Genomic DNA, 55,564 nt, shown 5'->3' with positions numbered 1-55,564 from the left:
TGCTGAAAGGCCGCCGCTATGTCTGTTCCGGCGAGCTCTGGCGGCAGGTGACCGACGGCGTCTATGTTGACGCGGATGTGGTGGAGGACGGCAATCTGATTAGCGGCCGGGGGCTCGGGAAGGTGTTTGATTTTTCCCTGACGGTGGCGGCGCGTCTGCAGGGCGATGAGGCGGCGGCCCGTGAGCATGCGGAGCATATCTATTACCGCTGGTAGCGTAGGGCAGGGAGCGTGCCGGTTGTCAGGTGCGCTGAGGTGAGCAAAAACGGGCCCGGGCGATGTCCCGGACCTTTGCGTTCACGCTTATCGTTTTACTCACCACGCATAGTGGGCGGACCGCTCACTGGTAGGAAAAGGTAATACTCGCCAGGGCATTGGCGGAGCCTGGTACCAGAGGACCGGTACGAACGTAGCGCGCCTGAAAGGGCAAAGAGAGCGCCTGCACTGCCGTGGTGGTCTCGATAAAGAACTGATTGGTGGTGCCCGACGCTGAGCTGTCTGGCCCCATCATCAGCGGACCGCTGCCGTTGTAAAAGAACTGAACCCCCACCCCGGAGGCGGTGGAGTCGCCGGTCAGGGTCACGGTGGAGGAGGTGTTTGATGGCGTCGTCTGATCCGTCATTACCGCATAGAGCGCCACCTGTTCGTCGCAGGTGAGGCTGACGTTAAATGCGCCTGACGGCGAGGTATCGCCCACGTCGGGTAGCGTACGTACATCAAGGGTACCCAGTTCGACACTGGCGCTGTCTGTGCCGACCGTACAGCCGCTGGCCGTCACCGTCACGGTGGTCGGGTCAATGATCACCTGAGCGGTTTTGGTTTCGTTGTTATACGCCGTCAGGATGGCGGCATTAATGGTCGGGATGGCGTAGACGCCCGTTTTCAGCGCACTATCGGTTTTGATGTAGGTCAGCTTCGCCGACCAGCCTAAATCAAACGCCATGCCGCTGGTGCCCTCGGCGGGATAACTTTGGGTCACCCCGTTCTGTAACGGTATGTAGGTCGAGCCGTTGAAATCTTTCAGGCCAAGAATATAGCCGATTCCGGGAACCCCGGTTGCAAAAACGGTGTAGTTTGCGCCATCAACGTTGACCGAGAGTCCGGCGAGAACCGCGCTGCTGCTCGGTTCGAGCGTGCCTTTGCTACAGGTAAAAATATATCCGCACCAGAACACCTGTTGCACGCTGACCGTGGCGATCCACGTCGAGCCGATGATGTTGCCAGGGACGACGGAATCGGCAGGGCCGGTATAGGTCATCGGCTGCGGAGAGAGCGTAATATCGGATTTCCAGTTCAGGGCAAAAACGTGTGTACTGGCGCACAGCCAGCCGATAAGCAGTAAAAAACGCATCATTGATACTCCGTAGTCCAGGTGGCGAAGGCTGACACTTCTCCGGTATTGACGGCGGCCCCCGTGGCCACCAGTCGTGCATAAAAGGTCATCTGTACGCTTTCATCTCCCGAGACACCGTAGGCCGTGGTTTGGCTTTCCAGCGGCACCTGAATGCCGTCTTTATCGAGGATTTGTACCGCGACTCCGGTTGCGCCGCCGTCTGCGACCTTAATCAGCTGCGGGTTGAGTTCGTCCGGCGTGCCGCTAAAGCGGATCTTCGCTCCGGTAAAGGTGGGGCCGCACTCTTCCAGTTTTAATGTGAAGGCGCTTTTGATATTGCTCACCGCACCCGCTTCGCGAAACTGCTTAATACCGATGGTGCCCAGCGGAACGCTCTGTTCTTTGGAATCCGCGGAGACGATGCAGGTATTGCCGATTAAATGACCGCTCACCGAGACCAGAACGTCATAGCCGTAAGCGGGGACAGTCAGGACAACAAACAGCGCGATAGCGGGCAGGCGGGTTGTTACTGGCATATCACCTCCTGTGAATAGAGGCCGGTGCGGGGGTTATAGTCCTGCTGACGCAGACGATATTTAACGCTGCAGCTTTTGCCGCTTTCCTGTCCCCAGACGGCGTGCAGCGTGCCTTCAAGAGGCAAGCCCGGCAGATACAGGCTGCCGGCATCGCCAACGATACTGCTGGTTTGCTCATCGGCAAGCGATACCACGGCGCCAAACGGTAGCACCTCATGGTGGCGACGAATGACGAACAGGGCTTTAGCCCCCTGGCGCGTGACCATAGTGGCCCGCACCAACGCGCCATCGGTCGGCGTTTTGCTGACGATGGCGTTCTCCAGCTCAACGTCATTTCCGGCGGTAGTGACATCCAGCGCCACCTGATTGACGCGATACGGCGTGGCATAGGGGATCACCGCATAGCCTCGGCTATCGGTTTTGATGCCTTTATGGTTGAGCACCGACACGTTGCCGGCCCCCGGCGCTTTGATCAGAATATTGGTGTTTCCCAGCGGCTGGCTCAGCGTCAGACCATCTTCATGAAGAACCGCGCCGCCGCTCATGCCGTAGCTCAGGTTGCGCGAGTCGCGGGAGTAGCTATAGCCCATGTTGTAGTCTCCCCATGGACCTGCGTACTGTAAGGCGGTATCGGCGCCGTACTGTTGCTGCGCGCTGTAACGCTGATTGACGCTATAGAACACATTCTCCATACCGGGCAGGTAGCCGCTGAGGCCAGCGCTATTGCTCGCTCCCGTTGAGCCGGCATGCGTGGTGGTGAAGCGTGCGCGGGTCGCCAGCTGTGGCGTGCCAAAAGGGACGGAGAGCGACAGGGCGAAGATATTTTCATTCTGGTTAGCGAACAGGTTGCCGCTGCGTTGAAAACTGACGCCAACGGCGACATGACGGAACATGGCATTCCACGCCAACTGTATGCTTTGCGTCTTGTCAGGGGTATGCCAGTAGGTTTGCTGATCCCATGACAGCGAGAGCGAGCCGAATCCGCCCATCGGCTGCGACAGCAGCAGCTGGTTTTTCGCTTTGCGCAACAGATGCAGGTTATAAAGATTCTCATAACGGGTAGTGACGCTACCGTCAGCCTCGACCACCTGTTTTGCTACGCCGCCCTTCATCCCTTTGTAGGCCGTATCGCTGAGGGTATAGAACCCCTGAGTAGAATAGCGCAGCGAATAGAAATTAAAGCGCGTGCCAAAGTCGTTGAGCCGTTTGCCGTATCGCAGGCGCAGGGAATCTCCGCTGTAGCGACGCTCGTTCGCCAGCCTGCTGTTCGCGTGAGTGACATCCAGCGAGTAGGCGCCAAAGCGCCCGAGATTTTGCCCTACGCCGAGCGCCAGCCCGCGATAGTTTGCAGACAGCTGCGCGCCGCCGTAAAAAGTGAGGCCGTGCTGCCAGCCGTAAAATAGTTCGCTTTGGGCGAACGACGGGGAGTCCTGATTGCCGACGGGACGAAACTTCCCGGCATTGAAGGCATATTTCAGCTGCCCGGAACGTACCAGGTTCGGTACGCTGGCAAACGGAACGGTGTACTGGGTTTTGCTGCCGTCGCTCTCCTGAATGGTCACGGATAAATCGCCGCCCGATGAAGTGGGGTAGAGATCTTTCAGGATGAAGGCCCCGGCGGGGACGTTTGTCTGATAAATAATGTTACCGTTCTGCCGTACGGTTACGGTGGCATTACTCCGTGCGATACCGCGAACTTCCGGCGCGTACCCACTCAGGCTGGCGGGCAGCATATTGTCATCTGTTTTCAGCGTTACGCCGCGCAGGCCTACGGCATCAAAAAGTTGTGCGGAAGTGTAGGTCTCTCCGACGTAGGCCTGAGCGCTCAGAGCGGGGATATCCCGTTGGAGCCAGGTTTGCACGTGGGTAAGCTTATTGCTCTGTTTAGTCCACGTGGTGTAATCGCGCAGCCGCCACGCCCCGAGGTTCACGCCGCTGTTCAGGCTGGCGAAGAGCTGGCGATCGCGGATCCGCGTGTCGCCGCGAAACTCATTCCTGGAACCGTTGACGATATAGTTCATCCACGCGGCGTGGATACCGTACTCCCAGCTTTCCTGGCTGACATAGCCCCTTGGCAGATTACGCATAACGCTCTGCGGCAGGCTGAAACTGAGGGCGAGCGTTTTCTGGTCGAAATCAAAGCGGGCGCCCGGGAAGAGCGCGTCTAAAAAATAGCATGGCCGGGCCAGCGGCAGCGCTTCGTCTTTGGCCTGACGGCTATCGATACCCAGCGCAGCTATTTGCGCTGGCGTGACGCAGGGCAGGGCTTCGTCTTGCCCCTTGCTCCGGTCGATGCTGAACTTCACGTTGCCGGTGAAAGCGTAATTGTTATTAATATAAACATTAATATTGTACTCGCCGGGCGGTAACGCATTCCGCGCATTGACCCATGAGAGATCGGCGATGTTCTCGTTCTCACCGCTGAGGAAAGCAGGATTAAACTGCAAATCGCTCTCTGCGGCGGCGACATGCTGTATGACCACGGCATGGACCATGGCCATGGCGCAAACGGTTTTTGCTTTCACACGGTCATACCTTTATTTTTGAGTTAGCGACACGCTGTTGATGGGCGTCCAGGCGCCATAATCATTGATGGTCTGGTAGCTTGCTGTACTTGCCCGAGCGAACGACTCCGCCAGGGTTACGCTTGCCTTTGGCGGCACCATTACCGGTTGAACAGGCTTGCCGTCGATTTTTAAATTGATGGTGGTGAGGTAATACGGCGTTGTGTTATTGAGCGTGACTTTTCCGGCGCGATAGTGGGCGGTTATTTTTTTCCACGCCTCGTTAACATCGCCGATGAGGCCTGCCGGGCGGTAAAAGACTTTTATGCGGTTTGCCGAAGCAAATTGCAGAGAGTTGCCGGACGTATTGTGACTCTGCTGCGGAATCGCTTTGACCGTCATCCAGTACAGCGTTTCCCGGTCCTGCGGCAGCGATTTGCCGTTAAACATCATTTTCACCGCGCTTTCGGACGCGGGTTTTAAAACATACAGCGGAGGCGTGATGATAAAATCATTCGAGCGGCTCCCTTGTTCATTCTCGATCCACGACTGGATAAGGAAGGACGAATCGGGGTGGGTATTCCTGATTTGCAGCATCGACTGGGTGGTGGCGCCTGAGTAAACCATTCGCGTTGCGCCCAACCCCACTCCGCCTGCATGCGCTGCCGATGAACACAGCGCGGCGGCCAGACAAATCCATGTTAATGAGCGCATAGTGCCTCTCCTGATAGTGAGTCGGGCCTGGCTTTTGACCAGGCCAGAAGATTACGAATAGGTCACGGTGTAGGTCGCAACGGCGCTGGCATCGCCCGCAGTGGCATTACCCTGCGGCGAATAGTATTTCGCGCTGAAGTTCAGGGTGTTTGAGCCACTACGCAAGACGACAGGCGCTGCGGCTTCACCCAGTCTCACGACGTTCCCCTGTTCGTCATACAGACGAATGGCGACATTTTGCGCGGATGCGCTGCTGCCGTTAGAACCGACGGCCAGGCTATCGGCATCGGCGTTGTCCGGCGTGCCGGTAAAGGTCACTGCAACGGTGGTGGCCGGGATCGGGTTCTCTTCCGTTGAGGCGGAGGTATCGGCGATTTCGCAATCCTCAAGAACGATGGAGAAGGCTTTTGCCGTGCTGGCTTCGCTACCGGCAGCGGCGAGCGTAGCGGTACGGACTTCCCCCAGATTGACGTCAATATTGGCACTGTTGGCGCTGATGGCGCAGGCAGAAGTGACGACGCTGCCGTTGAAGTTGACGGTGCCCCCGCTGGTGCCTGCTGCCAGCGCTGAGCCGAATGGCAGCAAAGCTGCAACGCCTAATGTCAGCAACATTTTATTATTTACACGAGTCTTCATTATCTTGATTCCATAGTTTGCTATTAAGGGACGGTATCTGAAATGACGGGGTTAGCTGGTTAAAAAGACCAGCAGGTCCGTCTTATTTCTGAGACCTAGTTTTCTTATCGCTGAGTTTTTTAAGGCGCTGACACGGCGATATGAAAGCTTCTCGAGTTCGGCGATGTAACGTATATCCAGGCCATTGCGAATTTTTTTTAATACTCGCCATTCGCCTGGTGTCAGTGATAACGCCACGGGTTTGGTTTTAGGTCGATAGCGGCTATCCACCATTTTTAATAAGTTGGCTCGCCAGTGATAAATCGGATCCTGTAGCGAGATATAGGCGTCAATTTCACCATGTACCCACAGCAAAGAGTTCGCCGGGGTAGAATACATACAGACAAATACCTCCGGATAATTCGCCTTGATTTTTTTGATGTAGCTCAGGCAATCAAATCCGGCATGATATTTTTCAGCGCCGGAGACAAAGAGAATATCTATCGAGGTCGTTGTTAAGAGGTTGTCAAGTAGCGAATAATCACTATCGGACGTTTCTATCCGAATATCAGGAGTAATACCTTGTAATAATGTGACGATGCCACAACGGGCAAAGCGGTCACCTCCTATTAAGGCAATGTTATAATTGTTTTTTAATTCAAGTTTATTCGCCATGTTGTTCCTTAACTGATCATCATGAGGTGCCGTTGTATCGGTATGGCTGATATCACCTTCGTCGTGGCTTTATGATTTCGTTTAACTGTCACTATACCCGGAGGGAAAGTAAGGTAATCTGAATTAATCTTAATTTATTTTAATTATGAATGAGTCTTGATCTATCAATGTGCTCTATGGAACGCGTCCGTCTCACTTTTTAGCTGTCACGACAATGATACTGTGCTGCGGAACGTGTGACGTTGAACGGTGTTGGGCTGGAGTAAAGTTAGTCTGCGGCAGTCCGAAAGTCTGGTTTCTGATGCCGGACGTCCGCTGACATCGGCACTTATGACGGTTTTCACCGGGCGGTATTGAAAAGAGTATGAAATCAATTTATTGATTTAATTTGTTTTATATTGTCCTGACGGGCATTTGCGATGTGCGGACCTGAAGGCGTGGACTGACTGACCAGTGTGGCTGTTTTTTGTACGATCTGAATCTACTTAAGAAGCGACTTAAGAAAAAATAAGAACAAAAAGGCCTGCGTCAGTCTGGCGCAGGGCATCTTTATGCGCCAATTTTAAAATAACCAGACGTCGGTGTTAGACTGCTCCGGGTATTTAAACCGATTGCGAAATTCACCGTCACTGCATATCACCCGCTATGTTATGTCAGCACGAATTATCAGGTATTTGTTGTTTGTCAACCCTCTCTGCCCTTTCATTGTCTTCTCCGCATATTTCAGGTATCGCCGTGTCGATATTGTTTTCTTTGACCTGATCCCGACTTGATGTTCTGTCAGACGATAATAACCGGGCAGCATCATTGATAAACGGAGGGAAACCTGTCGTTAGCCCATTTATTCCTGTGCTCGCCACTGTTTCTGAATATGGCTGGCCTGTCCCTGTTTGTTTTACCGATGAGTACATCATCTGATGCTGAAAAAAGAAGCGAACTGATACCGTAATAGAGCGGTTTAGTGTCTGAACAGGAGGTTTTTTAGTCTTGCAGGTTCATAAGATTGAACGATAATTTCAATTGTCAGCAAAGTGAGAGCCTGGGTTTGTATTTTAACCCTGGGCCAGATTCTCGACTGGTGATGTGATTTTAGATGTAGTGTCTTATTAGTAAATCGGGATAAGTGGTTTTTGGTTTGTTAGCATCTTTCGGGTATTTATTTGCATGCATATTTTGCGGGCAGGGAGCAGTATGTCTGAAATACTGACAGGGAGTGTTTTCTGACAATTGAATGTGAATAAAGTGAGAGGTTTCTGGCGATTTATTAATAGCAATTAAGTCTTTCGTTAAATTAAAAGGATTGTTTTATGAAACTGAATAACGTTTTTTCTGCTCTGGTACTGGCGTCGGGTCTGGCTACTTTTGGTGCGCAGGCCGACCAGGGGAGTGGTATGGGACTGGGGATGACCGGTTTTGCAACTGATATTCGATATCGATGCTCCGGCTTAATCTTTCTGCGCAGAAAGTCTGCGAGGCTGACTCTTATTAAACTGAATCTCATTTGCATTATGCCTGTTACAGACGTTCGCGTCATTTTGTTACACAGATTACAGAATAAGGAAAATCAGAATTTTATCTTCTGGCTTTCGTTTCTGAGTCAAAGAAATAACTATTCTCGAACTCTTAGAATTTAACTCTTTGTAGTTATATTTTTCAAATGAATGTAATGGCGGGTTTTTATGGTTGATATGCATGAATCACTGATGCCTTTTGAAAAGACGGGTTTGCTGTTCCGCAACTTTTTTGCTTATGGCGAGAGTCACTATCTTAAACAGAATTGGTCTGAACTCTCTTTTTCGCCAACGGAGCTGAATGCAAAACAATGGCTTGAGGTTGAGTATGATTTCAACCGTTTGTTTGTCGGCCCTTCGGCCCTTCTGGCTCCTCCATATGCCTCCGTTTATCTTGGCGATGAGCCATTGGTTCTGAGGGCTACTACGCTGGATGTTCGTGAATTGATGCAGACTTTGGGAGTAAAGGTAAATCGTGATGAAAATACTCCTGACGATCATATTTCTTATGAACTGGAATTAGTTGTTCTGCTGTTAATGAATGTAAGGAGAAATGCTGGATTTTTACCTTTCCTGCAGCGGTTTTTCTCACAGCACTTAACGCTGTGGGTGCCTGTATTTATCGAGAAAATAACAAATAACGCCAGTACAGCGCTGATGCGTAAGGCTGCGTTGGAATTATCACATTGGTTTGACGAATTAAAAACGAGAGTATGCTATGAGCAATGAGCCAAATAATCTAAATCGACGTTCCTTTATTAAAGGATTAATTGCAGCCGGAACCCTCACCGTTCTACCAGGAGGGCTTCTCTCTTCACGCTGCGCGTTTGCTCAGCCTCCGATCCCCTTTAATCCGAAAACGTATGATGTTTATCGCAATGCCTGCCCGCGCAACTGTTACGACACCTGCAGCCTGAAAACGTGGGTCAAGGACGAGGTGATCACTTTCGTGGACGGCGCGACGGAATCCACCTACACCAGCGGTGCGCCCTGCGTGAAAGGACTGACCTATCCACGTCGCGTATACAGCCCCGATCGCATCAAATATCCGATGATTCAGGATGGCCGTGGTAGCGGCAACTGGCGACGTATTTCCTGGGATGAAGCGATGCAAAAAATCGCTCACAAAATGTTGGAAATCAAAAAGAAAGACGGCTCAATGCTTGGGCTTGCGCTGTCGAAGTATTCCGGCAACCTTGGAGTGATGGGCTATGCCGTGGAAGGAATGATGTCATCACTTGGATACACTACGCGATTCGCCGGCACCCCCTGCTGGCCTGCCGGAATTGATGCGCAGAACTATGACATGGGCGATATGTGGTGCAACGATCCGGAAGATTTTGTGAAGGCAAAGTACATCATCATCTGGGGAGCAAACCCCGCCTGGTGTGCTATGCACAGCATGAAGTACATCTATCAGGCACGGGAGAAGGGGGGCGAAAGTGGTCGTCATCGACCCACTGTTAACCCAAACTGCGGCAAAAGCCGATTTATATCTGCGTATACGCCCTGGCTCAGATGGTGCGCTGGCGCTCGGCATGTGCCGCTATCTGCTTGATAACGGGCTGGTAGATCGGGATTTCGTTAATAACTATTCACACGGCTATACCGAATTTGAAGCGTACCTGCGTCAGCAGGTGACCGTTGAGTGGGCAGCGGAAATTTGTGGGCTATCCGCGGACGTGATTCGTACTCTGGCGGAAGAGTTTACAAGGGCTAAGCCTTCGACAGTGTGGATTGGCTACGGGATGCAGCGGCATGTGAATGGAGGCGTAAATGTCCGCGCAATTGACGCCTTTGTGGCGATGACCGGCAACATCGGTCTGGAAGGAGGCGGCGTACGTTACGGTCATCTGCAAACCTGGGGATTCAACTATGCGCTGATGTCGCACAAACCACCTGCCGGATCTATCGGCATAAAAGGTGCTGGCGGCCCGGTCGGCGAGTTTGTCAGCGATAGCGCAGAGGAGAGTGAATATTCCGATCGCGCGCTGAACATCAACCAGACGGCGCAGGGCATTCTTGATGCCTCCGAACCACCCGTTCGCCTGCTGTGGGTGGCGTCAAAGAACCCATTCGCGCAGGATTTCGACCGCAACAAGATGGAAAAAGCGTTCGCTAAGCTGGAGATGGTGGTGGTAGTGGATCAGTTCTTCAATGAAACCGTCCAGCATGCGGATATCGTGTTACCCGTGACGACCACCTTTGAGCAGTGGGATGTCTGTTCGTCGTACTGGCACTACTGGTTGTCGGTCAACGAACCGGCCATTAAGCCGCTCTACGAGTGTAAAAGCGACCCGGAAATTGCGGCGTTACTCTCTGCCGCCATCAATAAAATCGAATCCGGCTCCTGCACCTTCCCGCAGGAATTTAACCCGAAGAAATGGCTGGACGAAGAGTTCAACGATGAGCTGGCCACACAGTTTGGTATCCGTAACTGGGAAGATCTGCTCGCAGGGCCGCATAAAGCAAAAATGCCGAGCACGGCAGCCTGGTACGATCGCAAATTCAAAACCCCGTCCGGCAAATATGAGTTCAAGTCAGAACGCTGTGTTGCCAATGGTCATACGGCACTGCCGGAGTATAAAGAACCCGCGAAAAGCGAGTTGCCATTTCATCTGTTTACCCCCCATCTGCAATACGGCCTGCATTCGCAATTTGTTAATCTCGACTGGATGCAAACCTTCTGGCCAGAGCCGTTTGTCTATATGCATCCGCTGGCGGCGAGCAAGAAAGGGATTGCGGAAGGTGACAAAGTAAGAGTGTTTAATGCCGCAGGCGACGTTGAGCTGAGAGCAAAAATTACCACCAATGTCCCTGAAGACTTCCTGGTGATGTACGAATCCTGGTTTAACAAGCTGAGTTACAACGTACAAAACGTGGTGATGGATACCCCTGCGGACATGGGGAAAATGGCAACCGGCGCGCCAGGTGCCGCTATTCATAGCCAGTTTGTGGATATTTCCCATGCGACAGACAAAGGAGTAGCAGCATGAGGCGTGCATTTTTAGTCAACAGCGATAAGTGTATCGGCTGCCGTGGCTGCGCGATGGCCTGCAAAAGCTTCAACCAGCTGGAGCCTGAACGTTTCTGGCGCTATGTCTATCCGTTAGATAGAGAAATTTATCCACATGAAGAACGCGCTTTTTACTCACTGGCATGTAACCACTGTGAGCATCCGGCTTGCGTCACTGCATGCCCGGCAGAGGCCTATACGCGTCGTGAAGATGGTATTGTGGTACACAATCCCGAGCACTGCATTGGCTGTAAAAACTGTATTCGCAACTGTCCGTACGGTGCGCCTCGCTTCAACGAAGAGACGCAAAAAGCGGAAAAATGCAGTATGTGTTACGAACGTCTGGATATCGGTATGCAGCCAGCCTGCGTCAATGCCTGCCCTGTAGGGGCATTGACGCTTATCGATCTGGATACCGATCCGTTGCCGAAAAACGCCGTTCAGTATCCGCCGGGGTATCCACATATGCCGAAACTCAATCCGGGCACGCGCTTTATTCTGGCCCGTCAGCCTCAGCAGCCGGAGGTCAAATAATGGAACATTATGAACTTCCGTTGGTCATTTTTACGGTGCTCAGTCAGATGTCGGTGGGTATGGCGTTACTGCTGACCTGGGGAACGCTGCGCGGTACGCTGATTACAACACGCATGCACTGGCTGGTGACAGGGTTGGTGCTGGCCGTGGCGTCCATTGCGGCAGTCTTACATCTGGCGCATCCCGATCGTGCGTATGACGCATTGCGCAATCTGAAACATGCGTGGCTGAGCCGGGAAATTCTTGGCGCGACGCTGTATGGCGCTGCGACGGGCGTTACTTTCCTGACTAAAGGGAATAAGGTTTCTGCTGTTATCACATCTCTGCTGGGCGTGGTACTGGTGGCGGTGCAGGGGATGACTTATGCCGCGCCAGCAATGGTCGCGACCGCCAGTGGTGTAACCATGCTGCTTTTCTTTATTACCGTCTGGGTGATGGGCTGCGCGGTGCTGCCTTTGTTGACCGCTGGCACTGCGTTGGCTGCGTTGCGCCAGGGTATTCTGGTTTGTCTGGCTGTGTTGATTGCCGCACCATTGATTTGGCTGAGTGGAGGAGCCGTGATGCAGATGACTGCGCACGCATGGCTGACATCACCAGCATATCTTGTGGGTTTGCTGTGCCTTGTCGTGGCTCTGTTGGTGAGCTGGCGTGGAGAAGGGCCGGCAAAAACGGTGTTTGTGCTGCTGTTTGTTGGCATGATACTGAGCAGAATGACTTTCTTTGGCGACACGGTAAGTACAATCGTCAATATTGGTCACTTGTACTGATAACCGACAGTTGGTGACTATCACCAGCCCTGTCGGACTTTTCCCGGCAGAGGGGGATGGTTTGTATGGTATGGCCTGACTATCCCCCTGACTTGCTCTCCGTTGATTAATACACCGCGATGTTAGTTATATCTCCATTCGGCGCTGGCCCCGAAGGGGTGAGCGGCGTGCCGCGAATAATCGAACGGAGTTCGATGGAGAGTCCGTCTTGCAGAAAGCAAAAAACCAGCCCTCAGGCTGGTTTCTTTAAATAAGTGGTGCCCGGACCCGGACTCACGCCGCAGGCGTTGAACAGCGCGCTTGTCGCGCTGGCCCCGAAGGGGTGAGCGGCGTGCCGCGAATAATCGAACGAAGTTCGATGGAGAGTCCGTATTGCAGAAAGCAAAAAACCAGCCCTCAGGCTGGTTTCTTTAAATAAGTGGTGCCCGGACTCGGAATCGAACCAAGGACACGGGGATTTTCAATCCCCTGCTCTACCGACTGAGCTATCCGGGCAACGGGGCGCATTAAAACCGATTCGCCTCGCTTCGTCAACGAAATTTATTTAAATCGATGCAGACTGCACAATCTATCACCAGTTTGAATTAAAAGCACCCGTTTTCAGGTGAAAAAAAACGTCCAGGCCGCTGAAATCGGCATCGCCAGAAGCAGGGCTGGTAGCATGTTAACCACCGCAAACATCTTAATTCCGCAGATGCGCAGCCCGGTCGCCAGCAGCAGCATGCCGCCGACGGCGCTGAAGTCGGCCATCATCATCGGCGTGGTGAGCGGCATGATCAGCGATGCGCAGGCCGCCAGCGTGAGCTGGATCAGCAGCATCGGTACGCAGATAGCTGAAACGGCAAATCCCAGCGTGCAGGCGAAAATCGTGGCGGTGAAAAAGTCGAGAAAGGCTTTGGCGATCAGTATGCTGGCATCGCCGGTCATCCCTTCACGCATGGCGCCGAAAATCCCGGTGCCGCTGGCGCAGAACAGAACAATAATGGCGACATAGCTCTGAATAAACGACGTATTCAACTGCGCCTTTTTTTTGCCCGCTGGCGTGAGCCACTGCTGAAGCTTACTGACCAGAGTATTGGTGCCTTTTTCCATATTGCAGGCTTCGCCAAGCAGCGTGCCGACCAGCGTGGAGAGTACCATCACCGGCAGGTTGGCGCATTTCACGACCAGCAGGATACCAATCCCCAATGAGGCCAGACCAAAAATAGAGGTCATCGATGTCCGAATCCGCTCCGGCAATCGTTGGCTTAACAGCGCGCCCAGTACGCCGCCTAAAAGGACCGCGCCGGCATTAATAAAAGGTCCTGTCACCATTAGCAGTGCTCCTGTTCATTATCCCTGACAACGGCATCATTATGACCCGAAAGCAGGGTAAAGGCCTGCAAATCCGTCGCCTGTTTGCATACCGATTTCATCTTGCGCAGCTATGTCAAAGGTGACATTATTGCGCGAATTTTCTTCTCTTCAACGATGAGGCCGCCGATGATCACCCCATCCGTACATCAGCATTGCCGCTGCGCGCAGATGCGTAAGCCGCCTCATCTTGCTACTCTGCATTCTGATTCCCTGCCCCCCATGCGGTGAAGGCAGCGCATGCTCACTGCAGGACAACAGTAAGATCGGACCCGGTCTGCTTTTACTGATGTCTGGCGGTCGGAGCTGGAATCCAGTCGGACCCTGACATTTCGTTGGGCAAGGCATCAGCGCCTTGCCTGAAGCCTTTTACTCTCCGGAAACGGGTATTCGCGCTAATGAAATCAATGCACATTGCCGCCAGCCACGCGCTGGTCTCTCATCTCTCTACCCACCGTCGCGTGGTGGCGCTGGACAGTACTGATTTTACCGATGTGGCGGCAGTCGTCATTACCGCAGCGGACAGCCGCAGCGGCATCCTCTCTCTGCTTAAACGCAGCGGCTTTAACCTGCCGGTCTATCTGCTGACCGATAGCGACATGGCAAAGCCAGACGGCGTGACGGCGATCATCGGCGGGAAGGAGCAGGAGTGGCTCGAACTGGAAGCCGCTGCCTGCAGCTATGAAGAGAACCTGCTCCCGCCGTTCTTCAATACCCTGACGCAGTACGTCGAGATGGACAACAGCACCTTTGCCTGTCCGGGGCATCAGCACGGTGCTTTCTTTAAAAAACACCCGGCGGGCCGCCAGTTTTTTGACTTCTTTGGCGAGAACGTTTTCCGCGCCGATATGTGCAATGCCGATGTGAAGCTTGGGGACCTGCTGATCCACGAAGGCTCGGCGAAACATGCGCAGAAGTTCGCGGCGAAGGTTTTCAATGCCGACAAAACCTATTTTGTCCTCAACGGCACCTCGGCGGCGAATAAAGTGGTCAGCAACGCGCTGCTGACGCGCGGCGACCTGGTGTTGTTCGACCGCAACAACCATAAATCTAACCACCACGGCGCGCTGATTCAGGCGGGGGCCACGCCGGTCTATCTCGAAGCATCGCGAAATCCGTTTGGCTTTATCGGCGGTATCGATGACCACTGCTTTGATGAACACTACCTGCGTAATCTGATTCGGGAAGTGGCGCCGGAAAAAGCCGATGCGCCACGGCCGTTCCGCCTGGCGGTCATTCAGCTGGGCACCTACGACGGGACGGTCTACAACGCCCGTCAGGTGGTGGATAAAATTGGCGGCCTGTGCGACTACATTCTGTTTGATTCCGCGTGGGTCGGCTATGAACAGTTTATTCCGATGATGGCCGACTGCTCGCCGCTGCTGCTGGATCTGAATGAAAACGATCCGGGCATTTTTGTTACCCAGTCGGTGCATAAGCAGCAGGCGGGGTTCTCGCAAACGTCGCAGATCCACAAAAAAGATAACCACCTGCGAGGGCAGGCGCGATTCTGCCCGCATAAGCGGCTGAATAATGCCTTTATGCTACACGCTTCCACCAGCCCGTTTTACCCGCTGTTTGCGGCGCTGGACGTGAACGCCAAAATCCACGAAGGAGAGAGCGGCCGCCGGCTGTGGGCGGAGTGCGTGGTGCAGGGGATTGAAGCGCGCAAGGCGATTATCGCCAGTTGCAAAATGATTCAGCCGTTTATTCCGCCGGTTGTGGCGGGTCGCCGGTGGCAGGATTATCCTACCGAGACGATTGCCCGCGAGCGGCGTTTCTTTAGCTTTGAACCGGGCGCCCGCTGGCACGGTTTTGACGGGTATGCCAGCGAGCAGTACTTTGTCGATCCGTGTAAATTGCTGCTGACTACCCCGGGCATTGATGCCGAAAGCGGCGAATATACCGGGTTTGGTATCCCGGCGACCATTCTGGCGCACTACCTGCGTGAGAACGGCATTGTGCCGGAGAAATGCGACCTGAATTCGATCCTGTTCCTGCTCACCCCGGCCGAGAGTGCGGAAAAAATGGCCCGCCTGGTGGCGATGCTGGCGCAGTTTGAACAGCATATCGAAGCCGACACGCCGCTGGCCGACGTACTGCCGACTATCTATAACAAATATCCGGTTCGCTATCGCGATTACACCCTCCGCGAGCTGTGCCAGGAGATGCATGACCTGTATGTCAGCTTTGACGTGAAGGATCTGCAAAAAGAGATGTTCCGTAAGCACAGCTTCCCGCGCGTGGTGATGAACCCCCAGGATGCCAACCGCGAGTTTATTCGCGGCAACGTTGAGCTGGTGCGGTTAAGCGAGGCCGAAGGCCGGGTCGCCGCTGAAGGGGCGCTGCCGTATCCGCCGGGCGTGCTGTGCGTGGTCCCGGGAGAAGTCTGGGGCGGGGCGGTGCTGCGCTATTTCCTGGCGCTGGAAGAGGGCGTCAACATGCTGCCCGGTTTTTCACCCGAGCTGCAGGGAGTATATAGCGAGACGGATTCTGACGGCATCAAGCGGCTGTACGGCTATGTCCTGAACCAGGCGGCTATGCGCCTTTCTTAATACCGGACCCTCTCCCGCAGTGTGTCGGGAGAGGGAATGCGGTGGCTCAGCCCGCGCTATGTCTGTACATTCTGCGCGGATGGCCAATTTTACCGTATTGCATCTCCACGCTGAGAAAACCGCTCTCCACGCAGTGTTCCAGATAGCGGCGGGCGGTGGTTTTACTCAGTCCCGTCGCGCTCGCGACTTCGTCCACCGAAAAGCAGTGCAGCGTATGGTGGCTAAAGAGATTTTGTACCCGCGCCAGCGTATTCCCCTCTATGCCTTTGCTGCCGTTATCCTGACGGTAATTTTTCGCCTGCAGTTGATACAGGGAGTCCACGTTTTGCTGATCGACAATCTTCCACACCCGCTGTTGTTCAGCGAACTGCATAAAGCGCTCAAGTGACTGGTTAAGACGCTTCCACGATACCGGCTTGAGAATGTAGTCGAACGCGCCGTTGCGGATCGCCAGGCTACAGGTATCCATATCGCTGGCGGCGGTGATAAAGATGACCGAACAGTGGGTACCTGCCAGCATCGCATTGCCGATAAGCGTAATCCCTTTCCCGTCCGGCAGGTAATTATCCAGCAGCACCAGCTGCGGTCGCTTACTCTCAATTTGCGTCTGCGCGTCAGCCAGAGATGACGCAATGCCCACCAGCCGCAGGCCCGGATGTTTGCCAATCAGCTCCGCATGCAGCAGCGCCAACGCGTGCTCGTCTTCCACGATCAGTACATCGATAAGTTCATGTTGCATAGTCGGTCTCTTCCAGTTCCAGTTCCTGTTCCGGGCGCCAGGCGCTTCCCGTGGCGGGAATAAACAGTGAAAAAATCGCGCCGCGGGGTATATTGTCGGCGACCTCGATCGTCCCGCCAGCCTGGCTGACATAGCTGTCGATCAGGTACAGTCCGATGCCGTGGTCGCCGCAGGTTTTGGTGGTGATGCCGCGCTCAAATATCCGCTCGCGCAAGGCCGGCGTAATGCCAACCCCCCGATCGGCCACTTCGACGATCAGCTCTTGCGCATTCAGCTTGATCAGCACCTCTACCGGCTCGTGCGGCAACGGCGCGCGCTGCGTCGCTTCAATGGCGTTATCCAGCAGGTTGCCGATAATCGAAATCAGCTCTGCTTCGGCAAGCGGTGCGAAGGGGCTCGCCATCCGGCAGGCCGGATCGAAGCTCAGTTGCACCCCTTTTTCGCGGGCGCGGGAGGCCTTGCCTAACAGCAGACCGCACAGCGTTGGCGAATGAAAGCGCGACGAGATAAAGTCCAGCAGCTCCTGGGCGTGTTCTGACTGTGCCTGAATATAGTGAATGGCTTCCTCATAGCGCCCCATATGCAGCAGGCCGGAGAGCGTGGTCATGCGGTTGAGCTGCTCATGGCGCATGATGCGCAGATTGTCGACGTAGCGTTTCACCTGGCTGAGCTGAGCGCTGAGGGTGTCTATCTCATTGCGATCGCGGAAAGTTATCACCCAGCCCTGCAGCGAGTCCTCCAGCATGATCCGTACGCGGCTGGCGATCACCGTCAGATCGTTGAACCGACAGATCTCATCATGCGTGTCCCGTTGCAGCATCGTTTGCGGTGAGAAGAAGGGGACGGGGGCGATCACCTGGCCGATCGGCTGTCCGCGCAGCTGTCGGGCGGGCTGATTCAGGCCCAGCAGCTTCCGCGCCGCCTGGTTGATCACCTCGATCCGCAGATGGTTATCGATAGCGATCACCCCTTCGTAGATCGACTCCATCATCGCCTTTTGCTGGCGCACCAGCAGACCGATTTCACGCGGCTCCAGCGAGAAAATCTGCTTCTTAATGCTGCGGGTAAAAAACCACGAAAACACGAACAGGGCCACGAGCAGCAAAACGGCAGCGAGCAGAATATTGACGGCTTTACTGACGGTAATGGTGTCGAGGTAGCTGGTGAGATAGCCCACGGAGACAATACCCACCACCTGGCCGTCCTCGCTGAATATCGGGGCTTTGCTGCGCAGCGAAATCCCCAGACCTCCCTGGCGAATGGTGGTGGTGGTTTTGCCCTTCAGCACCTCCTCGTTATCACCACCCACGAGCAGAGTGCCGACCCGGTCGGCGAACGCCGAATGAAACAAATGACGACCCTGATTATCGCCGACGACAATAAAACTGGCGTCACTGCGTGCCGCTATTTTATGCATGAAATGAGTGATTGCGCTAATATCCTTTCTGGCGACATTTTCCCGTAATACAGGGATGATGGCGATCTCTTCTGCTTGTATTTTTGCCCGCGTGCTCATTTCCATATACAGCTGTTTTTCGACATCAATATAATAATAGCCTCCCAACAGCACGAAGAGTACTGAGAAAAAGGCCGTCAGTGAAATGAACAGCTTTATTTGAAATGACACTTTCATCGCTATCACGCTGGGTATCAATGGAAGTGGCTAATATATCATCTTTTTTCCGGCTGGCATCTGCTTTGCCGGAAACTTGTGATCCTTTGCACAAGCGCTCTGCATAAGGAAAATATTGCTGCCGCAGCAGATCTTAAATTTACGTTAATAAATGTTATTTGTTTGTTCGTTTTAGAAAATAAACCATAAAAACCACGCCAATAAATAAACTGTGAATCACATTAAATAAAAGAAACCATTAAAACCATAGCATCCATTAAAGTTTCGGTTTTAATATGCTGATCCTCACATTAAGTCTGCTTTTGGCACATTAAGCTGCCTGCACAAAATAACCAAGGGGCTTAATAATGAGCACAACTGACGATTCTTTCTCTGTTACCCAGGACCCAATTGATATTCACAAACCTTCGCTCAAAGAGCGCTGGTGGCATATTATGGATAGCTGGAAAGTGGGGATTATTCCTTTACCGCTGTTTGTTCTTGCCGGGCTGCTGATTGCCGTCGATTGTCTGGGGGGGAAGTTACCGAGCGATATCGTGGTGATGGTTGCCACGCTGGCGTTTTTTGGTTTTGCCTGCGGCGAATTCGGCAAGCGTCTGCCGATTGTCGGCAAGCTCGGCGCGGCGGCGATTTGCGCGACGTTCATCCCTTCGGCGCTGGTCTACTATGGTCTGCTGCCGGATGTGGTGGTGGAGTCCACCACCAAATTCTACAAATCCACCAATATTCTCTATCTCTACATCTGCTGCATTATTGTCGGCAGTATCATGAGCATGAACCGCACCGTGCTGATTCAGGGCTTCCTGCGCATCTTCTTCCCGATGCTGTGCGGTGAAATTGTCGGCATGATCGTCGGCATGAGCGTGGGCCTGGCGCTCGGTCTTGAACCGTTCCAGATCTTCTTCTTTATCATACTGCCGATCATGGCGGGCGGCGTGGGTGAAGGGGCGATCCCGCTGTCGATCGGCTATGCGACGTTGCTGCATATGGATCAGGGCGTGGCGCTGGGACGCGTCCTGCCGATGGTGATGCTGGGCGGCCTCACCGCCATTATCATCTCCGGCTGTCTGAACCAACTCGGCAAACGCTATCCGCACCTGACCGGTGAAGGCCAGCTGATGCCAAACCGCGCGAATACCGATGAAACGGCCCCCCAGCCGGCCTTCTCTGGAAAAGTCGACGTTACTACCATCGCTTCCGGCGCGCTGCTGGCGGTACTGCTGTATATGCTGGGGATGCTGGGCCACAAGCTGATTGGTCTGCCTGCACCGGTCGGCATGCTGTTCATGGCGGTGCTGGTGAAACTGTTTAACGGCGTCTCCCCGCGCATCCTTGAAGGTTCTCAGGTGGTCTACAAATTCTTCCAGACTTCTGTGACCTATCCCATCCTGTTTGCCGTTGGCGTCGCGATCACCCCGTGGCACGAACTGGTCGCTGCTTTCACCGTCAGCAACCTGCTGGTGATTATCAGCACCGTCTCTGCGCTGGTGGCGACCGGTTTCTTCGTCGGCAAAAAGATTGGCATGCATCCGATTGATGTCGCCATCGTCTCCTGCTGCCAGAGCGGACAGGGCGGCACCGGCGATGTGGCGATTCTGACCGCCGGCAATCGTATGAGCCTGATGCCATTCGCCCAGATTGCCACTCGTATCGGCGGCGCAATTAATGTCTCGGTCTCGCTGCTGATTCTCGGCAACTTCCTTGTTTAAGTTTTCAGGAAACAACAATGAAACTCGCAAGCTTTATCTATCAGGACATTCGCAGCTTCGGCATCGTCAAAGCCGAAGGGATGATTGATTTAGGTCGTCGTCTTGGCGATCGCTACGGCGACCTCAAGGCGCTGCTGCAGGGTAACGGCCTGGCTGAAGCCAACCGCTATCTCAACGATGTGGTCGATGTGCCGATGAGCGCCGTCACCTTCCTGCCGGTGATTGAGCAGCCGGAAAAGATCCTCTGCGTGGGCATGAACTATGCCGAAAAGCGCAAAGAGTTCGATCAGCACAATCCGGCGCCGACGCTGTTTGTCCGCTTTGCCGATTCTCAGACGGCGCACAACGCGCCGGTGTTGAAACCGCGCCATTCCCGCGAATTTGACTACGAAGGCGAACTGGCGGTGATTATCGGCAAAGGCGGCGAAAACATCCGTCGCGAGGAGGCGCTGCGCCACGTTGCTGGCTACAGCTGCTACATGGATGGATCCGCACGCGACTGGCAGCACAGCTGGTTTACCGCGGGGAAAAACTGGCGGCAGACCGGCGCATTCGGCCCGTGGATGGCGACCGCGGATGAGATCCCGGATCCGCATCAGCTGACGATCCGCACCTGGCTGAACGGCCGGATGGTTCAGGATGACAACACCAGCAGCATGATCCACAAGGTGGCGGAGCTGATCGAGTACATCAGCACCTTCACCCGCTTAAGCCCGGGCGATGTGATCATCACCGGATCGCCGGGTGGGGTGGGGAAAAAGCGGAACCCGCCGCTGTTTATGCAGGAGGGCGATCGCATTGAGGTTGAGATTGAGCATATTGGCCATCTCAGCAATGTGATCATGGAAGCGCCAGCCAGCACGCTGACGACGGCACATTGAGTAAGGCGTGATGATGGACTCGCAACCCGCTATCGACTTTCGCTTCACGGAAGTGGCCCAACACCCGGAACGTCTGAGCCGGATTCGTTACCTGCTGACGGACAGCGGTCTGGGGATGGACAACGATATCACGCTGTTCGTTGAGGCCTGGTCCGGAGAGCAGCTGGTGGGCTGCGCGGGGCTGGCCGCCAACGTTATCAAATGCGTGGCGGTCGATGAGCAGCTGCGCGGTGTGAATCTCAGCGCGCGGCTGCTGGCGGAAGTGGAAAACGTCGCCCTCGCGCGCGGCCATTTTCATCTCTTCCTCTGCACCCGGCCCTGTAACGAGGAGCGCTTTTCCCGCAGCGGCTTCTGGCCTGTCGCCCGCAGTGGCAATAACGCGGTATTGATGGAGAACACGCCGCAGGGCATTACGCGCTACTGCCGTTCGCTGCGCGGTGAGCGCCGGCCCGGCAAGGATATCGGGGCGATTGTCATGAATGCGAATCCGTTCACGCTTGGCCACCGCCATCTGGTGGAACACGCGGCGGCACGCTGCGACTGGCTGCATCTGTTTGTGGTACGTGAAGACGCCTCATTCTTTCCGTTCGCCGCGCGTCTGGAGATGGTACGGGCCGGAGTGGCGCATCTGGCGAATGTCTCCGTGCACGAGGGCTCGCAGTACATCATTTCGCGCGCCACTTTTCCGGCCTACTTCCTGAAAGAGAGCGGAAAAGTGCAGCAGGCGTGGAGTGAAATCGACGTGCTGATCTTTCGCGACTACATCGCGCCGTCTCTCGGCATTACCCATCGTTTTATCGGCTCCGAGCCGTTTTGCGATATCACCCGTCAGTACAACCAGACGCTGCACGAACTGCTGGCGGGTCGTATCAACGTTGAGGAGATGACCCGTATTAAGGTTGGGGGAAGCGCCATTTCGGCCTCGGAAGTCCGTCGTTTACTTAAGACAGAACAGTATTCTCGTATTCGGGACATTGTCCCGGAATCCACTTTCGCGCATCTCGAAGCGCACTACAGCGCGGAAGTCGCTTAATTATCAGGAAACGATCATGAAAATTGTAAGGGAGGCGCTGGCCGGTACGCAGGAGTCCAGCGACCTGATGGTGAAAATCGCCCCCGCCGACGGCGAGCTGGAGATTGTCATCCACAGTGAAGTGATAAAGCAGTTTGGCGAGCAGATTCGTCAGGTGGTTGAGGAAACGCTGCACGCGATGGCGGTGCGGCAGGGGTTGATTATCATCGAAGACAAAGGCGCGCTGGATTGCGTCATTCGCGCGCGCCTGCAAAGCGCGGTGCTGCGCGCTGCCGATGAACCGCATATCGACTGGAGGACGCTGTGATGAACAGGCTCCGTCGTAGCATGTTATTCCTGCCGGGCGCTAACGCAGCGATGCTCTCTACCGCCTTTATCTACCGTCCCGATTCGATCATGTTCGATCTTGAGGACGCGGTGGCGCTGCGCGAGAAAGACAGCGCGCGCCTGCTGGTCTGGCATGCGCTCCAGCACCCGATGTATCAGGATATCGAAACCGTGGTGCGCATTAACCCGCTGAGCACGCCGTTTGGCTTGCTGGATCTGGAAGCCGCCGTGCGAGCTGGCGTGGACGTGATCCGATTGCCGAAAACCGATACTCCGGAAGATATCGACGAACTGGAAAGCCACCTGGTGCGCATCGAGCGCGACTGCGGGCGTGAAGTGGGGTCCACCCGCATCATGGCGGCGATTGAGTCGGCCGTTGGCGTCATTAACGCCGTGGCTATTGCTCGCCGTTCCCCGCGGCTGATTGGGATTGCGCTGGCGGCCTTTGATTATGTGATGGATATGCAGACCGAGCGCAGCGACGGTACCGAACTGTTCTACGCCCGCTGTGCGGTACTGCATGCCGCGCGGGCAGCCGGCATCGATGCCTTCGACGTGGTGTGGTCAGACGTGAACGACGAAGCCGGATTCCTGCGCGAAGTCGAGTTGATTCGCAAAATGGGCTTTAACGGCAAATCGTTGATTAACCCGCGTCAGATTGACCTGCTGCACAATGCGTATGCGCCAACCCGGCAGGAGGTTGAACACGCGCAGTTAGTGATTGAGGCCGCGCAGGAGGGGGAACGCAATGGCCTGGGCGTGGTCTCGCTCAACGGCAAAATGGTCGACGCCCCGATTATTAACCACGCACAGAGAGTGCTGGAACGCGCGGCCGCCTCCGGCGTCCGCCGTTAAGGATAAAACAATGAACCAGACAGAACTTCTCCATGCGACCTTCCCCCATCTGCGGGATTTAAAACCGTTTGATTCTGCCCTCAGCGCGACGCCCTGGCTGGCCGACGTAGAGGAAAAGCATCGCCGTAAGCTGTGTGAATCCCTCGAGGAGGCGGTGGTGCGCAGCGGCCTGCAGGACGGAATGACTATCTCCTTTCACCATGCCTTCCGTGAAGGCGATCGGGTGATTAACAGCGTGGTGGCGAAGCTGGCGCAAATGGGTTTTAAAGGCCTGACGTTGGCTTCCAGCTCCTTGATGACCTGCAACGATGCTCTTATCGAACATATCCAGAGCGGGGTGATTCGTCGCATTTATACCTCAGGGATGCGCGGGAAACTGGCGGAGGCTATCTCCCACGGAGTGATGGATGAGCCGGTGCAGATCCATTCCCACGGCGGGCGAGTGAAATTATTACAGGATGGCGAGCTGAACATTGACGTCGCGTTTCTCGGTGTGCCGTGCAGCGATGAGTTCGGCAATGCCAACGGCACCCACGGGCGCTCCTGCTGCGGTTCGCTCGGCTATGCGATGGTCGATGCGCACTTTGCCCGACGGGTGGTGCTGCTGACTGAAGAACTGGTGCCTTTCCCCAATATGCCCGCGAGCCTGATGCAGGATCAGGTGGATTACATCGTGCAGGTGGATAGCGTGGGCGACCCGGCGAAGATCAGCGTCGGCGCGGCGCGCGTCACCAGTAACCCGCGTGAACTGATGATCGCCCGCTATGCGGCAGATGTGATTGAGCACTCCGGGTACTTCAGGGACGGTTTTTCGATGCAGACCGGCTCCGGTGCGGCGGCCACCGCCTGCACCCGCTTTATGGAAGAGAAGATGGAGCGTAGCGGCGTGAAAGCCCGTTTTGCGCTGGGGGGGATTACCGGCAGTCTGGTGGATCTGCATGAGAAAGGACTGATTGAAAAGCTGCTCGATACGCAGTGCTTCGACGGTCAGGCGGCCGCTTCGCTGGCGCGCAACCCTCATCATGTGGAGATCTCCACCAACGTCTATGCCAACCCGGGCAGCAAGGCGGCGAGCTGTGACCAGCTCGACGTGGCTATTCTCAGCGCGCTGGAAATCGACGTCGATTTCAACGTTAACGTGATTACCGGTTCCGACGGCGTCATGCGCGGGGCGTCCGGCGGTCACTGTGATGTGGCGGCAGCGGCAAACCTGACTATTGTCGTCGCCCCGCTGCTGCGTAGCCGCATTCCCACGGTAGTGAAGCGGGTGACGACGCGACTGACGCCGGGAGAAAGCATCGATGTCCTGGTCACTGACCACGGCATTGCGGTGAATCCGGCACGACCGGAGATCCGCGCGCGCCTGATTGCCGCCGGGATGAACATCGTCGATATCGACGCGCTGTACGCGCGGGCTATCTCGCTCTGCGGGGTCCCCAGACCCATTGAATTCACGGACAAAATCGTCGGCGTCATTCGCTACCGCGACGGGCGGGTGATTGATACCGTGCGCCAGGTTAAGGAGTAGCAACATGACCACTGCGACACCCGTGGAGGCGGGTGTCAGCCTGGAGGCGTGGCTGGCGGCGAAAGAGTGCCGCGCGGCGCGCCAGGCTGACTGGCTAAGACGTTATCAACAGCCGATTATTTCGCTGACCCTGGTGACGCCGGGAACGGTAAAAAATAGTCTCCGCTACCGCAATACGATGGGCGTGGCGCTCCAGATGTGCGACCAGCTGCTGTGGGAGAACCGCTGGCCGGTGCGGGATCGCCAGGTGCTGTGGCTCCCGACGGGGCCTGAGGCGATGTGGTCCGTGGCGCATAATGCGCCGGAGATCAAGGCCCACTGCGTGGCGCTGGAGCAGAGTCATCCGCTCGGTAGGCTGTGGGATCTGGATGTGATCTGCCCGCAGGATGGCCACGTTGGCCGTCTGTCGCTGGGGCTGCACATGCGCCGCTGCCTGGTGTGCGATGAGCCGGCGCATGTCTGCTCTCGCTCGCGCAAGCATCCGGTCGGACAGGTGGTGGGAGGCGTGGAGAAGATTATCAATGACTGGTTTGCCCGCGACTAAATTTTGCGCCATTGAGGTCCCTCGTCTGGCGGAAGAGGCCCTGTGGCAGGAGCTGGAGCTGACCCCCAAGCCGGGGCTGGTGGACCGACTCAACAACGGGGCTCATCACGATATGGACCACGCTCTGTTTGTCCGCAGTATTACTGCGATTACGCCGTGGCTCTCCCGCTTTACCGAGCTGGGGAGTGACTACGCAGACCAACCGGCAGGCGAGCAGCTGCGCCTGCTACGCCCGATGGGCATTGCCTGCGAGCAGGCAATGTATGCCGCAACCGGCGGCGTGAATACTCATAAAGGGGGGATATTTTCTCTCGGGCTGCTCTGTTTTGCCGCCGGAAGAGTGCGGGAGGTGACCGCGTCAAGCCTCTGTAGCGAAGTGAGGATTCTGTGCCGGGGGCTGGTGGCGCGTGAGCTGGCTGGCCGCAGTGCGGCAGTAACCGCAGGCGAACGTCAGTTTCAGCAGCTGGGTTTAACCGGCGCACGCGGTGAGGCGGAAAGTGGTTTTGCGACGGTACGTCGCGTCTTGCCCCTGTGGAACGGCCGCCAGCTGCATGATTTGCTCCTGCGCCTGATGGCGGTGAATCCGGACAGTAATCTGGTGTCGCGCGGCGGTATTCACGGGCTGCGATATGTGCAGAGCTATGCGCAAACGCTGCTGGCGAACGGCTGGGATCGTCGGCGCTTACTGGAGATGGACAGAGCGCTGATAAGGCGTCATTTAAGCCCGGGTGGGAGTGCGGATTTACTGTCGGTGGCGTGGGTTTTAGCGAAGTGCGGCTGATGTCCCTCCCCCCGAAGAGCAGGGGGAGGAGGCAATCGGTTAATGCGCGGCGGTAGTCTGCGCGCCGGCCGGTACACGCACGTGTTTGTATTTAAACAGCGCGATGAAGGCGATGGCCAGAACCAGCGAGTAGGCGGCAAAGATCAGCCAGACAGGCTGCCAGTCGGTGATGCCGTTGGTGGTATACATCTCCACCACTTTCCCGCTCACCACGCCGCCGAGGATACAGCCGAAGCCGTTGGTCATCATCAGGAACATCCCCTGGGCGCTGGCGCGGATTTCAGGTCTCACCTCTTTCTCAACAAACACCGAGCCGGAGATGTTGAAGAAGTCGAAGGCGCAGCCGTAAACAATCATCGACAGAACCAGCAGCACGGTGCCGAACGGGGTCGGATCGCCATAGGCGAAGAGACCGAAGCGCAGCATCCAGGCGAAGATACTGATAATCATCACGTTCTTGATGCCATAGCGGCTCAGGAAGAACGGAATGGTCAGAATGAACAGGGTTTCGGAGATCTGGGAAATCGACATCATCACCGACGCGTGCTCAACGATAAAGCTCCCGGAGAACAGCGGGTTATTATCGAAGCTGTGCAGGAAGGTATTCCCGAACATGTTGGTGATTTGCAGCTCTGCGCCTAACAGCATGGAGAAAATAAAGAAAATCGCCATCCGCTTGTTTTTAAACAGGGCAAAGGCGTCGAGGCCAAGCATGCTGCTCCAGCTCTGGTTTTTCTGCTGATTGGAGACCGGAACGTGCGGCAGCGTCAGGGTGAACAGCGCGAGGACAACGGAAAGCACCGCACCGATGTAGAGCTGCATGTGGCTCAGTTCGAAGCCCGCGAAGCTGACGCCCCACATTGCCATGATAAAGCCGATGGTGCCCCAGATACGAATCGGTGGGAAATCCGTCACAATATCCAGACCGGCGGATTTCAGTCGGTAGTAGGAAATCGTGTTGATTAAGCCCAACGTTGGCATATAGGCCAGCGAGTTAAGCAGAATCACAAAGAACATCTCCCCAGGCGTGGTGACCTGGGCCGCCATAAACAGCGTACCCGCCCCCACCAGATGGCACAGCGCGTAAACCCACTTCGCGCTGATCCACTTATCCGCCACGATACCCAGCAGCGTTGGCATCAGAACCGCCGCAATGCCGAGCGAGCTGTAAACGGCGCCGATAGACGCACCGTCGAACTTGAGCGTCACAAACATATAGGAGCCAAGTGTAGTCAGCCAACTACCCCACAGGCAGAACTGCAGAAACGACAATATTTTAAGCTGCAGCTTAAGGTTCATGTTATTTTCCTCACGAGTAAGCGGGGGATGTGTTGTGATAATTACATTCAGGGTTTCAATTTGATGAAATTCTATCAGTTAACGCCGCGATGTTTTGTTACCTTCCGCAAAAAAATGCAATCCCCATTAATTTGCAGATTAGATTGTGATGCAAATAACATTTTCCTATGGGAAAGGCGAGGTGAAGCGGGAAAAACCGCCCCTCTCACGTCAGGGAAGGGGCGGGTGAGGAGATAACCTTATTTCCGGCGGTAGGACTTCTGCGCCGTATTCACCTTATAAAGATAGCGGCGCGATTCCGCCGACGGGTGACGGTTGGTGAGGGTGGAATAGACATCCCCCGGCGTCATGCTGTTGATAATATTGGCCGCCTGGACCTTATCGCTGGAGAAGACGCGCAATACGCTGCCGGCACCGCCGTTATATGCGGTGATCACGGCATAGCGGCGCGAGGTCGGGTTATCGATACCTGACAGGTACACATTATTCAGCATCGCCAGATAGGCGGTGCCGGTATCAATGTTATTCGCCGGATCGAACAGATAGCTGCGGCTTGGCAGTCCCGATTTCCCCTGCGCCCGGAAGACATCTTTCCCGGCGCTGTGCTGCACAACCTGCATCAGACCCAGCGCATCAGCATGGCTCACGGCGTACGGGTTGAAAGAGGATTCGGTCTGCATAATCGCCAGAATCAGCGACTCATCGACGCCATACTTCCGCGCCGACTGGCGAACGTACCCGATGTACTTATGCGCACGTTTGTCGAGGTGGTTCGGCACCAGATTAATGGTGATGCTGTAGATCATCCGCAGGCCGTTGCTGCGGCTTTTCAGCCGCGTTTGCAGCAGATAATCGGCATAGCGCGAGGCTCGCCACTCCCAGCGAATCGGATCGCCGTGGTTATCCACTACCTGGCCGTACAGGAACGGCTCTTTCGAGATCTGGATATCATCGGCATCGGAATAGAGGTCGATTGACCCCGGATCGTCGCCCATCAGTAGCGTCTTAATGATGGTCTGACGTAAACGGCCGGTCGGATCGGTACCGGCGATGGTCTCGACGGTGATGGTGCCCTCATCAAAGTTGATGTGGCTACGGGTCTGATACTGATCGGTGTACTTAACGTAGTCTTTCGGCCCGGCGAGCAGAACTTCGTTATAACCCCAAATATTTTCGATGTTATGGGCGAACTGACCCATCAGAATATCGAAGCCGTTGGTGTCCTTAACCCAGGCTTCGTTATACCCATCGCCCTTTTTATTTGAGCTGGAACACGAAACGAGCAAAGGCGCAATGAGCGCTAGCGCTAAATATTTTTTCATCATTCCGGGAGTGTGCGTTGTGTTTGTTGTGCTTAAGAGTCAGAGGACTCTTACTTTTTTTCAGGCGGCGTGTAGCCTTCAATGTGCACATCTTTCCCTTCAAACAGGAACTGGATCATCTCCTGTTCCAGCAGCTTGCGATGCTCCACGTTCATCATGTTGAGCTTTTGCTCGTTGATTAACATGGTTTGCTTATGCTGCCACTGGGCCCACGCCTCTTTCGAAATCTCGTTATAGATGCGTTTGCCTAACTCACCCGGATACAGCTGGAAATCCTGGCCATCCGCTTCACGCTGCAGGAAAGTACAAAAAATCGTTCTGCTCATTAGTCATCCTCTTTATTCGCCAGAAAGCTATGCAAGAGCCCCGGCCTTCAACTGTTGCAACAAGCGCTCCACGGGAGCCGCCAGTCCAACCGACGGCGGCTGCGCTAAGTTATACCAGAGTGTGCTGCCTTCATCCATGCATGCGCCAGATGAATCTATGCTAAGCCACATCGGCACAATATCCAGATGGAAATGGCTGAAAGTGTGGCGGAACGCGGTCAGCTGCGTCAGATTATCATCCTTTATCCCACGCTCAGCCAGCCATTCGCGGAGCGCGGCCTCCTCTTCAAACTGCGGAAAACAGAATAATCCGCCCCATAAGCCGACCGGCGGACGCTGGGAAAGTAACACCTCGTTGCCATGCTGCATCAGCAGGAAATAGCCCGTCCGTTCCGGAATGGTCTGCTTCGGTTTTTTGCCAGGATATTGTGCCCATGAATGGTTTGCGTAAGCGATGCAGCCGTTACTTAACGGACAGATCTCGCATTTGGGTTTTGTACGGGTGCAGACTATCGCCCCGAGATCCATCATCGCCTGGTTAAAGCGCTCGACCCCTTTTGCCGGGGTGACCTCTTCGCTGATCTGCCATAATCGTTTCTCAACCTCTTTTTTCCCCGGCCAGCCGTTGACCGCATAGCAGCGGGCCAGCACGCGCTTCACGTTGCCATCGAGAATGGGGTAATGCTTGCCAAGGGAGAGGGATAAAATCGCGCCGGCCGTGGAGCGTCCGACGCCGGGTAGCGCCGCCACTTCGTCAAAGGTTTGCGGGAATTCGCCGCCGTGCAGGCTCGCCACCTGCTGCGCCGCCTTATGTAAATTACGCGCGCGGGCGTAATAGCCCAGGCCGGTCCACAGATGCAGCACTTCATCCAGCGGCGCCTCGGCCAGATCGATAACCGTCGGGAAGCGCGCCATAAAGCGTTCAAAATAGGGAATAACCGTGGCGACCTGCGTTTGTTGCAACATCACCTCGGAGAGCCATACTTTGTAAGGCGTTTTACCCATTTGCCATGGCAGGGTTTTACGCCCGTATTTGTCGTACCAGTCCAGCACCTGGGCTGAAAATTGCGCGGCGAGAAAAGTCAAAGCTACAGCTCCGGAATCGCGATATCAGGGTGGCAGATTGCAGCATAAGGGCGACAGGCTGTAAACCCTTGCATCCGTCGGGTAACTTTGGATAATGCCCGTTTTCCGCACACTCTCACAAGCAGACCTAACTTTTATGAAAAACGACGTCATATCTCCGGAATTCGATGAAAACGGCCGCCCGCTGCGCCGTATTCGTAGCTTCGTCCGCCGCCAGGGCCGCCTGACCAAAGGGCAGCAGCATGCGCTGGATAACATTTGGCCGGTGATGGGCGTTGAGTTCAACGATGCGCCGCTCGATTTTGCCGCGCTGTTTGGCCGCAACGCGCCGACGACGCTGGAGATCGGATTCGGCATGGGCGCTTCGCTGGTGGCGATGGCGAAAGCGAAGCCTGAGCAGAATTTCCTCGGTATCGAAGTTCACTCACCGGGCGTCGGTGCCTGCCTGGCCTCCGCCGAAGAAGAGGGTGTACACAACCTGCGCGTGATGTGTCACGATGCGGTCGAGGTGCTCCACACCATGATTCCGGATAATTCCCTCAATATGGTGCAGCTGTTTTTCCCTGACCCGTGGCATAAAGCGCGTCATAATAAACGCCGTATCGTACAGGCGCCTTTTGCTGAGCTGGTGAAAAGCAAGCTTAAACTGGGCGGCGTCTTCCACATGGCGACCGACTGGGAGCCGTATGCCGAGCATATGCTGGAAGTGATGTCATCGCTGGAAGGGTATCGTAACCTGTCAGAAAGCAACGATTATGTACCGCGCCCGGAATCGCGTCCGGTAACCAAATTTGAACAGCGTGGCCATCGTCTTGGCCACGGCGTATGGGACTTAATGTTCGAGAGGGTGAAATAATGGCAAAGAATCGTAGCCGTCGTCTGCGTAAAAAAATGCATATCGACGAGTTTCAGGAAATCGGTTTTTCCGTCGCATGGCGTTTTCCGGAAGGGAGCACCGAAGAGCATATCGATCGCACCGTGAATGACCTGATTGAGGAAGTGATCGAGCCGAACAAACTGGCGTTTGACGGCAGCGGTTACCTCTCCTGGGAAGGGCTGATCTGTCTGCAGGAAATCGGGAAATGTACCGAAGAGCATCAGGCTATCGTGCGTAAGTGGCTGGAAGAACGCGGGCTTGCCGATGTGCGCACCAGCGAACTTTTTGACGTCTGGTGGGACTAAGTTTGACAAGGGTCGGCAATTGCCGACCCGTTTTGTCTTAAGGGAGTTTTATGATGCGCAAAACGCTGCTGGCGGTGGCGCTGTCCGTTACCGCTCTGTCCGCGCACGCGGACTACCAATGTAGCGTCACGCCGCGTGACGACGTGATCCTCAGCCCGCATCAGGTGCAGGTAACAGGGGAGAACGGCGATCTGGTGATTAAACCGGACGGCAATCTGACCTATAACGGAAAACAGTATTCTCTGACTGCGGCCCAGCGTGAGCAGGCCCAGGATTATCAGGCCGGCTTGCGCAGCAGCCTGCCATGGATTGATGACGGCGCGCGTACGCGAGTCGAAAAAGGGCGTCAGGCGCTGGATAAAATCATTACCGAGCAGGTTGGCGCCAGCAGCAGTATGCATGGTCGTCTGACCAAACTTGACGCGCAGCTGAAAACCCAGATGAACCGCATTATTGAACGTCGCAGCGACGGCCTGACTTTCCATTACAAAGCGATCGATCAGGTGCGCGCCGACGGCCAGCAGCTGGTTAATCAGGCGATGGGCGGCATTCTGCAGGACAGTATCAACGAGATGGGCGCGAAGGCGGTCCTGAAAGGCGGTGGCAATCCGCTGCAGGGGATCCTCGGCAGCCTCGGCGGCCTGCAAACCGCGATTCAGGAAGAGTGGAAAAACCAGGAAGCGGATTTCCAGAAATTTGGTAAAGACGTTTGTAGCCGGGTCGTCTCCCTTGAAGACAGCCGCAAAGCGCTGGTGAGTTCCCTGAAATAACGCTCTCTGCGGTGTGCCGCGGCCTTCACCGGGGCACACCGCGTTCAACCTTCTCAGGCGCGTCCGTGCGAAACGCGGGAACGGCGGGCCAGCGAGTCAATAATCACCGCAATCGCCAGCACGCAGCCGGTAATGATGTAGCGTAGCGATGACGGCAAATTCAACAGCGTCAAACCATTCGAAATCGACTGAATCACGATGATCCCCAGCAGAGCGGACCAGGCGCTTCCGCGCCCGCCGAACAGACTGGTACCGCCGATGACCGCCGCCGCAATGGCGTTCAGGTTCACGTCACCGGTCCCGGCCTGCTGGCTCGCCGAGGCCAGCCGGGAAGCGGCCAGAATGCCGCCAAAGGTGGCGAGCGTGCTGCAGAGTACAAAAGCGCTGACGTAAATAGTCCGCACGTTGATCCCTGAACGACGTGCGGCTTCGCGGTTGCCGCCGACGGCAAACATAGATCGCCCCCATTGAGTCCGCTTGAGCGCATAGTTGAGCATCATCACGAAGGCGACGAACAGGCCGAAAATCCACGGTACGCCGCGCCCGAGATTAAGATAGAACACGGCGGCTTCAAAGATGACCGTAAGCAGAATCGCGCGCAACAACAGTGAGCTGACGGCTTCTGCCGACAGGTTCGCTGCCAGGCGGCGCGTACGCGTTTTGAGGCCAAATATCAGAATCGCCAGCCCGGGCAGCAGCGCCATAAGATGAGAGAACCAGCCCGGCATCACTAGCAGCTGGCCAAAGCGCACCAGCGGAGAGGCGTAGGGCAGGTTAATGCTGCCGCTGGGCCCGAGGATATACAGCTGCAGCCCGAGCAGGGCCAGCAGGCCGGCGAGCGTCGCGACGAAGCTTGGCATGCCGACGCGGTTATACAGCAGAGCGTAAAGCAGCCCGACGGCGATACCGCACAGCAGCGCAACGGCAATCGCTGCGGCAACCGGCCAGCCGGCATTAACCCACAGCACGCCAACAATCGCCGAAGAGAGTCCGCTCATTGAGCCCACCGAAAGATCGATTTCGCCGAGCATCAGTACGCAGACGATCCCCAGTGAGATAAACCCAACGGTAGCACAGTCAAAAAGCAGGTTAACCAGGTTATTGGGTGCGATATAGACCGGGTTGAGCCAGGTGAAAACCAGGGAGATCACGATCAGCCCGGCGATGACCGGCGCGGTCCCCAGATCGCCGGTTTTGATACGATTGAACTGCGCACGTACCACGCCGAACAGGCCGTCGTTGTGCTGGACGCGCTCATCGCTGCGATCCAGAGCGGGGCGGGATGCTGTCTTGCTGTTCATAAAATTAAATCACTCCGGAAGCGCTAGACTGTGATTTTCGTTCGACGCGACGTGAAACGGCGTTCTCTGTTGCGCCGGTAATGGCCGCCACCAGATCCTGATTTGAGGCGTCGGGGGTAAAGATGCCTTTATTGCGCCCGAGCCGCAGCACCACGATGCGATCGGCCACCGCACGGACGTCTTCCATGTTGTGGCTGATGATAATGACGCCGAGGCCGCGCTCGCGAACGCGCTCAATCAAATTGAGCACTTCCGCCGTCTGGGCCACGCCGAGAGCGGCGGTGGGCTCATCAAGCATGATGATTTTGGGGTTCATCAGCAGCGAACGCGCGATCGCCACCGTCTGGCGCTGGCCGCCGGAAAGCGAGGCAATCGGCTCGCGCACCGACGGGATTCTGGCCGCCAGCTCCTGCAATAGCGTCCAGGCCCGCACCTCCATCGCCACTTCGTCCAGCTGCAGCGGCGAAATTTCGTGGCCTAAAAACAGGTTCGCGACGACGTCGAGATTTTCGCACAGCGCTAAATCCTGAAAGACCGTGGCGATACCGTACTCCAGCGCCTTGCCCGGACTGTCGAGAGTGATGGCTTTACCGTCAAACTCAATAGTGCCGGTCGTGGGCTGGTGTACGCCGGCGAGAATTTTCACCAGCGTGGATTTTCCCGCGCCGTTATCGCCCACCAGGGCGACCACTTCGCCGGCATGAACCTCCAGCTCGATATCCGTCAGGGCGGAGACCGCGCCGAAGTGTTTGGAGACATGACTCAGTTTTAAAATTGGTTGCCTGGTGTTGGCGACGATGTCTTGTTGTTGCGACATAAAAAAGACCTCAATGATGGCGAAACTACGCCCGTCGGCGACGACGGACGCAGGGGCAGCATTACTTCTCAATACCTAATTTCTGGCAGGCTGCGGTGTAATCACCGGTACACACCTGAGCGTAGGTCTGGATCTTTTTATCGAAAATTTTCGCTTTGATATTTTTGGCGGTGATGACTGCCGGGGTAAACAGCTGAGAAGGCGTGTTGTACAGCGTGGTGCTCGCCTGCGGTTTCTTACCCTGAATGAGTTCTACGGCCACTTTCGCCGCGGCCGCGGCAACGATTTCTGACGGTTTGGAGATGGTGTTGTACTGGTCGCCAGCGATGATGAGCTGCAGCGCGGCAATCGTCGCGTCGTTCCCGGTGACCGGCGGAACCGGCTGTACGCCGGCGGCTTTAAAAGCGGCAATGGCGCCGCCGCCGGTGCCGTCATTGGCCGCGACGACGCCTTTAATTTTGTCCCCGAAGCGGGTGATCTGCCCGGCGGCCCACTCCTGCGCTTTTGGCGGCGCCCATTCCGGAGTATCAAACTCCGCGAGGGTGGTGTAACCCGACGCTTTCAGCCCACGATGAATACCATCGCGGATAAGCCCTGCGGCGGCATCGGTCGGCGAGCCATTAATCTGCAGGACGCCGGCCCCTTTTGGTACGCCGCTCTCTTGCAGATGATTAACCAGCGATTGTGAAATCGCATAGCCGATACCTTCGTTATCAAACGAGACGTAAAAATCGGCAGGCTTGTCGGGGATCGGGCGATCGTAAGCGATCACTTTAACATCCTGAGCCTGGGCATTTTCGACCAGGGCGGCGGCCGCGGAGGAGTCAACCGGATCGAGAACGATAATCTTCGCTCCCTGGGCAATGACCGAATTGAACTGCTGCTGTTGCAGCGTCGCGCTGGCGTTAGCGTTTTGATAAATGACCTTACACTCTGCGCACAGTTTGCTCATTTCCGCTTTGAAACCGGGGAAATCATGCTGCTCATAACGCGTGGAGGCCTGGTCGGGCATGAGAAATGCCACGGTGGCGGATTCGGCCGCTTGTGCCGACGCGGAAATACCGCCGGATATTGTTGCGAGTGCGATAAAAATATTACGGTAATTCATTATATTACCCTCTTTTTTATGTGCTTGAGCCCGCCAGCCTGAGCCGACGTCATAAAGACTTTTTTAATAAGAGTTACCAATAATTCACATGTAGGATACTTCGGTTTTACATTTGCTCAACCGATGAAGCAGGATTACCACCGCACTAAAACGGAGTCAAGAAATGGAAAAAAGTCGATGCGGATTTGTGATTGGCTGCAAAGAATTGCATAAAAAGTGATCGGGTAATTTGACCGGCTCGGGAACAAAAAACGGACGGAGAAGTGAGGGAGAAAAGAACAACAACGGGCGGTCAAGGACCGCCCGGGGGGATTACTCTTCGCTGAGAAACAGCTCCAGCAGCGAGTTTAAAAACAGCTTACCGTGCTCGGTTATCTGCCAGCAGTGCTCATCTTCAGCCAGGTAGCCCTGGGCGATGGCGGCATCAATTTGCGGCCGGATCACGCGTTCTTCCAGACCGGTATAGCGGCAGAATTCACTGCGCGGTGCCGCCTCCAGCAGACGGAAGCGGTTCATAAAGAACTCGAAGGGTTTGTCGGCGGCTGCCACGTCATGCTGGCGTTCGAGGTAGCGGCCTTCCATGTAGCCCCGCGGATGGCGCGTTTTTGCCGTACGCAGAATGCGCCCGTCCGGGAAGGTGATTTTCCCGTGCGCGCCGCAGCCGATGCCAAGGTAGTCGCCAAAGCGCCAGTAGTTCAGGTTGTGCTGACACTGATAACCCGGTTTGGCATAGGCCGAGGTCTCATACTGCTGATAACCTGCCGCCGTGAGCAGACGATGTCCCTGCTCAAAGATATCCCACAGGGCGTCGTCATCCGGCAGTACCGGCGGACGGGAGCCAAACAGGGTATTTGGCTCAATGGTCAGTTGATACCAGGAGAGATGCGGCGGATTAAGGTCGATGGCCTGACGCAGATCGTCCAGCGCCTCTTCCAGCGACTGATCCGGCAGGCCGTGCATCAGGTCAAGATTGAAGCTGCGTAGCCCGAGACCGCTGGCCAGGTGCGCCGCCCGTTTCGCCTCTGCGGGGCCGTGAATACGGCCCAGGCGCTGCAGTTTAGGTTCGCTAAAGCTTTGCACGCCGATGGAGATGCGGTTCACGCCTGCACGCTGGTACTCCACGAAGCGATCGGCTTCCACGGTGCCTGGGTTGGCTTCCATGGTGATCTCCGCACCCGCGGCCAGCGGCAGGCAGTCGCGCACGCCGTCGAGCAGAGTTTGCATGGCCGGCCCGGAGAGCAGGCTCGGCGTCCCCCCGCCAATGAAAATCGTGCCGATTTCACGTCCCTGGGCATAGGCTGCATCAGCCCGCAGGTCGGTCAGCAGATGCTGCACATAATCATCGTGCGGCACCTCGCCCTTTAGCGCATGCGAGTTGAAGTCGCAGTACGGACATTTCTGCACACACCATGGGATATGAATATACAGGCTCAGAGGCGGCAAATTAGCCATTACGTAACGCTTCCAGTAACAGTTTCAACGCGCGCCCGCGATGGGAAATCGCGCTTTTTTCTTCACGGCTGAGTTCCGCCGCGGTCTTGCCCTCGGTCGGAACAAAGAAGATCGGGTCATAGCCGAAGCCACCGCTGCCCGCCGCCTGCCGGGTAATGACCCCAGGCCAGCTGCCGTGACAAACAACCGGCGTCGGGTCGGCCGCATGTCGCAGATAGACCAGCACGCAGTGGAATTGTGCCTGACGCTGGTCGTCCGGGACGTCCTTCAGGGCAGCGAGCAGTTTTTCCAGGTTCTGCTGGTCGGTAGCGTCTTCTCCGGAGTAACGCGCTGAATAGATTCCCGGCGCGCCGCCCAGCGCGTCTACCGCAATACCGGAATCGTCGGCAATCGCCGGTAAGCCGGTTATCTGTGCGGCATGGCGGGCTTTCAGAATCGCATTTTCGATAAAGGTCAGTCCGGTTTCCTCGGCGGAATCCACGCCCAGCTCGGTTTGAGCAACGATATCCAGTCCAAAATCTTCCAGCAGCGAGGCCAGCTCGCGAACCTTCCCGGCGTTACCGGTGGCGAGAACAACTTTTTGCATCATTAATCCTGTCTATTTTGTCAGTGCCGCGACCGCAGTCGGGATCTGTTGCGGGTTGATGATTTTTATCTGTTTGTGGCGACCAAGCTCCCCTTTTTCAAGCAGAACCTGGCTTTTCGCGACACGAAACTGTTTGGCGAGGAATTTAACCAGATGGGCGTTAGCCTGGCCATCTACGGGGGGAGCGGTAATGGCGACTTTCAGTTCGTCGCCATGTAAACCAACGATGCTATCACGGCTGGCCTTGGGCTGAATATACAGCCGCAACACCAGCCCGTCAGCGCAGGCTTCGACGGCACTCATAGCGCCATCCACAGCCCCGGAAGCAGAACGTTACCCGTCGCCTGCAGCAGTTCGGCGATGCCCATATTGACCACGTACAGCAGCAGCACCAGCACCATCGGCGAAAAGTCGATACCGCCCATTGACGGCAGCATTTTGCGGATAGGGCGCAGCAGCGGGTCGGCCAGCTGCATCAGAACGAACTCCACCGGACTACGGCCCTGGCTTACCCAGCTCATGATCGCCATCAGTAGCAGTACCCAGAATATCAGCAGGCCGACGGTCTTAATCAGAATCAGCAGCGCGGAGATCCAGATAATTGGCTGGAAGGTGACCACCATAAACAGCACGATGGCTTTCACAACGCAGAGAATAAAGGCGATCAGCAGCGAGGAGCTGTCGATGGGGCCCATGGCCGGGATAATGCGTCGCAGCGGCCCGACGACAGGCTGGGTGACCTTAACGACAAACTGCGAAAACGGGTTGTAAAAATCGCAGCGTGCCCACTGCATCCAGACGCGTAGCAACATGATCATGGTGTAGAGTTCAATGACCGTTGCCAGCAGGAAAGTCAACGTCTTCATGGCGTTCCTCAGATTCCTTAATTTTTGCTGTAGTCGCGCGCACCGAAAATTGCGGTACCGATGCGCACCATCGTGCTTCCCGCCGCGATTGCGGCTTCCATATCATCCGACATGCCCAAAGACAACGTATCGACCGTAGGGTATTGCGTTTTCAATCGCGCAAATGCTACCGCCATTTGTTGGGCCACGGCAAACTGCCTTACATATTCTGACTCAGGTGCCGGAATTGCCATTAACCCGCGTAGACGCAGGTTGGGCAGGGCGGCAATCTCCGCTGCCAGTCCATCCAGCGCATCAAGCAGAATGCCCGACTTGCTCTGTTCGTCACTAATGTTTATTTGAATCAAGACATTAAGCGGCGGAAGGTGCGAAGGGCGCTGCTCGCTAAGCCGCGTGGCGATTTTCAGACGATCGACGGTGTGGCACCAGTCAAAGTGTTCCGCCACCAGACGACTTTTGTTGGACTGCAGCGGCCCGATAAAGTGCCACTGCAGCGAAGAGGCGCCTGCTTCCTGGAAGTAGCGGATTTTTTCCACCCCTTCCTGGACGTAGTTTTCGCCAAAGGCCACCTGGCCTGCGGCTATCGCTTCTTCAATGGCACTCGCAGGTTTAGTTTTACTCACTGCAAGCAATGTAATTTCTTCTGGAGCGCGGCCGCAGCGTGCGGCAGCGTCTGAGATTTTGTCCCGGACCTGTGCCAGGTTATGCGCAATATCGTTCATATTCCGAGGATGTGTTATGGAGCTGGAAGAAATCGTGGCCCTTAGTGTAAAGCATAATGTCTCCGATCTACACCTGTGCAATACCTCGGCAGCGCGCTGGCGTCGGCAGGGAAAGCTTGAGCCGGCGCCATTTCACACGCCGGATATTGTGAAATGGCTTGACAGGTGGCTCGATGAGAAACAGCGCGCGCACTGGCGGGCCAACGGACAGGTGGATTTTGCTTTAGCCCCCGTCGGCGTCCCGCGCCTTCGCGCCAGCGCATTTTCTCACGCCCGGGGTATTTCATTAGCGCTACGTCTGTTGCCGGAAAGCTGCCCCCGGATTGAGGCGCTGCGTGTACCGGCGGCGCTGACGGAACTGCTGAATGAAGAAAGCGGTTTGATTCTGGTGACCGGCGCCACCGGCAGCGGTAAGTCGACCACCCTCGCGGCGATGGTCAACCATCTCAACCAGCAGCGTGAAGGGCATATTCTGACGCTGGAAGATCCGGTGGAGTTTGTCCATCACAGCGAGCGATGCCTGATTCAACAACGTGAAATCGGACGTGACTGCCCCTCTTTTTCCTCGGCGCTGAAGGGGGCGCTGCGCCAGGATCCCGATGTGATTCTGTTGGGTGAGCTGCGCGACAACGAAACGATCCGCCTGGCGCTGACCGCCGCGGAGACCGGACATCTGGTGATGGCCACGCTGCATACCCGAGGTGCGGCACAGGCGATTGAGCGTCTGGTGGATGTCTTCCCCGCGCAGGAAAAAGAACAAATACGCAGCCAGCTAGCGGGAAGTTTATGTGCGGTGCTGGCACAAAAATTATTGCCGACAGCGTCAGAGGGAAGAGTTGCGCTATATGAGCTTTTGGTGAATACCCCAGCGGTAGCGAATTTGATCCGCGAGGGGAAAACTCATCAATTGCCGGGGATTATGCAAACCGGTCAACAAGCCGGAATGCTGACTTTTACGCAAAGTTTTCAACAACGTGTGGCAGCGGGCCTGTTATAAGCGCTGTTTTAATATTCAGTTGTCATGCCAGTGTGTTGTTATCGTAATGTTTTATTAATGTTTGTGGTTATTATGGCTGAATATAATTCAGTCATAAATGACTACGTCAAATTAACGACCTCAGTGAAATAGCGAATGGCATTTTACTCGCAGAACAAAGAAAAAAATAAGATTATCTTTTGACACTTTTCGCATGTTCGACTTATGCTGTTCATGGAAATAGGATGTTTCCTGTGAAATAGTGTTTTAAAATGTAAATTTATTAATTTTTTGTAATTTTAGGTTTAATTCATTTAACCACCATGATGGTGGGTGTTTGCTAAGGAGAGTTTTAAGTGATTAATTTTTCAGATAATTTATCTTTTTCTCGTCAGGTTGTTTTTATTACTCACCCGTCAATTCAGAGTAAGGCGTTTGCCACTTACCTGACCGATACATTGTCGGTTATGGTGACACTTCATAATATTAACAAACCGCTAACTCAGCATCTGCCGAAAGAATCGGTAATATTATTCGATATCGCCGTATCGAATAAAAAGCTCAACGGGGTATGGCGAGATGTTATTCAATCTTATGCGGAAAATCCGCGGCTGCTGATTATCAACAGCGCCCAAAAATATGAGCTTTATGAAATGGCGCAGTGGCCTGCGCTGTATGGCGTTTTCCGCCATGACGATGATGAATCGCGCTTAATTGAGGGTGTTAAGGCCGTACTTAATGGCGAACAGACGGCTGAATTGAGCGTGATGCACCCGGCGATGTATGCCGCGGACCATACATCGATCCCGGCGGAGAGTTCGCCGCTCACCGAGCGTGAATGTGAAATTCTCAATGAATTACGCTGCGGCGCAACCAACATGGATATTGCTCGCGCGCTGTTTATCAGTGAAAACACGGTACGTACACATCTGTACAATGTTTTCCGTAAGCTGAGCGTAAAAAACCGCACCCAGGCAGTCAGCTGGGCGAATGAACATTTACGCCACTAGGCATTAAGACAGGCGAAAGAACAATGGCGCCACTTTGCAGAAGAGGGCGCCATCATTATGGCTTCGGGATCAGAAGCCCTGCTCGAAGTAGCTTTCCAGAATAATCACCGCGGAGGCAGAATCAATGCTGCCTTTGTTCAGGGCGCGGAATCCACCGTGCTCAAATAGCCCGGCACGAGCTTCTACCGTGCTCAAACGCTCGTCGTGCAGAGTGATTTTCACCCCAAAGCGGCCGTGAATTTTATTGGCGAAGTTACGTGCGCGCGCGGTGAGCGGTTGCTCAGTTCCGTCCATATTCAGCGGCAGGCCGACGATGACCGCCTCTGGTTGCCACTCTTTAAGCAGTTTTTCGATAACGTTCCAGTCCGGTTTACCATCCTGTGCCTTCAGCGCAGGAAGCGGGCGTGCGGTACCGGTGATGCGTTGACCGACCGCAACGCCGATACTTTTGGTTCCGAAATCAAAACCCAGCAGCGTTCCGCTCATTATGCATGCCCCGCTATGCCGGGCATCGTCACAATGTCGATACCGATCAGTTTCGCCGCCTCGCGCCAACGATCGGCAATAGGCGTTTTAAACAAAATATTCTGATCCGCCGGGGCCGTCAGCCAGGCGTTATCAAGGATTTCCTGCTCCAGCTGACCCTTTTCCCAGGAGGAATAGCCCAGCGCGACCAGGACGTTAGCCGGCTGCTTGTCCGTGCCGAGCGTTTCGAGTACGTCGCGGGAAGTGGTGATCACCGTGTTATCGGAGATGCGAATGCTGGAGGAAAAATCAGAAGGCGGTGAGTGCAGAATAAAACCGCGATCTTCCGCCAGCGGCCCGCCGAGCATCACCGGCTTATCCAGACGAATCTCCGGATTGCGCGGTTCAGCGACAATGTTTAACTTTTCCAGAATTCCGTCAATCTGCAAGTTTTCCAGCGGCTTATTGATGATAATGCCCATGGCGCCATCGTCGTTGTATTCGCAGATATAGACCACGGAGCGGCGGAATATCGGATCCTGAAGAGCAGGCATGGCAATCAGAAAGTGATGCTGTAAATTCATTGTCAGAGGTTCTGTTCCTGGTTCAAAAAGCAGCACCCAGTATGCGGGTAAAGCAAGGACCTGTCGATTCAACTTTATCTTTCAGGCGACAGGGGCGTTGATTTCCTCGCTCAACCCGGTCACATAGTGGACTATGCTCCCGGGTACTCGCTGCGTCATCGCCTGCCTGTAGCCCGAAATCTTTCGTTGAATCTCGCGGCGTATCTTTCAGGCGACAGGGGCGTTGATTTCCTCGCTCAACCCGGTCACAGAGTGGACTATGCTCCCGGGCACTCGCTGCGTCATCGCCTGCCTGTAGCCCGAAATCTTTCGTTGCATCAGTAGATCTTGCAGACTAACAATACGGGGCTGTTAGCCTGAGAGATCCTATTTTCCGAGGCGCTTCTCGATAGCATCCATCAGCATACCGGTGATGGAGATCGGGAACGCGGCTTCAATTTCACGCACGCAGGTTGGGCTGGTGACGTTAATTTCCGTCAGACGATCGCCGATGATATCCAGACCGACAAAGATCAGCCCTTTGGCTTTCAGCGTTGGCCCGACGCGGCGCGCAATGGCCCAGTCGCTATCGCTCAGCGGACGGGCTTCGCCGCGGCCACCGGCAGCAAGATTACCGCGGGTTTCGCCACCCTGTGGGATACGCGCCAGGCAATAAGGCACCGGCTCACCGTCGACAACCAGCACGCGCTTATCGCCATCTTTAATGGCCGGCAGGTAGTTCTGCGCCATGCAGTAACGGCTGCCCAGCTCGGTCAGGGTTTCCGCAATTACCGGCAGGTTCGGATCGCCCTCTTTCACGCGAAAAATAGAGGTACCGCCCATGCCGTCCAGCGGTTTCAGAATAATGTCGCCGTGTTTTTCCCAGAAGGCTTTCAGCTGGGCCTTATTGCGGGTCACCAGCGTTTCCGGAGTCAGGTCGGCAAACCAGGCGGTAAACAGCTTCTCGTTACAGTCGCGCAGGCTCTGCGGCTTATTGACGATCAGCGTGCCTTTATCTTCAGCACGTTCAAGAATATAGGTCGCGTAAATAAACTCGGTATCGAACGGCGGATCTTTACGCATCAGAATGACGTCGAGATCCGCCAGCGGCAGATCCTGCTCAGCGGTAAACTCATACCACTTATCGTAATTCTGCTCCACGCTGAGCTTGCGCGTGCGGGCGCGGGCTTCCCCGTTGATTAAGTACAGGTCGTTCATCTCCATATAATGGAGTTCATAGCCGCGACGCTGCGCTTCCAGCAACATAGCGAAGCTGGTGTCTTTCTTGATGTTGATGGTTGCGATGGGGTCCATCACGATGCCGAGCTTGATCATTGTTATTCTCCGTTAACGCTTCAACCTAAGTCGCCAAAACGCACCTGCAGCGCGGTAATGGCAGTGAGCGCAGTTGTCTCTGTACGCAGAACGCGCGGTCCCAACAGAATATCAGTAAACTGGTAGCGAGCGGTCATCGCTATCTCTTCCGCTGACAGGCCGCCTTCCGGGCCAATCAGCAAACGAACGCGTTCAACCGGCAACGGCAGCGTGTTGATACTGGCGCTGGCGCGCGGGTGCAGATTGAGCTTCAGGCCATTATCCTGCTCAGCGCACCAGGCCTCCAGCTGCATCGCCGGGCGAATCTCCGGCACCACGTTGCGGCCGCTCTGCTCGCAGGCAGCGATGGCGATTTTTTGCCACTGCTGGATCTTTTTCTGCAAACGTTCGGCATCCAGTTTAACGCCGCAGCGCTCGGAAAACAGTGGCGTTATGAGGCTTACACCAAGTTCAATCGATTTCTGGATGGTGAATTCCATCTTTTCGCCGCGCGACATCACCTGGCCCAGGTGAATATGCAGAGGGGATTCGCGATCGTCTGTTTCGCTGCCAATCACGTCAACTAACACGTTTTTCTTTCCGGCTTCGGCGATCACCGCCTCGAAAACCTGATTACTGCCGTCAAAAAGCTGGATTGCCTGGCCTTTGCCCATACGTAATACGCGGCCAACGTGATTGGCGGCATCGTCAGAGAGGGCGATTTGACTGCCCACGGTAACAAGTTCCGGGTGGTGGATGCGAGGGATGCGCATGCTGGGTATTCCGTTCTTCGCGCAGGTGCCGTTTTCCCTGGCGGGGAAGCGGCGCCTGCAAATTAACAATTGCCGCTAGTGTAGGTTAGCTCTTTTGCGCCTGGCAAGCTTGCTGGACGTACGGATTGTGGTTGCCCTGTACTTTAGCGATGCGCTCGTCGCGTTCGCACTCCCAGGAGGTGACCGGATACATCTTATCCCAGGCAGTAAAAAGCTGGGTTTGCTGGCGGGAGAGGGTCAGCTGATAAGTATCGCGCATATAGAAGTAGGTACGGGCGATAGAACCGCGGGCGCGGGCGGGCGGCTCGGCAACCTTATCCTTAAAATCGACCTTCATGGCGCATTGGCCGTACTGGCCTTCGCCGCCGTTCCACTGGCTATACATAAAGTTGGCACGGTCGCCGTTAACTTCGCCCACGGCCGGCTGCAGGTTGTGCATATCGCTTTCCATCTTGCGATAGACCGGATCTTTGGCGCAGTTCTTCCGCCCGCCGTCCTGCCAGCACTGGCGCTGGTGGCCAAACTGCCAGGCCGGAACGACGTGCTCCCACTCGACCCGACTGGCGCGGTTTTCATTTTTACGCACTTTATAACCGCAGGACTCCAGATCGATAACCCCTTTTTTCCCCTGCCAGTCAATTTTACAGCCGCAGTAGAAATCGCCGGGGACATCGGCATTGACCTTAACCCCGGCGGCTTTCGCCTGGGAGAAACTGTTGATTCCTTCGGCCGCGACCTGGCCGCTACAGGCGGCAGTCAGAAACGCCGCGGCAAAAACATAAATACGGGACATCGTGAACTCCGTGTCAAAACGAGCCCGCAACGTAGCGAATGCGATTGTCAGATGCAATCAGTCAGATCAGAAAATTTCCAGTTGTAGCCGATATTTACTCTTCAGCGACCAGCAGATCGCCGCAGCGAATGCAGCGGTAGGTGGCTTCTCCCCGAACCACGCGGTTGTGGCGACGGACGGTAAGCTGATGTTGCTGGCACTGGCAGCGGTAGGGGAAGGTGTTCTGGCGAACGGAGTCGAGTTCAAAACGATGGGTGCGGCGGGCGGCGACACCGAGCACGCTTTCCATCATCCATTTCCACTCTTTGCCGTGCGGCGCCACGCGGCCGAAGTGTTTCCAGACCAGCAGATGCGCCAGTTCATGCGGGACGACCTCATCGATAAAGGCCTGCTGGTTTTCCAGCAGCAGTACCGGGTTGAGGCGAATTTCGTTTTTTTCCAGCCAGGCGGTACCGGCAGAGGTGCCGCGCTGCTGATAGACCAGGCTTGGTTCCGGGTACTGACGGCCAAGCTTGAGGTTTGCCTGGGCGAGCTTTTCCCGCAGGCTGCGCATAACGGCCTGCTGAATGGCGATGGGAATTCGGGGCGTTTTCATAGCGCCAGAGGATAGTGCGCCGTGAAGGGGAGAGCAAGAGGCAGACGCTTCCTCCCGCCGGGGGAGGAAGCGTTAACGGTCAGTCGCGAGCGCCGATTTCGCGCAGCGGGCGGCCTTTCATCAGGTTACGTTCGATGTGCTCCAGCGAAACGTTTTTGGTTTCCGGGATAAGCCACAGCGTCAGCAGAATGAACAGGACGTTCAGACCGCCGTAGACCCAGAAGGTGTTCGCGCTGCCCAGCGAGTTAAGCATGGTCAGGAAGGTGGCGCCGACGATCATATTGGCAATCCAGTTGGTTGCCGTAGAGCAGGTGATGCCGAAATCGCGGCCTTTGAGCGGCTGAATTTCGGAGCACAGGACCCAGATCAGCGGGCCGGCGCTCATGGCGAAGCCAACGATAAACATCAGCAGCATCAGCACAGCGAAGTACTGGGCGGCGGCTGAGTGAATACCCATGTGCATCATGGCGCCCAGCACGCCCATACCGGCGGCCATGACGATAAAGCCGAGGATTAGCGTCGGTTTACGGCCCCAACGGTCAACCAGGCCGATAGCGATGAAGGTCGCCAGCACGTTGGTCAGACCGACGATGACGGTCCCCCACATCTGTTCGGTGGTGTTGGTATAACCCGCTAGTTCAAAAATCTTCGGCGCGTAATACATGATGACGTTCATCCCGGTGAACTGTTGCATCACCTGCAGCAGGATGCCGAGGAATACGGCACGGCGGAAGTTGCTGTTCTCTTTAAACAGCTCCCAGCCAGACTGCTTGATCTTCAGGCTTTCACGGATTTCATCCAGCTCGCGTTTGGCTTCGGCGCTGGTATCACGCAGGCGCATCAGCACGCGTTCCGCATCAACAAAGCGGCGTTTGGCTGCAAACCAGCGCGGGCTGTCCGGCAGAAAGATAACGCCAATCAGCAGCAGAATCGCCGGGATGATAATCACGCCCAGCATCCAGCGCCATGCGCCGCTGTAGCTGAAGGCGGTGTCCGACAGATAGGCGCCGAGGATCCCGATGGTGATCATCAGCTGGTACATGGAGATCATACTGCCGCGGATTTTTTCTGGCGCAATTTCCGACAGGTACAGCGGGGCAGTGTACGAGGCGACGCCAACGGCCAGGCCGAGCAGCACGCGGGAGACGAGCAGCACTTCAACGTTCGGGGCGGCAGCGGAGAACAGTGAACCGGCGACGAACAGGATCGCGCCGATCATCAGGCTCTTTTTCCGCCCGAGACGGAAGGAGAGCCAGCCGCTGCCGACGGCGCCGACCGCAGCGCCGAACATCATGGAGCTCACCACCCACTCCTGAGTGTGAGCGCTAATCTGGAACTCGTTGGCAATAAAGGGTAAGGCACCCGCAATAACACCGATATCAAGGCCGAAAAGCAGGCCTGCCAGCGCGGCGAGGAAACAGACAAAGAACGTCATCGTTTTGTTCGAGCGCCCTTGTTTTTTGTTGTCAGGCATAACGCCCTCCAGTTGAGTTATTGATTCTGTCGATGCTTAGGGTAGGGGAGTCTATCGCAAAAAAACGTGATATCAGTCACGGCTGTGTAATCGGTTACACCAAAGTAAAGAAACGTAATCTATTAAAATTCATTAATTTCAAATAGATAAATGATTATAAATTTACCTGAGGAAAGCGATAATCAGATAAGCCTGAAACATAATGCAACATGGTGAAAAAATGTTTCACTAACGCATCATCATGCATTATTTGTGGCTATGGCTCTAATGTAATCGCTTTCATTAATTGTTGAAAAGGCTCGGCGGCAATGCGGCAGTGCGGGGGCGTCAGGGGAGAAGTGTCGAAGGGGGGAAAACAAAAAGGCCAGCGCGAAGCTGGCCTTTGAAACGGTAAAGCGCGCGCTTATTTCAGGCCGGCAGCTTCACGCAGCAGAGCGGCTTTGTCGGTTTTTTCCCACGGGAAATGTTCACGACCAAAGTGACCGTATGCCGCCGTCTCTTTGTAGATCGGGTGCAGCAGATCCAGCATCTGGATCAGTCCGTAAGGACGCAGGTCGAAGAATTCACGCACCAGCAGAGTCAGCTGCTCGGACGGCACTTTTTCGGTACCGAAGGTTTCCACCATAATCGAGGTCGGTTCTGCCACGCCGATAGCGTAGGAGACCTGAATCTCACAACGGTCAGCCAGGCCAGCCGCCACGATGTTTTTCGCGACATAGCGTGCGGCATAGGCCGCAGAACGGTCAACTTTAGACGGATCTTTACCGGAGAACGCGCCGCCGCCGTGGCGAGCCATGCCGCCGTAGGTATCCACGATGATTTTACGGCCGGTCAGACCGCAGTCGCCCATCGGGCCGCCGATAACAAAACGACCGGTCGGGTTGATGAAGAATTTGGTCGCGCTGTTCAGCCATTCAGTCGGCAGAACCGGCTTGATGATCTCTTCCATCACTGCTTCCTGCAGGGATTTCTGATCGATGTCTTCCGCGTGCTGAGTGGACAGAACCACGGCATCGATACCGACGATTTTGCCGTCGTCATACTGGAAGGTCACCTGGCTTTTCGCATCCGGACGCAGCCACGGCAGCGTGCCGTTTTTGCGCACTTCAGCCTGACGCTGCACCAGACGGTGAGCATAGGTGATCGGCGCCGGCATCAAAACGTCGGTTTCGTTGGTAGCATAGCCAAACATCAGGCCCTGGTCGCCCGCCCCTTGTTCCAGCGGATCGGCGCGGTCAACGCCCTGATTGATATCCGGGGACTGTTTGCCGATGGCGCTCAGTACGGCACAGGAGTTGGCATCAAAGCCCATATCGGAATGCACGTAGCCAATTTCACGAACCGTGTTACGGGTAATCTCTTCGATATCAACCCATGCGCTGGTGGTGATTTCACCGCCGACCAGCACCATGCCAGTTTTGACATAAGTTTCACACGCGACACGCGCTTTCGGATCCTGTTCAAGGATCGCATCCAGCACGGCGTCGGAGATTTGGTCAGCAATTTTGTCTGGATGCCCTTCTGATACGGACTCGGACGTAAAGAGGTGTTTTGCCATGTTTTATTTTACCTGTGGAGTATTCGTGTAGCTCATACTGTTGTGTGGATTAGCTGTGGTAGATGATTCTACCAAAACTTGCAGGTAGTGACACGAGCAGTCTGAGTGTTAATCAGTATAGACGGATTAACTTCTGGATGGCTATTTTAGGTCAAATCTTAATCCCATTTCCAGCCTTTTTTGATGCAGGTCGCATTGATGAAAAATAGAGGGTGGCAATTTTTCCTGCCATTCGCGGCAACTCGCCCATTTTTATTTTGCATTTTAGCCGGCTTATCGGTATAAAACGCCGCGCGCGGCTCATTAAAAAAAGCGCACGAAGCACATCTCGTGACGCCACTTCCAGCCGGGTTAAGCAGTCTGTTTTTACAGAAATCCGCCGCGGTGTTTTGGCACCTGCTGTGGTATGTCTAGCTTTGGCTTATCGCTGGCCCGTATCGGGGCAGTGTGGAGGTGATATCAGATAATGAACCCACGTTTTTCATCCGACTCGTCGCGTCGTTCCGTCGCGCGTCGCTATCCCGCAATCTGCATCTCTTTCATGCAAATCAGCCGATGTTCTACCCGTCTCGGCGCTTCTCAGGATTCCAGGGCCGGCAGGCTATCTGAAAACTGAACAAGGGCGCTCTTGCTGTCGCAAGGGTTTTCTCGTGGTTTCTCCGGACTGTCATACTACGTTCGGGTATGTGTTTTACTATGATATGAATAAGAAACCGGTCGCGCAGTCGCAAAGCCAGCACTATCTGCTGGGGTTTAGGACTGTTCATGGGTTGTTATCGCGTCTTCGGACTGCGATAGTAGTCAATATTACAATTTGAGGTTCGCTATGTCTGACGACATTTCTTCAGTTTCGCCTTCGTCAGCAGGCGAACACGGCGTACTACGTTCCATGCAGGAGGTTGCGATGAGCTCCCAGGAAGCCAGCAAAATGCTACGTACTTACAATATTGCCTGGTGGGGTAATAACTACTACGACGTTAACGAACTGGGCCATATCAGCGTTTGCCCGGATCCTGACGTCCCGGAAGCGCGCGTTGACCTTGCAGAATTAGTGAAAGCACGCGAAGCGCAGGGGCAGCGCCTGCCGGCACTGTTCTGCTTCCCGCAGATCCTGCAACACCGACTGCGTTCGATTAACGCCGCGTTTAAACGCGCGCGTGAGTCCTACGGCTATAACGGCGACTACTTCCTGGTTTACCCGATCAAGGTTAACCAGCATCGCCGCGTGATTGAGTCGTTGATCCATTCCGGTGAACCGCTGGGTCTGGAAGCTGGCTCCAAGGCGGAGCTGATGGCGGTACTGGCGCACGCCGGTATGACCCGCAGCGTGATCGTCTGTAACGGCTACAAAGACCGCGAGTATATCCGTCTGGCGCTGGTCGGCGAAAAGATGGGCCACAAGGTCTATCTGGTCATCGAAAAGATGTCGGAAATCGCCATCGTGCTGGAAGAAGCCGAGCGCCTGAATGTCGTTCCGCGCCTTGGCGTGCGTGCGCGTCTGGCCTCGCAGGGCTCCGGTAAATGGCAGTCCTCCGGCGGTGAAAAATCGAAGTTCGGCCTGGCGGCAACACAGGTTCTGCAGCTGGTTGAGATTCTGCGCGCGGCAGGGCATCTGGAAAGCCTGCAGCTGCTGCACTTCCACCTCGGCTCGCAGATGGCCAACATTCGCGATATCGCCACCGGCGTGCGTGAATCGTCACGCTTCTATGTTGAGCTGCATAAGCTCGGCGTTAATATTCAGTGCTTCGATGTTGGCGGCGGTCTGGGCGTGGACTATGAAGGTACCCGTTCACAGTCCGACTGTTCGGTGAACTACGGCCTGAATGAGTACGCCAACAACATTATCTGGGCGATTGGCGATGCCTGTGAAGAGAACGGCCTGCCGCACCCGACGGTGATTACCGAATCCGGGCGCGCGGTTACCGCACACCACACCGTGCTGGTCTCCAACATCATCGGCGTTGAGCGCAACGAATACACCGAAGCGACCCCGCCTGCGCAAGACGCAGCGCGTCCGCTGCAGAGCATGTGGGAAACCTGGCAGGAGATGCACGAGACCGGCAATCGCCGCTCGCTGCGCGAATGGCTGCACGACAGCCAGATGGATCTCCACGATATTCATATCGGCTACTCGTCCGGTACCTTCAATCTTCAGGAGCGCGCCTGGGCAGAACAGTTGTATCTGAACATGTGCCATGAAGTCCAGAAACAGCTCGACCCGAGCAACCGCGCGCATCGTCCGATTATCGACGAACTGCAGGAGCGGATGGCGGATAAGATTTACGTCAACTTCTCGCTGTTCCAGTCGATGCCGGACGCGTGGGGTATCGATCAGCTGTTCCCGGTGATGCCGCTGGAAGGGCTGAACATGGTACCTGAACGCCGCGCGGTGCTGCTGGATATTACCTGCGACTCCGATGGCGCGATTGACCACTACGTGGATGGCGACGGGATTGCCACCACCATGCCGATGCCGGAATACGATCCTGAAAACCCGCCGATGCTGGGCTTCTTTATGGTTGGCGCCTATCAGGAGATCCTCGGGAACATGCACAACCTGTTCGGCGATACTGAAGCGGTGGACGTCTTCGTCTTCCCTGACGGCAGCGTTGAGGTTGAGCTCTCCGACGAAGGGGATACCGTGGCGGATATGCTGCAATATGTGCAGCTCGATCCGAACACGCTGCTGACCCAGTTCCGCGATCAGGTGAAAAACTCCGGCCTCGACGAAGCGCTGCAGCAGCAGTTCCTCGAAGAGTTCGAAGCGGGGCTGTACGGATACACTTATCTGGAAGACGAGTAACCGTTGTTGCCCGGTGGCGCTGTGCTTACCGGGCCTACGGACGCTGGGCGGATAAGACCAGGCCGGCAGCAACAAGCTACGGGGCGGTATTTGCTATACTCTCTTGAACCCGTACGTATTAACGGCGATAATTCGCCCAACAAGCAGTCACCCTATTCAAACCCTTCCTCGTCGGGCCTAACGACGCGGAGGGGTTTTTTTATGTGCATTTTTAACTATATCGCCTGTAAAAAGAGGTCACACCCATGAGCACTTTAGGTCATCAATACGATAATTCCCTGGTCTCTAACGCGTTTGGTTTTTTGCGTCTGCCGCTGAACTTCCAGCCGTATGACAGCGACGCCGACTGGGTGATCACCGGCGTTCCTTTTGATGCGGCAACCTCCGGTCGCGCGGGCGGGCGTCACGGCCCGGCGGCGATTCGTCAGGTTTCCACCAACCTGGCCTGGGAAGGCAACCGCTTCCCGTGGAACTTCGATATGCGCGAGCGCCTGAACGTTGTCGACTGCGGCGACCTGGTTTACGCCTTTGGCGACGCGCGCGAAATGAGCGAAAAACTGCAGGCGCATGCGGAAAGACTGCTGGCGGCCGGGAAGCGTATGCTCTCCTTCGGCGGCGACCACTTCGTCACTCTGCCGCTGCTGCGCGCTCATGCGAAGCACTTTGGCAAAATGGCGCTGGTGCACTTTGATGCCCATACCGATACCTACGCCAACGGCTGCGAATTTGACCACGGCACCATGTTCTTCACTGCGCCGAAAGAAGGTCTGATCGATCCGAATCACTCTGTGCAGATCGGTATTCGTACGGAGTTCGACAAAGACAACGGGTTTACCGTACTGGATGCCTGCCAGGTGAACGATCGTTCCGTGGATGACATCATCGCTCAGGTGAAACAGATCGTCGGCGATATGCCGGTGTATCTGACCTTCGATATCGATGCGCTGGATCCGGCGTTTGCACCGGGAACCGGTACGCCGGTGATCGGCGGACTGACCTCCGATCGCGCGATCAAGCTGGTGCGCGGCCTGAAGGATCTGAACATCGTCGGCATGGACGTGGTGGAAGTGGCGCCGGCCTACGATCAGTCCGAGATCACCGCCCTGGCGGCGGCGACCCTGGCGCTGGAAATGCTCTACATCCAGGCGGCGAAAAAAGGCGAATAAACCTTACGCGCTCACTGCTGCTGCGCGACGCATGCGCAGCAGCAGCATTCCTCCGGCCAGCAGCGTGATCGCCTGCGAGGCCACCAGTACTGAAAATCCTGAACTCACCGATCCCGCCGACTTCATCACCATTCCCATCAGCAGCGGAATAAATGCCGCACAGATGTTACCCACGCCGTTAATAATGCCGTAGGCGCTGCCCACCGCCTGGCGCGGCGCATGATGCTGCACCACCGCCGGTATCGCCGCGCCCTGCAGTCCCCAGAAGATATTGGCCGACAGCATAAACAGCGCCAGCAGGGCCGGCTGCTGGCTAAGCATCAGCGCTATAACCGAACAGGCGGTCAGCAATCCGCCGACGATAAACAGCAGCGGCGCCTGCTCCGGGCGCAGCTTATCGAGCAGCACGCCGCCGAGAAATTTCGAACCGAGGCTGAGCAGGAAAGGGATCGCAGCCAGCAAACCGGTGGCCTGCAGCGAAAAGTGGTGCTCATCACGTAGCCAGGCCGGCAGCCAGGCGCTGCTGCCCCACAGATAGCTGAGAGTGGCAATCTCAACCAGCAGGATCCAGCCGAGAAGCGGCGTATGCCAGGCCAGCAGAAAGGTCTGGCGGAAGCCGGGACGGGCGCTGTTCATCGGGGCTGCCGGCGCCGGTAAGAAGCGCCAGATCGCTCCGCCGCCGAGGACCAGGTTGAGCCCCGCCAGGCTGTAAAACGATCCCATCCACCCCTGGTGCTCGACTAAAAAAGTGACCAGCGGAAAGCCCAGCGCCAGCCCCAAAGAGACCCCCAGGGCGGTGACGGCATTGGGCTTGCCGATCTCTTCGGCAGAGAAGTTATCGCTAATAAAGCGCGTTTTAAGGGAAAACAGCGGACCTTCCGCGATCCCGAGGATAATCCGCGCCAGCAGCATCCCCATCAGCGAGCCCAGCAGCGGCGAGATGGCGCAGATCAGCGCCCATATCACCACGCTGCTTAACAATCCCTGTCGATAATGCAGCTTACTTTCTATAACTGGTGTTAATAATAATGCCGAGAATCCATAACCCAGAAGAAAACAGGTCATCAGCATTCCCTGTAACATTCTGTTTTCATTTAAATGAAAGTGGCTGGCAAAATCGGGGTTAAGAATCATCACCGAAATATTCACCCGGTCAATGTAAGAAATAATTATAAGTAGCAATAATGCGATTGTTCCCTGCCATTTTGCGGTCATCGTTATTCTTCTTCCTCGCTCATTGATGGATCGTTATTATTATTTTTAAATAGCAGTGATAATCACGCATGTAAAATGGTTCATCAGTGAAACTCATTGTTTTAAATGATTAATTTAAACTTGTGTTTCATGGGTGAAACTTGATGACGCACTGCTTTTATCATTTTTAATGACTATTTAGAAAGAAAGTCAATAGCTATTCACGAGGTTTTTAGCGAGCGCTTAATTTAATTCCATATCACTCTTTAAATATCACAATTTCATATTGCCACTTTTTTTCGTGATCAATTGCACACTTAGATAATTAAACCGCGCTTGATTAACAAATTCTTCACATTGCCGCTTGACGAAAGATTGAACGCTTTTATATTGACCGTATTAAATAAGAAACAGAGTTTCATATATGAAACAAAAGCCTGGAGGATCGTGATGAGCTGGATAGGCGTATGTGACGCAGAGCAAGTACAGGAAGATTTCCCTTATAGCGGCAACATCGACGGTAAAGAAATCGGTATTTATCTGATTGATGGCGAGTACTACGCGCTGGAAGACGTGTGTCCACATGCCTATGCGCTGTTAAGCCAGGGATTTGTCGAAGACGGCAAAGTGGAATGCCCGCTGCACGAAGCGGTATTCGACGTTAAAACCGGCCAGTGTCTGCATGGCCCCGGCGGGCGCAACCTTAATCGTTATCCGGTGCGGGTATACGACAATCAGATCCAGATTACCTTTATCGAGGAGAACGTGGCATGAGTGAATCCCTGGATTTTAACCCGGCGCTGCCGGAAAGCCGCCAGTTTACGCCGCCTGCGGAAGGCGGGAACGGCAACATCCATAAGCCTGGCGATTATCACAACCTTATCTGGCAAACCCGCAGTCGCGTTGCGGAAAGCTGGGAGCTGGAACTTATCGCGACCCTTGAAACGCTTTTCGAGCAGGGGGCGGAGAGCCTGACGCAGCTGGTGGACGGGCTGAATGCCCTGAAGATGCACGATCGGCAAGGCGATGCCTGGAGCGAAGAGAGCTTTCGGGTGTTTTTGCAGGTAAACGGATACTGAGGGCACGGCGATGACGACAACGGTACAAAACTATCTCGATAAAGGTTTACGTGGCCTGTGGTATCCGGTTCTGGCGAGCTGGGAAGTGCAGTCCGCTCCGGTGGGTATTACCCGTCTCGGCGAGCAAATTGTGGTGTGGCGTAACAAGGACGGAGAGCTGCAGGTGCTGGAGGACCGCTGCCCGCACCGCGGTGCCCGTCTGTCGATGGGCTGGAATCTCGGCGATCGTATCGCCTGCTGGTATCACGGCGTGGAAGTGGCCGGGAATGGCGAAGTTAAAGATGTTCCGGCGGTCGACAAATGTCCGCTGGTGGGCCAGCAGTGCGTGCGCAGCTACCACGTCCAGGAAGCGCATGGCGCGATATTCCTATGGTTTGCGGCCACCCCCGACCAGCAGCCCGAGCCGCTCACCTTCCCGGAAGAGCTGGCCGATAGCGACAAATACAGCAACTTCCTCTGCACCGCCGCGTGGAAATGCAACTATCAGTACGCGCTGGAAAACGTGATGGACCCGATGCACGGCACCTACCTGCACTCCTCTTCGCACTCAATGGCGGAAGGCGACCGTAAAGCTGACATGGTGCTGCAGCCAACGAAAACCGGCTTTATCTTTGAGAAGAAAGGCCAGAGCGGCGTCAACTTCGACTGGGTCGAGCTGGGCAACAGCGGCGCTTACTGGATGCGCTTGTCAATCCCGTACAAAAAGCGTTTTGGGCCGGGCGGCCACTTCTGGATCGTCGGCATGGTGGTGCCGGAAGATAACGACAACTGCCGGGTCTTCTTCTGGCGTATTCGCGGCGTGCAGGGCTGGCAGCGCGATCT

56 protein-coding genes, 1 tRNA gene and 1 pseudogene (2 of these 58 running past the window's edge) are annotated in these 55,564 nt (G+C 55.4%); 27 read left to right on the top strand and 31 right to left on the bottom strand.

The genetic code is table 11. The features are described from left to right. Nucleotides 1–215, top strand: the 3' end of a protein-coding gene (locus ROR01S_RS06150; protein WP_015585722.1) for a DJ-1/PfpI family protein. 343 nt of this gene lie to the left of the window's left edge; 215 of the gene's 558 nt are visible here — the last part of the coding sequence; the start codon falls outside the window, past its left edge; its stop codon occupies nucleotides 213–215. A 124-nt stretch (nucleotides 216–339) separates the two neighbouring features. Here the strand turns inward: ROR01S_RS06150 and ROR01S_RS06145 are convergent, their stop codons facing one another. From ROR01S_RS06145 to ROR01S_RS06120, 6 genes are read right to left on the bottom strand one after another with little or no spacing between them, the layout of a single operon-like run. Continuing rightward, nucleotides 340–1,350, bottom strand: coding sequence for a fimbrial protein (locus ROR01S_RS06145; RefSeq protein WP_015585723.1), 1,011 nt, complete (start codon nucleotides 1,348–1,350; stop codon nucleotides 340–342). Beyond that, a complete protein-coding gene (locus tag ROR01S_RS06140) occupies nucleotides 1,350–1,868 on the bottom strand; it encodes a fimbrial protein (RefSeq protein ID WP_004867604.1) in 519 nt (172 codons plus the stop codon). Before ROR01S_RS06140 ends, ROR01S_RS06145 begins: the two co-directional genes overlap by 1 nt. Then, on the bottom strand, nucleotides 1,859–4,393 hold the full coding sequence (locus tag ROR01S_RS06135; RefSeq protein ID WP_015585724.1) for a fimbria/pilus outer membrane usher protein: 2,535 nt from the start codon (nucleotides 4,391–4,393) through the stop codon (nucleotides 1,859–1,861). The genes ROR01S_RS06140 and ROR01S_RS06135 overlap by 10 nt, the downstream gene beginning before the upstream one ends. Before the next feature lie 12 nt (nucleotides 4,394–4,405). Further along, complete coding sequence (locus tag ROR01S_RS06130; protein ID WP_015585725.1) at nucleotides 4,406–5,086, bottom strand: fimbrial biogenesis chaperone; 681 nt, start codon at nucleotides 5,084–5,086, stop codon at nucleotides 4,406–4,408. Between the two features lie 51 nt (nucleotides 5,087–5,137). After that, the gene (locus ROR01S_RS06125) at nucleotides 5,138–5,722 is read right to left on the bottom strand and encodes a fimbrial protein (protein WP_004867599.1); all 585 of its coding nucleotides are present in this window, start codon (nucleotides 5,720–5,722) and stop codon (nucleotides 5,138–5,140) included. Between the two features lie 51 nt (nucleotides 5,723–5,773). Beyond that, on the bottom strand, nucleotides 5,774–6,376 hold the full coding sequence (locus ROR01S_RS06120; protein ID WP_064359207.1) for a helix-turn-helix domain-containing protein: 603 nt from the start codon (nucleotides 6,374–6,376) through the stop codon (nucleotides 5,774–5,776). Between the two features lie 1,307 nt (nucleotides 6,377–7,683). Here ROR01S_RS06120 and ROR01S_RS27460 point away from each other — a divergent pair. From ROR01S_RS27460 to ROR01S_RS06095, 5 genes and pseudogenes are all read left to right on the top strand, one after another. Beyond that, entirely contained in the window at nucleotides 7,684–8,010 is a 327-nt protein-coding gene (locus ROR01S_RS27460) for a hypothetical protein (RefSeq protein WP_048023373.1), read from the top strand. Nucleotides 8,011–8,055: 45 nt separating this feature from the next. After that, entirely contained in the window at nucleotides 8,056–8,616 is a 561-nt protein-coding gene (locus tag ROR01S_RS06110; RefSeq protein WP_048023375.1) for a TorD/DmsD family molecular chaperone, read from the top strand. Next, nucleotides 8,606–10,883: pseudogene (locus tag ROR01S_RS06105) on the top strand (molybdopterin-dependent oxidoreductase). The gene ROR01S_RS06110 and the pseudogene ROR01S_RS06105 overlap by 11 nt, the downstream one beginning before the upstream one ends. Beyond that, on the top strand, nucleotides 10,880–11,437 hold the full coding sequence (locus ROR01S_RS06100; protein ID WP_064359206.1) for a 4Fe-4S dicluster domain-containing protein: 558 nt from the start codon (nucleotides 10,880–10,882) through the stop codon (nucleotides 11,435–11,437). Before ROR01S_RS06105 ends, ROR01S_RS06100 begins: the two are co-directional and overlap by 4 nt. Next, the gene (locus ROR01S_RS06095) at nucleotides 11,437–12,204 is read left to right on the top strand and encodes a dimethyl sulfoxide reductase anchor subunit family protein (RefSeq protein ID WP_048023381.1); all 768 of its coding nucleotides are present in this window, start codon (nucleotides 11,437–11,439) and stop codon (nucleotides 12,202–12,204) included. The genes ROR01S_RS06100 and ROR01S_RS06095 overlap by 1 nt, the downstream gene beginning before the upstream one ends. Nucleotides 12,205–12,623: 419 nt before the next feature. Here the strand turns inward: ROR01S_RS06095 and ROR01S_RS06090 are convergent. After that, nucleotides 12,624–12,699, bottom strand: a tRNA-Phe gene (locus ROR01S_RS06090). A gap of 105 nt (nucleotides 12,700–12,804) precedes the next feature. Beyond that, nucleotides 12,805–13,518, bottom strand: a complete 714-nt coding sequence (locus ROR01S_RS06085; RefSeq protein WP_004867576.1) for a DUF554 domain-containing protein — start codon at nucleotides 13,516–13,518, stop codon at nucleotides 12,805–12,807. Nucleotides 13,519–13,955: 437 nt separating this feature from the next. Between ROR01S_RS06085 and ROR01S_RS06080 the strand changes: the two genes are divergently transcribed. Beyond that, the gene (locus ROR01S_RS06080) at nucleotides 13,956–16,112 is read left to right on the top strand and encodes an ornithine decarboxylase (RefSeq protein ID WP_044346282.1); all 2,157 of its coding nucleotides are present in this window, start codon (nucleotides 13,956–13,958) and stop codon (nucleotides 16,110–16,112) included. A gap of 46 nt (nucleotides 16,113–16,158) precedes the next feature. Here the strand turns inward: ROR01S_RS06080 and ROR01S_RS06075 are convergent, their stop codons facing one another. Both ROR01S_RS06075 and ROR01S_RS06070 read right to left on the bottom strand, forming a co-directional pair. Further along, nucleotides 16,159–16,851, bottom strand: coding sequence for a response regulator (locus ROR01S_RS06075; RefSeq protein WP_015585738.1), 693 nt, complete (start codon nucleotides 16,849–16,851; stop codon nucleotides 16,159–16,161). After that, nucleotides 16,841–18,484, bottom strand: a complete 1,644-nt coding sequence (locus ROR01S_RS06070) for an ATP-binding protein (RefSeq protein WP_064359205.1) — start codon at nucleotides 18,482–18,484, stop codon at nucleotides 16,841–16,843. The genes ROR01S_RS06075 and ROR01S_RS06070 overlap by 11 nt, the downstream gene beginning before the upstream one ends. 347 nt (nucleotides 18,485–18,831) lie before the next feature. Here ROR01S_RS06070 and ROR01S_RS06065 point away from each other — a divergent pair, with 347 nt between their 5' ends. From ROR01S_RS06065 to citG, 8 genes are read left to right on the top strand one after another with little or no spacing between them, the layout of a single operon-like run. Then, nucleotides 18,832–20,193, top strand: coding sequence for a 2-hydroxycarboxylate transporter family protein (locus ROR01S_RS06065; RefSeq protein ID WP_064359204.1), 1,362 nt, complete (start codon nucleotides 18,832–18,834; stop codon nucleotides 20,191–20,193). 17 nt (nucleotides 20,194–20,210) lie between these two features. Next, the gene (locus ROR01S_RS06060; protein ID WP_064359203.1) at nucleotides 20,211–21,074 is read left to right on the top strand and encodes a fumarylacetoacetate hydrolase family protein; all 864 of its coding nucleotides are present in this window, start codon (nucleotides 20,211–20,213) and stop codon (nucleotides 21,072–21,074) included. 13 nt (nucleotides 21,075–21,087) lie between these two features. Next, complete coding sequence (citC, locus tag ROR01S_RS06055; protein ID WP_032718242.1) at nucleotides 21,088–22,107, top strand: [citrate (pro-3S)-lyase] ligase; 1,020 nt, start codon at nucleotides 21,088–21,090, stop codon at nucleotides 22,105–22,107. Between the two features lie 16 nt (nucleotides 22,108–22,123). Continuing rightward, the gene (gene citD, locus ROR01S_RS06050; RefSeq protein ID WP_004867561.1) at nucleotides 22,124–22,414 is read left to right on the top strand and encodes a citrate lyase acyl carrier protein; all 291 of its coding nucleotides are present in this window, start codon (nucleotides 22,124–22,126) and stop codon (nucleotides 22,412–22,414) included. Next, nucleotides 22,414–23,289 (top strand): citrate (pro-3S)-lyase subunit beta, encoded by an 876-nt coding sequence (gene citE / locus ROR01S_RS06045; protein WP_004867558.1) that lies wholly within the window; start codon nucleotides 22,414–22,416, stop codon nucleotides 23,287–23,289. Before citD ends, citE begins: the two co-directional genes overlap by 1 nt. A 10-nt stretch (nucleotides 23,290–23,299) precedes the next feature. Further along, nucleotides 23,300–24,817: a citrate lyase subunit alpha gene (gene citF / locus ROR01S_RS06040; protein ID WP_032718241.1), complete on the top strand. Its 1,518-nt coding sequence runs from the start codon at nucleotides 23,300–23,302 to the stop codon at nucleotides 24,815–24,817. Between the two features lie 4 nt (nucleotides 24,818–24,821). Beyond that, on the top strand, nucleotides 24,822–25,361 hold the full coding sequence (citX, locus tag ROR01S_RS06035) for a citrate lyase holo-[acyl-carrier protein] synthase (RefSeq protein WP_004867550.1): 540 nt from the start codon (nucleotides 24,822–24,824) through the stop codon (nucleotides 25,359–25,361). Then, nucleotides 25,339–26,142 (top strand): triphosphoribosyl-dephospho-CoA synthase CitG, encoded by an 804-nt coding sequence (gene citG / locus ROR01S_RS06030; protein ID WP_015585741.1) that lies wholly within the window; start codon nucleotides 25,339–25,341, stop codon nucleotides 26,140–26,142. Before citX ends, citG begins: the two co-directional genes overlap by 23 nt. Before the next feature lie 39 nt (nucleotides 26,143–26,181). Here the strand turns inward: citG and ROR01S_RS06025 are convergent, their stop codons facing one another. The 4 genes from ROR01S_RS06025 to mutY all read right to left on the bottom strand — a co-directional run bounded on the left by ROR01S_RS06025 (nucleotide 26,182) and on the right by mutY (nucleotide 30,175). Further along, a complete protein-coding gene (locus ROR01S_RS06025; RefSeq protein ID WP_004867542.1) occupies nucleotides 26,182–27,441 on the bottom strand; it encodes a nucleoside permease in 1,260 nt (419 codons plus the stop codon). Between the two features lie 239 nt (nucleotides 27,442–27,680). Further along, nucleotides 27,681–28,763 carry a membrane-bound lytic murein transglycosylase MltC gene (gene mltC / locus ROR01S_RS06020; protein ID WP_015585742.1) on the bottom strand — a complete coding sequence of 361 codons (1,083 nt, stop codon included), beginning with the start codon at nucleotides 28,761–28,763 and terminating at the stop codon, nucleotides 27,681–27,683. Between the two features lie 50 nt (nucleotides 28,764–28,813). Beyond that, entirely contained in the window at nucleotides 28,814–29,089 is a 276-nt protein-coding gene (locus ROR01S_RS06015) for an oxidative damage protection protein (protein WP_004867532.1), read from the bottom strand. Between the two features lie 27 nt (nucleotides 29,090–29,116). Beyond that, a complete protein-coding gene (gene mutY, locus ROR01S_RS06010) occupies nucleotides 29,117–30,175 on the bottom strand; it encodes an A/G-specific adenine glycosylase (RefSeq protein ID WP_004867529.1) in 1,059 nt (352 codons plus the stop codon). A 136-nt stretch (nucleotides 30,176–30,311) separates the two neighbouring features. On the opposite strand from mutY, the gene trmB reads away from it, so the two are divergent. Genes trmB through ROR01S_RS05995 form a run of 3 tightly spaced genes read left to right on the top strand, consistent with a single transcriptional unit; the run spans nucleotide 30,312 to nucleotide 32,127 of the window. Further along, the gene (trmB, locus tag ROR01S_RS06005) at nucleotides 30,312–31,031 is read left to right on the top strand and encodes a tRNA (guanosine(46)-N7)-methyltransferase TrmB (protein ID WP_004867525.1); all 720 of its coding nucleotides are present in this window, start codon (nucleotides 30,312–30,314) and stop codon (nucleotides 31,029–31,031) included. Then, nucleotides 31,031–31,357, top strand: a complete 327-nt coding sequence (locus tag ROR01S_RS06000) for a YggL family protein (RefSeq protein WP_004867521.1) — start codon at nucleotides 31,031–31,033, stop codon at nucleotides 31,355–31,357. Before trmB ends, ROR01S_RS06000 begins: the two co-directional genes overlap by 1 nt. 50 nt (nucleotides 31,358–31,407) lie before the next feature. Continuing rightward, complete coding sequence (locus ROR01S_RS05995) at nucleotides 31,408–32,127, top strand: YggN family protein (protein ID WP_015585744.1); 720 nt, start codon at nucleotides 31,408–31,410, stop codon at nucleotides 32,125–32,127. 53 nt (nucleotides 32,128–32,180) lie between these two features. Here ROR01S_RS05995 and ROR01S_RS05990 read toward each other — a convergent pair whose 3' ends face one another. The 8 genes from ROR01S_RS05990 to ROR01S_RS05955 form a co-directional block, all read right to left on the bottom strand. Further along, nucleotides 32,181–33,428, bottom strand: coding sequence for a sugar ABC transporter permease (locus ROR01S_RS05990; protein WP_064359202.1), 1,248 nt, complete (start codon nucleotides 33,426–33,428; stop codon nucleotides 32,181–32,183). Between the two features lie 4 nt (nucleotides 33,429–33,432). Further along, nucleotides 33,433–34,245 (bottom strand): ATP-binding cassette domain-containing protein, encoded by an 813-nt coding sequence (locus tag ROR01S_RS05985; protein ID WP_004867514.1) that lies wholly within the window; start codon nucleotides 34,243–34,245, stop codon nucleotides 33,433–33,435. 61 nt (nucleotides 34,246–34,306) lie between these two features. Further along, complete coding sequence (locus ROR01S_RS05980; protein ID WP_064359201.1) at nucleotides 34,307–35,353, bottom strand: ABC transporter substrate-binding protein; 1,047 nt, start codon at nucleotides 35,351–35,353, stop codon at nucleotides 34,307–34,309. Between the two features lie 312 nt (nucleotides 35,354–35,665). Further along, nucleotides 35,666–36,805, bottom strand: a complete 1,140-nt coding sequence (gene hemW / locus ROR01S_RS05975; RefSeq protein WP_015585745.1) for a radical SAM family heme chaperone HemW — start codon at nucleotides 36,803–36,805, stop codon at nucleotides 35,666–35,668. After that, the gene (locus tag ROR01S_RS05970) at nucleotides 36,798–37,391 is read right to left on the bottom strand and encodes an XTP/dITP diphosphatase (RefSeq protein WP_048023395.1); all 594 of its coding nucleotides are present in this window, start codon (nucleotides 37,389–37,391) and stop codon (nucleotides 36,798–36,800) included. Before ROR01S_RS05970 ends, hemW begins: the two co-directional genes overlap by 8 nt. A gap of 12 nt (nucleotides 37,392–37,403) precedes the next feature. Further along, nucleotides 37,404–37,694, bottom strand: a complete 291-nt coding sequence (gene yggU, locus ROR01S_RS05965) for a DUF167 family protein YggU (protein ID WP_032690761.1) — start codon at nucleotides 37,692–37,694, stop codon at nucleotides 37,404–37,406. Beyond that, nucleotides 37,691–38,257, bottom strand: a complete 567-nt coding sequence (locus tag ROR01S_RS05960) for a YggT family protein (RefSeq protein ID WP_015585747.1) — start codon at nucleotides 38,255–38,257, stop codon at nucleotides 37,691–37,693. The genes yggU and ROR01S_RS05960 overlap by 4 nt, the downstream gene beginning before the upstream one ends. Nucleotides 38,258–38,274: 17 nt before the next feature. Next, the gene (locus ROR01S_RS05955) at nucleotides 38,275–38,979 is read right to left on the bottom strand and encodes a YggS family pyridoxal phosphate-dependent enzyme (RefSeq protein WP_015585748.1); all 705 of its coding nucleotides are present in this window, start codon (nucleotides 38,977–38,979) and stop codon (nucleotides 38,275–38,277) included. A gap of 16 nt (nucleotides 38,980–38,995) precedes the next feature. On the opposite strand from ROR01S_RS05955, the gene ROR01S_RS05950 reads away from it, so the two are divergent. Both ROR01S_RS05950 and ROR01S_RS05945 read left to right on the top strand, forming a co-directional pair. Further along, nucleotides 38,996–39,976: a type IV pilus twitching motility protein PilT gene (locus ROR01S_RS05950; RefSeq protein ID WP_048023397.1), complete on the top strand. Its 981-nt coding sequence runs from the start codon at nucleotides 38,996–38,998 to the stop codon at nucleotides 39,974–39,976. A gap of 335 nt (nucleotides 39,977–40,311) precedes the next feature. Then, nucleotides 40,312–40,965 (top strand): LuxR C-terminal-related transcriptional regulator, encoded by a 654-nt coding sequence (locus tag ROR01S_RS05945; protein WP_015585750.1) that lies wholly within the window; start codon nucleotides 40,312–40,314, stop codon nucleotides 40,963–40,965. Between the two features lie 69 nt (nucleotides 40,966–41,034). Here ROR01S_RS05945 and ruvX read toward each other — a convergent pair whose 3' ends face one another. The 8 genes from ruvX to metK form a co-directional block, all read right to left on the bottom strand. Beyond that, nucleotides 41,035–41,451 (bottom strand): Holliday junction resolvase RuvX, encoded by a 417-nt coding sequence (gene ruvX / locus ROR01S_RS05940; RefSeq protein ID WP_004867490.1) that lies wholly within the window; start codon nucleotides 41,449–41,451, stop codon nucleotides 41,035–41,037. Then, a complete protein-coding gene (locus ROR01S_RS05935) occupies nucleotides 41,451–42,014 on the bottom strand; it encodes a YqgE/AlgH family protein (protein WP_015585751.1) in 564 nt (187 codons plus the stop codon). The genes ruvX and ROR01S_RS05935 overlap by 1 nt, the downstream gene beginning before the upstream one ends. A 366-nt stretch (nucleotides 42,015–42,380) precedes the next feature. Then, nucleotides 42,381–43,328 carry a glutathione synthase gene (gshB, locus tag ROR01S_RS05930; protein WP_004867487.1) on the bottom strand — a complete coding sequence of 316 codons (948 nt, stop codon included), beginning with the start codon at nucleotides 43,326–43,328 and terminating at the stop codon, nucleotides 42,381–42,383. A gap of 20 nt (nucleotides 43,329–43,348) precedes the next feature. Next, the gene (gene rsmE / locus ROR01S_RS05925) at nucleotides 43,349–44,080 is read right to left on the bottom strand and encodes a 16S rRNA (uracil(1498)-N(3))-methyltransferase (RefSeq protein ID WP_064359200.1); all 732 of its coding nucleotides are present in this window, start codon (nucleotides 44,078–44,080) and stop codon (nucleotides 43,349–43,351) included. Between the two features lie 85 nt (nucleotides 44,081–44,165). Next, nucleotides 44,166–44,873, bottom strand: a complete 708-nt coding sequence (endA, locus tag ROR01S_RS05920; protein WP_004867482.1) for a deoxyribonuclease I — start codon at nucleotides 44,871–44,873, stop codon at nucleotides 44,166–44,168. A gap of 94 nt (nucleotides 44,874–44,967) precedes the next feature. Beyond that, nucleotides 44,968–45,468, bottom strand: a complete 501-nt coding sequence (locus ROR01S_RS05915) for a SprT family zinc-dependent metalloprotease (RefSeq protein ID WP_015585754.1) — start codon at nucleotides 45,466–45,468, stop codon at nucleotides 44,968–44,970. A 79-nt stretch (nucleotides 45,469–45,547) separates the two neighbouring features. Continuing rightward, complete coding sequence (locus tag ROR01S_RS05910; protein WP_004867478.1) at nucleotides 45,548–46,942, bottom strand: sugar porter family MFS transporter; 1,395 nt, start codon at nucleotides 46,940–46,942, stop codon at nucleotides 45,548–45,550. 403 nt (nucleotides 46,943–47,345) lie between these two features. After that, the gene (metK, locus tag ROR01S_RS05905) at nucleotides 47,346–48,500 is read right to left on the bottom strand and encodes a methionine adenosyltransferase (protein WP_004867476.1); all 1,155 of its coding nucleotides are present in this window, start codon (nucleotides 48,498–48,500) and stop codon (nucleotides 47,346–47,348) included. Between the two features lie 466 nt (nucleotides 48,501–48,966). On the opposite strand from metK, the gene yqgG reads away from it, so the two are divergent. The 4 genes from yqgG (at nucleotide 48,967) to speB (ending at nucleotide 52,469) form a co-directional block, all read left to right on the top strand. Continuing rightward, nucleotides 48,967–49,116: a small protein YqgG gene (gene yqgG, locus ROR01S_RS27750; protein WP_418324751.1), complete on the top strand. Its 150-nt coding sequence runs from the start codon at nucleotides 48,967–48,969 to the stop codon at nucleotides 49,114–49,116. An 85-nt stretch (nucleotides 49,117–49,201) separates the two neighbouring features. Beyond that, nucleotides 49,202–49,318: an acid stress response protein YqgB gene (yqgB, locus tag ROR01S_RS26965; RefSeq protein WP_015585756.1), complete on the top strand. Its 117-nt coding sequence runs from the start codon at nucleotides 49,202–49,204 to the stop codon at nucleotides 49,316–49,318. Between the two features lie 8 nt (nucleotides 49,319–49,326). Continuing rightward, complete coding sequence (speA, locus tag ROR01S_RS05900) at nucleotides 49,327–51,303, top strand: biosynthetic arginine decarboxylase (RefSeq protein ID WP_004867474.1); 1,977 nt, start codon at nucleotides 49,327–49,329, stop codon at nucleotides 51,301–51,303. A 245-nt stretch (nucleotides 51,304–51,548) separates the two neighbouring features. After that, the gene (gene speB / locus ROR01S_RS05895; protein WP_004867471.1) at nucleotides 51,549–52,469 is read left to right on the top strand and encodes an agmatinase; all 921 of its coding nucleotides are present in this window, start codon (nucleotides 51,549–51,551) and stop codon (nucleotides 52,467–52,469) included. Nucleotides 52,470–52,472: 3 nt separating this feature from the next. On the opposite strand, the gene ROR01S_RS05890 is transcribed toward speB, so the two are convergent. Then, nucleotides 52,473–53,684 (bottom strand): MFS transporter, encoded by a 1,212-nt coding sequence (locus ROR01S_RS05890; protein WP_048023400.1) that lies wholly within the window; start codon nucleotides 53,682–53,684, stop codon nucleotides 52,473–52,475. 429 nt (nucleotides 53,685–54,113) lie between these two features. On the opposite strand from ROR01S_RS05890, the gene ROR01S_RS05885 reads away from it, so the two are divergent. The 3 genes in view from ROR01S_RS05885 to ROR01S_RS05875 are tightly spaced (at most 10 nt apart) and all read left to right on the top strand, a layout consistent with a single transcriptional unit that may run on beyond the window. After that, on the top strand, nucleotides 54,114–54,437 hold the full coding sequence (locus tag ROR01S_RS05885; RefSeq protein WP_004151769.1) for a Rieske (2Fe-2S) protein: 324 nt from the start codon (nucleotides 54,114–54,116) through the stop codon (nucleotides 54,435–54,437). Continuing rightward, nucleotides 54,434–54,742: a recombinase-like helix-turn-helix domain-containing protein gene (locus ROR01S_RS05880; protein WP_004867467.1), complete on the top strand. Its 309-nt coding sequence runs from the start codon at nucleotides 54,434–54,436 to the stop codon at nucleotides 54,740–54,742. The genes ROR01S_RS05885 and ROR01S_RS05880 overlap by 4 nt, the downstream gene beginning before the upstream one ends. A 10-nt stretch (nucleotides 54,743–54,752) precedes the next feature. Beyond that, nucleotides 54,753–55,564, top strand: partial view of a Rieske 2Fe-2S domain-containing protein gene (locus ROR01S_RS05875; protein WP_064359199.1) — the 5' portion only. The gene runs 211 nt beyond the window's last position; the window shows 812 of its 1,023 coding nt (coding positions 1–812); it begins with the start codon at nucleotides 54,753–54,755; the stop codon falls past the right edge of the window.

Origin of the sequence: Klebsiella ornithinolytica NBRC 105727 = ATCC 31898 (assembly GCF_001598295.1) — a bacterium.
Classification (GTDB): Bacteria; Pseudomonadota; Gammaproteobacteria; order Enterobacterales; family Enterobacteriaceae; genus Klebsiella; species Klebsiella ornithinolytica.
This window is presented reverse-complemented; position numbering and strand designations above follow the sequence as displayed.

Excerpts from the sequence above, each read along its gene's own strand:
- ROR01S_RS06145 (WP_015585723.1), bottom strand. The coding sequence starts at position 1,350 with ATGCGTTTTTTACTGCTTATCGGCTGGCTGTGCGCCAGTACACACGTT.
- ROR01S_RS06140 (WP_004867604.1), bottom strand. The coding sequence starts at position 1,868 with ATGCCAGTAACAACCCGCCTGCCCGCTATCGCGCTGTTTGTTGTCCTG.
- ROR01S_RS06130 (WP_015585725.1), bottom strand. The coding sequence starts at position 5,086 with ATGCGCTCATTAACATGGATTTGTCTGGCCGCCGCGCTGTGTTCATCG.
- ROR01S_RS06125 (WP_004867599.1), bottom strand. The coding sequence starts at position 5,722 with ATGAAGACTCGTGTAAATAATAAAATGTTGCTGACATTAGGCGTTGCA.
- ROR01S_RS06120 (WP_064359207.1), bottom strand. The coding sequence starts at position 6,376 with ATGGCGAATAAACTTGAATTAAAAAACAATTATAACATTGCCTTAATA.
- ROR01S_RS27460 (WP_048023373.1), top strand. The coding sequence starts at position 7,684 with ATGAAACTGAATAACGTTTTTTCTGCTCTGGTACTGGCGTCGGGTCTG.
- ROR01S_RS06110 (WP_048023375.1), top strand. The coding sequence starts at position 8,056 with ATGGTTGATATGCATGAATCACTGATGCCTTTTGAAAAGACGGGTTTG.
- ROR01S_RS06100 (WP_064359206.1), top strand. The coding sequence starts at position 10,880 with ATGAGGCGTGCATTTTTAGTCAACAGCGATAAGTGTATCGGCTGCCGT.
- ROR01S_RS06095 (WP_048023381.1), top strand. The coding sequence starts at position 11,437 with ATGGAACATTATGAACTTCCGTTGGTCATTTTTACGGTGCTCAGTCAG.
- ROR01S_RS06085 (WP_004867576.1), bottom strand. The coding sequence starts at position 13,518 with ATGGTGACAGGACCTTTTATTAATGCCGGCGCGGTCCTTTTAGGCGGC.
- ROR01S_RS06080 (WP_044346282.1), top strand. The coding sequence starts at position 13,956 with ATGAAATCAATGCACATTGCCGCCAGCCACGCGCTGGTCTCTCATCTC.
- ROR01S_RS06075 (WP_015585738.1), bottom strand. The coding sequence starts at position 16,851 with ATGCAACATGAACTTATCGATGTACTGATCGTGGAAGACGAGCACGCG.
- ROR01S_RS06070 (WP_064359205.1), bottom strand. The coding sequence starts at position 18,484 with ATGAAAGTGTCATTTCAAATAAAGCTGTTCATTTCACTGACGGCCTTT.
- ROR01S_RS06065 (WP_064359204.1), top strand. The coding sequence starts at position 18,832 with ATGAGCACAACTGACGATTCTTTCTCTGTTACCCAGGACCCAATTGAT.
- ROR01S_RS06060 (WP_064359203.1), top strand. The coding sequence starts at position 20,211 with ATGAAACTCGCAAGCTTTATCTATCAGGACATTCGCAGCTTCGGCATC.
- citC (WP_032718242.1), top strand. The coding sequence starts at position 21,088 with ATGGACTCGCAACCCGCTATCGACTTTCGCTTCACGGAAGTGGCCCAA.
- citD (WP_004867561.1), top strand. The coding sequence starts at position 22,124 with ATGAAAATTGTAAGGGAGGCGCTGGCCGGTACGCAGGAGTCCAGCGAC.
- citE (WP_004867558.1), top strand. The coding sequence starts at position 22,414 with ATGAACAGGCTCCGTCGTAGCATGTTATTCCTGCCGGGCGCTAACGCA.
- citF (WP_032718241.1), top strand. The coding sequence starts at position 23,300 with ATGAACCAGACAGAACTTCTCCATGCGACCTTCCCCCATCTGCGGGAT.
- citX (WP_004867550.1), top strand. The coding sequence starts at position 24,822 with ATGACCACTGCGACACCCGTGGAGGCGGGTGTCAGCCTGGAGGCGTGG.
- citG (WP_015585741.1), top strand. The coding sequence starts at position 25,339 with ATGACTGGTTTGCCCGCGACTAAATTTTGCGCCATTGAGGTCCCTCGT.
- ROR01S_RS06025 (WP_004867542.1), bottom strand. The coding sequence starts at position 27,441 with ATGAACCTTAAGCTGCAGCTTAAAATATTGTCGTTTCTGCAGTTCTGC.
- mltC (WP_015585742.1), bottom strand. The coding sequence starts at position 28,763 with ATGAAAAAATATTTAGCGCTAGCGCTCATTGCGCCTTTGCTCGTTTCG.
- ROR01S_RS06015 (WP_004867532.1), bottom strand. The coding sequence starts at position 29,089 with ATGAGCAGAACGATTTTTTGTACTTTCCTGCAGCGTGAAGCGGATGGC.
- trmB (WP_004867525.1), top strand. The coding sequence starts at position 30,312 with ATGAAAAACGACGTCATATCTCCGGAATTCGATGAAAACGGCCGCCCG.
- ROR01S_RS06000 (WP_004867521.1), top strand. The coding sequence starts at position 31,031 with ATGGCAAAGAATCGTAGCCGTCGTCTGCGTAAAAAAATGCATATCGAC.
- ROR01S_RS05995 (WP_015585744.1), top strand. The coding sequence starts at position 31,408 with ATGATGCGCAAAACGCTGCTGGCGGTGGCGCTGTCCGTTACCGCTCTG.
- ROR01S_RS05990 (WP_064359202.1), bottom strand. The coding sequence starts at position 33,428 with ATGAACAGCAAGACAGCATCCCGCCCCGCTCTGGATCGCAGCGATGAG.
- ROR01S_RS05985 (WP_004867514.1), bottom strand. The coding sequence starts at position 34,245 with ATGTCGCAACAACAAGACATCGTCGCCAACACCAGGCAACCAATTTTA.
- ROR01S_RS05980 (WP_064359201.1), bottom strand. The coding sequence starts at position 35,353 with ATGAATTACCGTAATATTTTTATCGCACTCGCAACAATATCCGGCGGT.
- hemW (WP_015585745.1), bottom strand. The coding sequence starts at position 36,805 with ATGGCTAATTTGCCGCCTCTGAGCCTGTATATTCATATCCCATGGTGT.
- ROR01S_RS05970 (WP_048023395.1), bottom strand. The coding sequence starts at position 37,391 with ATGCAAAAAGTTGTTCTCGCCACCGGTAACGCCGGGAAGGTTCGCGAG.
- yggU (WP_032690761.1), bottom strand. The coding sequence starts at position 37,694 with ATGAGTGCCGTCGAAGCCTGCGCTGACGGGCTGGTGTTGCGGCTGTAT.
- ROR01S_RS05960 (WP_015585747.1), bottom strand. The coding sequence starts at position 38,257 with ATGAAGACGTTGACTTTCCTGCTGGCAACGGTCATTGAACTCTACACC.
- ROR01S_RS05955 (WP_015585748.1), bottom strand. The coding sequence starts at position 38,979 with ATGAACGATATTGCGCATAACCTGGCACAGGTCCGGGACAAAATCTCA.
- ROR01S_RS05950 (WP_048023397.1), top strand. The coding sequence starts at position 38,996 with ATGGAGCTGGAAGAAATCGTGGCCCTTAGTGTAAAGCATAATGTCTCC.
- ruvX (WP_004867490.1), bottom strand. The coding sequence starts at position 41,451 with ATGAGCGGAACGCTGCTGGGTTTTGATTTCGGAACCAAAAGTATCGGC.
- ROR01S_RS05935 (WP_015585751.1), bottom strand. The coding sequence starts at position 42,014 with ATGAATTTACAGCATCACTTTCTGATTGCCATGCCTGCTCTTCAGGAT.
- gshB (WP_004867487.1), bottom strand. The coding sequence starts at position 43,328 with ATGATCAAGCTCGGCATCGTGATGGACCCCATCGCAACCATCAACATC.
- rsmE (WP_064359200.1), bottom strand. The coding sequence starts at position 44,080 with ATGCGCATCCCTCGCATCCACCACCCGGAACTTGTTACCGTGGGCAGT.
- endA (WP_004867482.1), bottom strand. The coding sequence starts at position 44,873 with ATGTCCCGTATTTATGTTTTTGCCGCGGCGTTTCTGACTGCCGCCTGT.
- ROR01S_RS05915 (WP_015585754.1), bottom strand. The coding sequence starts at position 45,468 with ATGAAAACGCCCCGAATTCCCATCGCCATTCAGCAGGCCGTTATGCGC.
- ROR01S_RS05910 (WP_004867478.1), bottom strand. The coding sequence starts at position 46,942 with ATGCCTGACAACAAAAAACAAGGGCGCTCGAACAAAACGATGACGTTC.
- metK (WP_004867476.1), bottom strand. The coding sequence starts at position 48,500 with ATGGCAAAACACCTCTTTACGTCCGAGTCCGTATCAGAAGGGCATCCA.
- yqgG (WP_418324751.1), top strand. The coding sequence starts at position 48,967 with ATGAACCCACGTTTTTCATCCGACTCGTCGCGTCGTTCCGTCGCGCGT.
- yqgB (WP_015585756.1), top strand. The coding sequence starts at position 49,202 with ATGAATAAGAAACCGGTCGCGCAGTCGCAAAGCCAGCACTATCTGCTG.
- speA (WP_004867474.1), top strand. The coding sequence starts at position 49,327 with ATGTCTGACGACATTTCTTCAGTTTCGCCTTCGTCAGCAGGCGAACAC.
- speB (WP_004867471.1), top strand. The coding sequence starts at position 51,549 with ATGAGCACTTTAGGTCATCAATACGATAATTCCCTGGTCTCTAACGCG.
- ROR01S_RS05890 (WP_048023400.1), bottom strand. The coding sequence starts at position 53,684 with ATGACCGCAAAATGGCAGGGAACAATCGCATTATTGCTACTTATAATT.
- ROR01S_RS05885 (WP_004151769.1), top strand. The coding sequence starts at position 54,114 with ATGAGCTGGATAGGCGTATGTGACGCAGAGCAAGTACAGGAAGATTTC.
- ROR01S_RS05880 (WP_004867467.1), top strand. The coding sequence starts at position 54,434 with ATGAGTGAATCCCTGGATTTTAACCCGGCGCTGCCGGAAAGCCGCCAG.